Source organism: Hyphomicrobium sp. (assembly GCF_009026145.1).
Lineage (GTDB): Bacteria > Pseudomonadota > Alphaproteobacteria > Rhizobiales > Hyphomicrobiaceae > Hyphomicrobium_A.
This window is the reverse complement of the sequence record NZ_WBUE01000027.1, coordinates 1-55365: the sequence shown is the minus strand read 5'-3', so window position 1 is coordinate 55365 and position 55365 is coordinate 1. Positions and strand designations below refer to the sequence as shown.

54 protein-coding genes, 1 pseudogene and 1 riboswitch are annotated in these 55365 nt (G+C 66.1%); of the genes and pseudogenes, 33 read left to right on the top strand and 22 right to left on the bottom strand.

Annotated features, from left to right (window positions below):
* Nucleotides 1-8 precede the first annotated feature (8 nt).
* The 3 genes and pseudogenes from gyrB (at nucleotide 9) to F9K20_RS17425 (ending at nucleotide 2948) form a co-directional block, all read left to right on the top strand.
* Nucleotides 9-2447 (top strand): DNA topoisomerase (ATP-hydrolyzing) subunit B, encoded by a 2439-nt coding sequence (gene gyrB, locus F9K20_RS17430; protein WP_291004777.1) that lies wholly within the window; start codon nucleotides 9-11, stop codon nucleotides 2445-2447.
* 54 nt (nucleotides 2448-2501) lie between these two features.
* Nucleotides 2502-2612: pseudogene (locus tag F9K20_RS21365) on the top strand (hypothetical protein); the annotation flags it as partial.
* 78 nt (nucleotides 2613-2690) lie between these two features.
* Nucleotides 2691-2948 (top strand): DUF2442 domain-containing protein, encoded by a 258-nt coding sequence (locus F9K20_RS17425; protein ID WP_291004774.1) that lies wholly within the window; start codon nucleotides 2691-2693, stop codon nucleotides 2946-2948.
* Here F9K20_RS17425 and F9K20_RS17420 read toward each other — a convergent pair.
* Nucleotides 2945-3820: a hypothetical protein gene (locus F9K20_RS17420; protein WP_291004771.1), complete on the bottom strand. Its 876-nt coding sequence runs from the start codon at nucleotides 3818-3820 to the stop codon at nucleotides 2945-2947. The genes F9K20_RS17425 and F9K20_RS17420 overlap by 4 nt on opposite strands.
* Nucleotides 3817-5589, bottom strand: a complete 1773-nt coding sequence (locus F9K20_RS17415; protein WP_291004768.1) for an ATP-binding protein — start codon at nucleotides 5587-5589, stop codon at nucleotides 3817-3819. The genes F9K20_RS17420 and F9K20_RS17415 overlap by 4 nt, the downstream gene beginning before the upstream one ends.
* Nucleotides 5590-5751: 162 nt before the next feature.
* Here F9K20_RS17415 and F9K20_RS17410 point away from each other — a divergent pair, with 162 nt between their 5' ends.
* Nucleotides 5752-6264, top strand: a complete 513-nt coding sequence (locus F9K20_RS17410) for an MmcB family DNA repair protein (protein ID WP_291004765.1) — start codon at nucleotides 5752-5754, stop codon at nucleotides 6262-6264.
* A 1-nt stretch (nucleotide 6265) separates the two neighbouring features.
* On the opposite strand, the gene F9K20_RS17405 is transcribed toward F9K20_RS17410, so the two are convergent.
* Together F9K20_RS17405 and F9K20_RS17400 are read right to left on the bottom strand one after the other, a co-directional pair.
* Nucleotides 6266-6835 (bottom strand): ActR/PrrA/RegA family redox response regulator transcription factor, encoded by a 570-nt coding sequence (locus F9K20_RS17405; protein ID WP_291004762.1) that lies wholly within the window; start codon nucleotides 6833-6835, stop codon nucleotides 6266-6268.
* A gap of 249 nt (nucleotides 6836-7084) precedes the next feature.
* Nucleotides 7085-8440, bottom strand: coding sequence for an ActS/PrrB/RegB family redox-sensitive histidine kinase (locus F9K20_RS17400; RefSeq protein ID WP_291004759.1), 1356 nt, complete (start codon nucleotides 8438-8440; stop codon nucleotides 7085-7087).
* 616 nt (nucleotides 8441-9056) lie between these two features.
* Between F9K20_RS17400 and F9K20_RS17395 the strand changes: the two genes are divergently transcribed.
* Entirely contained in the window at nucleotides 9057-9665 is a 609-nt protein-coding gene (locus F9K20_RS17395) for an SCO family protein (RefSeq protein ID WP_291004754.1), read from the top strand.
* Nucleotides 9666-9853: 188 nt separating this feature from the next.
* Complete coding sequence (locus tag F9K20_RS17390; RefSeq protein WP_291004752.1) at nucleotides 9854-10609, top strand: M48 family metallopeptidase; 756 nt, start codon at nucleotides 9854-9856, stop codon at nucleotides 10607-10609.
* Between the two features lie 270 nt (nucleotides 10610-10879).
* Here the strand turns inward: F9K20_RS17390 and F9K20_RS17385 are convergent, their stop codons facing one another.
* Both F9K20_RS17385 and F9K20_RS17380 read right to left on the bottom strand, forming a co-directional pair.
* Nucleotides 10880-12853 (bottom strand): transglycosylase domain-containing protein, encoded by a 1974-nt coding sequence (locus F9K20_RS17385; RefSeq protein ID WP_291004749.1) that lies wholly within the window; start codon nucleotides 12851-12853, stop codon nucleotides 10880-10882.
* A gap of 125 nt (nucleotides 12854-12978) precedes the next feature.
* Nucleotides 12979-13269 carry a hypothetical protein gene (locus F9K20_RS17380; RefSeq protein ID WP_291004746.1) on the bottom strand — a complete coding sequence of 97 codons (291 nt, stop codon included), beginning with the start codon at nucleotides 13267-13269 and terminating at the stop codon, nucleotides 12979-12981.
* Nucleotides 13270-13448: 179 nt separating this feature from the next.
* Here F9K20_RS17380 and F9K20_RS17375 point away from each other — a divergent pair, with 179 nt between their 5' ends.
* Nucleotides 13449-13916 (top strand): DUF4112 domain-containing protein, encoded by a 468-nt coding sequence (locus F9K20_RS17375; protein WP_291004743.1) that lies wholly within the window; start codon nucleotides 13449-13451, stop codon nucleotides 13914-13916.
* A gap of 17 nt (nucleotides 13917-13933) precedes the next feature.
* Here the strand turns inward: F9K20_RS17375 and ppk2 are convergent, their stop codons facing one another.
* Entirely contained in the window at nucleotides 13934-14815 is an 882-nt protein-coding gene (ppk2, locus tag F9K20_RS17370; RefSeq protein WP_291004740.1) for a polyphosphate kinase 2, read from the bottom strand.
* 136 nt (nucleotides 14816-14951) lie between these two features.
* On the opposite strand from ppk2, the gene F9K20_RS17365 reads away from it, so the two are divergent.
* From F9K20_RS17365 to phoB, 7 genes are all read left to right on the top strand, one after another.
* Nucleotides 14952-16313 (top strand): ATP-binding protein, encoded by a 1362-nt coding sequence (locus F9K20_RS17365; protein WP_291004737.1) that lies wholly within the window; start codon nucleotides 14952-14954, stop codon nucleotides 16311-16313.
* A gap of 273 nt (nucleotides 16314-16586) precedes the next feature.
* Complete coding sequence (locus F9K20_RS17360; RefSeq protein WP_291004735.1) at nucleotides 16587-17642, top strand: PstS family phosphate ABC transporter substrate-binding protein; 1056 nt, start codon at nucleotides 16587-16589, stop codon at nucleotides 17640-17642.
* Between the two features lie 143 nt (nucleotides 17643-17785).
* Entirely contained in the window at nucleotides 17786-19177 is a 1392-nt protein-coding gene (pstC, locus tag F9K20_RS17355; protein ID WP_291004732.1) for a phosphate ABC transporter permease subunit PstC, read from the top strand.
* Nucleotides 19170-20903, top strand: coding sequence for a phosphate ABC transporter permease PstA (gene pstA / locus F9K20_RS17350; protein ID WP_291004729.1), 1734 nt, complete (start codon nucleotides 19170-19172; stop codon nucleotides 20901-20903). The genes pstC and pstA overlap by 8 nt, the downstream gene beginning before the upstream one ends.
* Nucleotides 20904-20931: 28 nt before the next feature.
* On the top strand, nucleotides 20932-21744 hold the full coding sequence (pstB, locus tag F9K20_RS17345) for a phosphate ABC transporter ATP-binding protein PstB (RefSeq protein ID WP_367115818.1): 813 nt from the start codon (nucleotides 20932-20934) through the stop codon (nucleotides 21742-21744).
* A gap of 80 nt (nucleotides 21745-21824) precedes the next feature.
* The gene (gene phoU, locus F9K20_RS17340) at nucleotides 21825-22535 is read left to right on the top strand and encodes a phosphate signaling complex protein PhoU (RefSeq protein ID WP_291004723.1); all 711 of its coding nucleotides are present in this window, start codon (nucleotides 21825-21827) and stop codon (nucleotides 22533-22535) included.
* Between the two features lie 24 nt (nucleotides 22536-22559).
* Complete coding sequence (gene phoB, locus F9K20_RS17335) at nucleotides 22560-23246, top strand: phosphate regulon transcriptional regulator PhoB (RefSeq protein WP_291004720.1); 687 nt, start codon at nucleotides 22560-22562, stop codon at nucleotides 23244-23246.
* 87 nt (nucleotides 23247-23333) lie between these two features.
* On the opposite strand, the gene F9K20_RS17330 is transcribed toward phoB, so the two are convergent.
* Entirely contained in the window at nucleotides 23334-23879 is a 546-nt protein-coding gene (locus F9K20_RS17330; protein ID WP_291004717.1) for a GcrA family cell cycle regulator, read from the bottom strand.
* Nucleotides 23880-24619: 740 nt separating this feature from the next.
* On the opposite strand from F9K20_RS17330, the gene F9K20_RS17325 reads away from it, so the two are divergent.
* The 3 genes from F9K20_RS17325 to F9K20_RS17315 are packed head-to-tail and all read left to right on the top strand — an operon-like array spanning nucleotide 24620 to nucleotide 27737.
* Nucleotides 24620-25786: an aspartate aminotransferase family protein gene (locus F9K20_RS17325; protein ID WP_291004714.1), complete on the top strand. Its 1167-nt coding sequence runs from the start codon at nucleotides 24620-24622 to the stop codon at nucleotides 25784-25786.
* 32 nt (nucleotides 25787-25818) lie between these two features.
* The gene (gene argF, locus F9K20_RS17320; protein ID WP_291004711.1) at nucleotides 25819-26766 is read left to right on the top strand and encodes an ornithine carbamoyltransferase; all 948 of its coding nucleotides are present in this window, start codon (nucleotides 25819-25821) and stop codon (nucleotides 26764-26766) included.
* Nucleotides 26766-27737: an Hsp33 family molecular chaperone gene (locus F9K20_RS17315; protein ID WP_291004708.1), complete on the top strand. Its 972-nt coding sequence runs from the start codon at nucleotides 26766-26768 to the stop codon at nucleotides 27735-27737. Before argF ends, F9K20_RS17315 begins: the two co-directional genes overlap by 1 nt.
* 195 nt (nucleotides 27738-27932) lie before the next feature.
* On the opposite strand, the gene F9K20_RS17310 is transcribed toward F9K20_RS17315, so the two are convergent.
* The 4 genes from F9K20_RS17310 to F9K20_RS17295 all read right to left on the bottom strand — a co-directional run bounded on the left by F9K20_RS17310 (nucleotide 27933) and on the right by F9K20_RS17295 (nucleotide 31510).
* Nucleotides 27933-28319, bottom strand: a complete 387-nt coding sequence (locus tag F9K20_RS17310; protein WP_291004705.1) for a c-type cytochrome — start codon at nucleotides 28317-28319, stop codon at nucleotides 27933-27935.
* Between the two features lie 111 nt (nucleotides 28320-28430).
* Nucleotides 28431-29606: an acetylornithine deacetylase gene (argE, locus tag F9K20_RS17305; protein ID WP_291004702.1), complete on the bottom strand. Its 1176-nt coding sequence runs from the start codon at nucleotides 29604-29606 to the stop codon at nucleotides 28431-28433.
* Between the two features lie 56 nt (nucleotides 29607-29662).
* Nucleotides 29663-30055, bottom strand: coding sequence for a Co2+/Mg2+ efflux protein ApaG (apaG, locus tag F9K20_RS17300; RefSeq protein ID WP_291004699.1), 393 nt, complete (start codon nucleotides 30053-30055; stop codon nucleotides 29663-29665).
* A gap of 243 nt (nucleotides 30056-30298) precedes the next feature.
* On the bottom strand, nucleotides 30299-31510 hold the full coding sequence (locus F9K20_RS17295) for an O-succinylhomoserine sulfhydrylase (protein ID WP_291004696.1): 1212 nt from the start codon (nucleotides 31508-31510) through the stop codon (nucleotides 30299-30301).
* Nucleotides 31511-31589: 79 nt separating this feature from the next.
* Nucleotides 31590-31668, bottom strand: a riboswitch (SAM riboswitch).
* Nucleotides 31669-31755: 87 nt separating this feature from the next.
* Here F9K20_RS17295 and F9K20_RS17290 point away from each other — a divergent pair.
* Nucleotides 31756-32820, top strand: a complete 1065-nt coding sequence (locus tag F9K20_RS17290) for a 2'-deoxycytidine 5'-triphosphate deaminase (protein ID WP_291004694.1) — start codon at nucleotides 31756-31758, stop codon at nucleotides 32818-32820.
* A 74-nt stretch (nucleotides 32821-32894) separates the two neighbouring features.
* A complete protein-coding gene (locus F9K20_RS17285) occupies nucleotides 32895-33200 on the top strand; it encodes a hypothetical protein (RefSeq protein ID WP_291004798.1) in 306 nt (101 codons plus the stop codon).
* Between the two features lie 243 nt (nucleotides 33201-33443).
* Here F9K20_RS17285 and F9K20_RS17280 read toward each other — a convergent pair whose 3' ends face one another.
* On the bottom strand, nucleotides 33444-34106 hold the full coding sequence (locus tag F9K20_RS17280; RefSeq protein WP_291004691.1) for a pyridoxamine 5'-phosphate oxidase family protein: 663 nt from the start codon (nucleotides 34104-34106) through the stop codon (nucleotides 33444-33446).
* A 174-nt stretch (nucleotides 34107-34280) separates the two neighbouring features.
* Here F9K20_RS17280 and F9K20_RS17275 point away from each other — a divergent pair, with 174 nt between their 5' ends.
* The 7 genes from F9K20_RS17275 to F9K20_RS17245 all read left to right on the top strand — a co-directional run bounded on the left by F9K20_RS17275 (nucleotide 34281) and on the right by F9K20_RS17245 (nucleotide 38938).
* A complete protein-coding gene (locus F9K20_RS17275) occupies nucleotides 34281-34709 on the top strand; it encodes a hypothetical protein (protein ID WP_291004688.1) in 429 nt (142 codons plus the stop codon).
* A gap of 106 nt (nucleotides 34710-34815) precedes the next feature.
* Nucleotides 34816-35205, top strand: a complete 390-nt coding sequence (locus F9K20_RS17270; protein ID WP_291004685.1) for a hypothetical protein — start codon at nucleotides 34816-34818, stop codon at nucleotides 35203-35205.
* 139 nt (nucleotides 35206-35344) lie between these two features.
* Nucleotides 35345-35953, top strand: coding sequence for a DUF2796 domain-containing protein (locus tag F9K20_RS17265; protein WP_291004682.1), 609 nt, complete (start codon nucleotides 35345-35347; stop codon nucleotides 35951-35953).
* Nucleotides 35953-36687: an ABC transporter ATP-binding protein gene (locus F9K20_RS17260; protein WP_291004679.1), complete on the top strand. Its 735-nt coding sequence runs from the start codon at nucleotides 35953-35955 to the stop codon at nucleotides 36685-36687. Before F9K20_RS17265 ends, F9K20_RS17260 begins: the two co-directional genes overlap by 1 nt.
* Nucleotides 36684-37958 (top strand): ABC transporter permease, encoded by a 1275-nt coding sequence (locus F9K20_RS17255; RefSeq protein ID WP_291004676.1) that lies wholly within the window; start codon nucleotides 36684-36686, stop codon nucleotides 37956-37958. Before F9K20_RS17260 ends, F9K20_RS17255 begins: the two co-directional genes overlap by 4 nt.
* Before the next feature lie 11 nt (nucleotides 37959-37969).
* Nucleotides 37970-38539, top strand: coding sequence for a DUF3299 domain-containing protein (locus F9K20_RS17250; protein WP_291004674.1), 570 nt, complete (start codon nucleotides 37970-37972; stop codon nucleotides 38537-38539).
* A 120-nt stretch (nucleotides 38540-38659) separates the two neighbouring features.
* Nucleotides 38660-38938 (top strand): 2TM domain-containing protein, encoded by a 279-nt coding sequence (locus F9K20_RS17245; protein ID WP_291004671.1) that lies wholly within the window; start codon nucleotides 38660-38662, stop codon nucleotides 38936-38938.
* Here F9K20_RS17245 and F9K20_RS17240 read toward each other — a convergent pair.
* From F9K20_RS17240 to dapD, 5 genes are all read right to left on the bottom strand, one after another.
* Entirely contained in the window at nucleotides 38935-39288 is a 354-nt protein-coding gene (locus tag F9K20_RS17240) for a Crp/Fnr family transcriptional regulator (protein ID WP_291004669.1), read from the bottom strand. The two genes, F9K20_RS17245 and F9K20_RS17240, sit on opposite strands and share 4 nt — an antisense overlap.
* A gap of 111 nt (nucleotides 39289-39399) precedes the next feature.
* Nucleotides 39400-40569, bottom strand: coding sequence for a succinyl-diaminopimelate desuccinylase (gene dapE / locus F9K20_RS17235; RefSeq protein ID WP_291004666.1), 1170 nt, complete (start codon nucleotides 40567-40569; stop codon nucleotides 39400-39402).
* A complete protein-coding gene (locus tag F9K20_RS17230; RefSeq protein ID WP_291004663.1) occupies nucleotides 40566-41030 on the bottom strand; it encodes a DUF805 domain-containing protein in 465 nt (154 codons plus the stop codon). Before F9K20_RS17230 ends, dapE begins: the two co-directional genes overlap by 4 nt.
* A gap of 8 nt (nucleotides 41031-41038) precedes the next feature.
* Entirely contained in the window at nucleotides 41039-41767 is a 729-nt protein-coding gene (locus F9K20_RS17225; protein ID WP_291004660.1) for a hypothetical protein, read from the bottom strand.
* 14 nt (nucleotides 41768-41781) lie between these two features.
* Nucleotides 41782-42624, bottom strand: a complete 843-nt coding sequence (dapD, locus tag F9K20_RS17220; protein ID WP_291004795.1) for a 2,3,4,5-tetrahydropyridine-2,6-dicarboxylate N-succinyltransferase — start codon at nucleotides 42622-42624, stop codon at nucleotides 41782-41784.
* Nucleotides 42625-42831: 207 nt separating this feature from the next.
* On the opposite strand from dapD, the gene F9K20_RS17215 reads away from it, so the two are divergent.
* Nucleotides 42832-43302, top strand: a complete 471-nt coding sequence (locus tag F9K20_RS17215; protein ID WP_291004657.1) for a hypothetical protein — start codon at nucleotides 42832-42834, stop codon at nucleotides 43300-43302.
* Nucleotides 43303-43307: 5 nt separating this feature from the next.
* On the opposite strand, the gene F9K20_RS17210 is transcribed toward F9K20_RS17215, so the two are convergent.
* Complete coding sequence (locus F9K20_RS17210) at nucleotides 43308-43952, bottom strand: TlpA disulfide reductase family protein (protein WP_291004653.1); 645 nt, start codon at nucleotides 43950-43952, stop codon at nucleotides 43308-43310.
* Between the two features lie 77 nt (nucleotides 43953-44029).
* Between F9K20_RS17210 and argH the strand changes: the two genes are divergently transcribed.
* The 6 genes from argH to F9K20_RS17180 all read left to right on the top strand — a co-directional run bounded on the left by argH (nucleotide 44030) and on the right by F9K20_RS17180 (nucleotide 50925).
* The gene (argH, locus tag F9K20_RS17205; protein WP_291004792.1) at nucleotides 44030-45415 is read left to right on the top strand and encodes an argininosuccinate lyase; all 1386 of its coding nucleotides are present in this window, start codon (nucleotides 44030-44032) and stop codon (nucleotides 45413-45415) included.
* Between the two features lie 93 nt (nucleotides 45416-45508).
* Entirely contained in the window at nucleotides 45509-45730 is a 222-nt protein-coding gene (locus tag F9K20_RS17200) for a lipoprotein (RefSeq protein WP_291004650.1), read from the top strand.
* 28 nt (nucleotides 45731-45758) lie between these two features.
* On the top strand, nucleotides 45759-47027 hold the full coding sequence (gene lysA, locus F9K20_RS17195) for a diaminopimelate decarboxylase (protein WP_291004647.1): 1269 nt from the start codon (nucleotides 45759-45761) through the stop codon (nucleotides 47025-47027).
* 93 nt (nucleotides 47028-47120) lie between these two features.
* Nucleotides 47121-47357: a hypothetical protein gene (locus F9K20_RS17190; protein ID WP_291004646.1), complete on the top strand. Its 237-nt coding sequence runs from the start codon at nucleotides 47121-47123 to the stop codon at nucleotides 47355-47357.
* A gap of 168 nt (nucleotides 47358-47525) precedes the next feature.
* Entirely contained in the window at nucleotides 47526-50129 is a 2604-nt protein-coding gene (locus tag F9K20_RS17185) for a TIGR02302 family protein (protein ID WP_291004643.1), read from the top strand.
* Nucleotides 50130-50211: 82 nt separating this feature from the next.
* A complete protein-coding gene (locus tag F9K20_RS17180; RefSeq protein WP_291004640.1) occupies nucleotides 50212-50925 on the top strand; it encodes a hypothetical protein in 714 nt (237 codons plus the stop codon).
* 12 nt (nucleotides 50926-50937) lie between these two features.
* Here F9K20_RS17180 and F9K20_RS17175 read toward each other — a convergent pair whose 3' ends face one another.
* From F9K20_RS17175 to pbpC, 3 genes are all read right to left on the bottom strand, one after another.
* Nucleotides 50938-51891 carry a hypothetical protein gene (locus F9K20_RS17175; RefSeq protein ID WP_291004638.1) on the bottom strand — a complete coding sequence of 318 codons (954 nt, stop codon included), beginning with the start codon at nucleotides 51889-51891 and terminating at the stop codon, nucleotides 50938-50940.
* 157 nt (nucleotides 51892-52048) lie between these two features.
* The gene (locus tag F9K20_RS17170; protein ID WP_291004635.1) at nucleotides 52049-53116 is read right to left on the bottom strand and encodes a poly(3-hydroxybutyrate) depolymerase; all 1068 of its coding nucleotides are present in this window, start codon (nucleotides 53114-53116) and stop codon (nucleotides 52049-52051) included.
* Between the two features lie 36 nt (nucleotides 53117-53152).
* Nucleotides 53153-55365 (bottom strand): penicillin-binding protein 1C (gene pbpC / locus F9K20_RS17165; RefSeq protein WP_367238381.1); only part of this gene is annotated, 2213 nt, incomplete at its 5' end.

Sequence of the window (55365 nt, the reverse complement as noted above, 5' to 3'; positions counted from 1 at the left end):
TCCGGATAATGAGCGCTTTGCCCGCGAAAAAAACCACGGGCGCCGAGGAGTACGGCGCCGAGTCGATCAAGATGCTGAAGGGCCTCGACGCCGTCCGCAAACGCCCCGGCATGTACATTGGCGATACCGACGACGGGTCGGGCTTGCACCACATGATCTACGAGGTCGTCGACAACGCGGTCGACGAGATCCTCGCCGGGCACGCCAAGACGTGCACCGTGACGCTCAACCCGGATGGCTCGTGCACCGTGCGCGACGACGGGCGCGGCATTCCCACCGGCATCAAGTCCGACGACGACCATGACCCCAAGCGCTCCGCCGCCGAGATCGTGTTCACCGAGCTGCATGCCGGCGGCAAGTTCGACCAGAACGCCTACAAGGTGTCGGGCGGCCTGCACGGCGTCGGCGTCTCCGTCGTCAACGCGCTGTCGAGCTGGCTGAAAGCCCGCATCTGGCGCGAGGGCAACGAGCACCTGATCGAGTTCCGCGACGGTGTGCCCGTTGGAGCGCTGAAAGTCGTCGGCGAGGCGAAGGGCGAGCGCGGCACCGAGGTTTCGTTCCTGCCGAGCCCCAAGACCTTCACGCAGACCGAGTTCGACTATGCGACGCTCGAGCATCGCCTGCGCGAGCTCGCCTTCCTCAATTCCGGCGCCAAGATCGTCTTGACCGATGCGCGCCACGCCGACGTGAAGCGCGAGGAGATGCAGTACGATGGCGGCACGGCGGCGTTCGTGCGCTATCAGGACCGCTCCAAGCAGGCGCTGATCGGCGAGCCGATCATGCTAACCGGCGAGCGCGACAAGGTCATCATCGAGGCGGCACTGTGGTGGAACGACAGCTACCACGAGAACGTGCTGCTGTTTACGAACAACATCCCGCAGCGCGACGGCGGCACGCACCTTGCCGGCTTCCGCGCCGCGCTGACGCGCGTCATCAACAAGTACGCGGCCGAAAGTGGCCTCGCCAAGAAGGAAAAGGTCGATCTTTCGGGCGAAGATGCGCGCGAGGGTCTCACCTGCGTGCTTTCCGTCAAGGTGCCCGACCCCAAGTTCTCCAGCCAGACGAAGGACAAGCTCGTGTCCTCCGAGGTGAAGCCGGTGGTCGAAAGCATCGTCGGTGAGCAGCTCAACGCCTGGTTTGAGGAGCACCCCAAGGAAGCCAAGGCCATCGTCGGCAAGATCGTCGAGGCCGCGCTCGCCCGCGAGGCGGCGCGCAAGGCGCGCGAGCTGACGCGGCGCAAGGGTGCGCTCGATTCTTTGCGGCTGCCGGGGGGGCTCGCCGAGTGCCAGGACCGCGACGCGGCCAACACCGAGCTGTTCATCGTCGAGGGCGACTCGGCAGGCGGCTCCGCCAAGCAGGGGCGCAAGCGCGAGTTCCAGGCGGTGCTGCCGATCCGCGGCAAGATCCTCAACGTCGAGCGCGCGCGCATCGACAAGATGCTGTCCTCCGAGCAGGTGACCAACATCATCGGCGCGCTTGGCACCGGCATCCGCGACGACTTCGACGTGTCGAAGCTTCGCTACCACAAGATCATCATCATGACCGACGCCGACGTCGACGGCGCCCACATCCGCACGCTGCTGTTGACGTTCTTCTACCGGCAGATGCCGGAGCTGGTCGAGAAGGGCCACGTGTTCATCGCCCAGCCGCCGCTCTACAAGGTGGCGCGCGGCAAGTCGGAAACGTACCTCAAGGACCAGCGTGCGCTCGAGGACTACCTCATCCAGTCGGGGCTCGAGGAGACGGTGCTGGTCACCGGCAGCGGCGAGCGGGCAGGACGCGACCTGCGATCGATCGTCGACCAGGCGCGTGCCGTCGCCTCGCTCATGGACGGCCTGCACTCGCGCTATTCGCGCAGCGTCGTCGAGCAGGCGGCCATCGCCGGCGCCTTCGATACCAAGCTGCTGCAATCGGCCGCGCAGGCGAACAGCATCGCCGGCACGATCGCCGAGCGGCTCGACGCCATCGCCGAGGAGACCGAGAAGGGCTGGCAAGGCCGCTACGGCAATGACGGCTTCCACTTCAAGCGCGAGGTGCGCGGCGTCACCGAGGCGCATACGCTCGACCTCGCCTTGCTCGGCTCGCTCGACGCGCGCCGCCTCAACGAGCGCCATACTCACCTTGCCGAGGTGTACGCGACGCCCGCCAAGCTGCGCCGCAAGGCGGAGACGATCCCCGTCTACGGCCCGCGCACGCTGCTCGACGCCATCTACGAGGCGGGACGCAAGGGTCTGTCGCTGCAGCGCTACAAAGGCCTCGGCGAGATGAACCCCGAGCAGCTGTGGGAGACGACACTCGATCCGGACGTGCGCACGCTCTTGCAGGTGAAGATCGGCGAGGGCTCGGAGGCCGACGAAATCTTCTCCAAGCTGATGGGCGACGTGGTCGAGCCGCGGCGCGAGTTCATCCAGGACAACGCGCTCACCGTCGCCAACCTCGACGTGTGAGCCGCCCAAGGGACAACACGGAGTAAGAGGGCATGAGCCCAACCGTACTCCGCCATGGGCCCTATCGGTTCTTCTTCATTTCGCGAGAAGAGCCGAGAATGCATATTTCACGTTACGTGCAATGAGGGCGAAGCGAAGTTCTGGCTGGAGCCAGAGGTTGAACTTGCTTACAAGCATAAGCTCAGCCGCAAGCAGCTGGGGAAAGTGAGCAGGTCATCGTCGAGCATCGTCTGGAGATTGCCAATGCCTGGCGCGATCACTTCGGACATTGAAGTTACGCACATCTCAAAGCATGGCCTGTGGCTGCTGGCTGGTGCCGAAGAGCTGTTCCTGCCTTTCGATGACTTTCCCTGGTTCAGGGACGCGTCTGTGAAGGATGTCCTTAACGTCGAAGAGCCAACGCAAGGCCATTACTATTGGCCCGCACTGGATGTGGACCTGAGCCTCAATATCATCCGCGATCCGGCTCGGTATCCACTAAAGGCAAAGTCCAAACGCTAGCGCACCAAGAGCAGCGGGCACTCGAGCGCGGCGGTGAGCGGGCGCAGGCTGGCGCCGGGCGCGATCAGCCGGCCGCCGTACTGGGCGAGCGCAAAGCCCGGCTTGTGCCGCTGCAGCACGGCGGCGAGCGGCGCCGGATCGTCGTTGGCGGCGAGCACGCTCTCGAAATCGGCCACCTCGCCATCGTCGCCGTCGGCGCACAGGAGGCGCGCCTCGCCCTCCATCCAGGCGAGCTCGTCGCGGCGGTCGCCGACGAGCGTCAGCTTGACCTCGCCGCCGGTGACGGCCGACAGCCGCTGCGCCGCCTTGAGCATTGGCCCGAGACGCTCGAACTCCTCCACTACCGCCACCACGGGGCCGCTGGTGCGGCGCGCCAATGGCCCGGCGATCACGGCGCCGGTCGTGTCGCGCACTCGCTCGAACAGCTCCGACAGGCGTGCCTCATCGCCTGGGGCGAGCGGCTCGCCGACGATGACGACGTTCCATGGCCCGTTCTCGGCGCAGGCGCGGGAGAGCGCGCGCAGCGGCTCGTCGCGTACGACGCGCGCGTGGCAGGGCACACTGGCGGCGAGCCCGGCCTCCGCCACCTGCCGGTGCAGCGCCGCGGCGGCAAAGCGCATCTCGCGCTCGAGCGTCGTCTGCGGCAGCGGCCGCCAGCCCCCGCCGGAAGCGCCGATAACGCGCGCAAACGGGAAGTCTGCCAGGTCGAAGAGCTGCTTGTCCTCGATGTAGAGGCTCTCGACCTCGGCCTGAAAAGCCTTTCCGAGCAGCATCGCCGCCTCGATGGCGAAGCGGCTCGCCGCGGCCGAGCCGCCGAGCCACAGCACGACGCGGCCACTGCGTTCTCCGGCGGCGGCAACGTGGGCAATCATGACGCCTCCACCAACGCACCGCTGGGCCCCGACGAGCGCCGCTGTCGCAGCGCGCGCTCGACGTCGACGGCGGAAATAACGTCCCGGCTCTCGTTCCCCGCCCAATGGTCTGCCTCGCGGCAGACATCGATGAGATCGCCGATGAGCAGCGACAGCTTGCCTTTGCCACCGGCACGGTGCGCAGCCTCGTCGATCAGGAGCGCAACGCCCGCAGCATCTACCGGCCGCAGGCCCTGCTTGTCGATGACGCCGGCGACGATACGTGCCAACGTCTCGACCGTCTCCTTCGTACGCTCCACCGCGTGCTGGAACACCGCTTCGACCTTGAACATGCGGCGCAGCTGCGAGTTGCCGGCGAGACGGCGCTGCGCCTCGGCGTTGGCGAAAACGACCAATCGCACATTGAGCGGGATCGGCTCGAGGTCGGGAACCTCGTCGCCTACCGCCCCAACGGGGCTGGCCGGCGGATCGAAGCGGATCTCCTCGGCTTCCAATGCCCGGCGCAGCGCTTCCGTCGTCGCCGCGCTGTCGAGCAGCGCGTCGATATCGAGCAGCAGGTAGCCGCCGTTGGCGCGATGTAGCGCACCAGGCTTGATGCGCACCACCTGGCTCTGGCCATCGCCCGGCGCCAGCTCCACGCGCCCGAACAGATTGGCGTAGGTCGGGTTAGCCTCCTGCACGATGGGTGCGCCGGACGCGGCGGAAGTCGTTGCCATCACGTGCACGGCGTAGCGGGCAAAGCGCTGGTGTGTCGCCGTGGCGCGCGTCAGCTTGCTCGCCTGCGTGCCATGCGCGGTGACGAACAGGCCGGCGTTGCGCACGAGGTCGCGCGCCGCCGCCTTGAGAAAGCTTTCGACCCCTGCCACCTCGGCGAACTCGGCCCTGATATCGTCGAGTGCCGCGCGCACGTGCCGCCCGGCGATCTGCTCGTTGAGCGCGACGAGGCGTGCGCGCCGCTCCTTCTCGGCTTCGGGCCGCTCGGCGAGGATCGCCTCGATCTCCGCTTCGAGCGCCGCGATCTTGGTTTCCACCTCGCGGCGCAGCGCCTCGGGAACGGAGTTGAACACGTCGGTCTTGACGACCTTGCCTTCGAGGACAGGCGCGACGGCAATGCCGGCGGGGGTACGCAGCAGTGCGATGTTCTGCGCCTCGGCCTCGCGGCGCAGCGCTTCCAGCGCGTCCTCGCGGCTGAAGCGGAACTCCTCCTCGATGGTGCGGCGTTTCAGGTCGTAGTCATCGGCGGCAAAGGCGGCGGGGAGCGCGTCGGCTAGCTGATCGACGGCGAGTGCCATCTTCTCGGCAAATGGCTTCGCGGTGCCGGGCGGCAGCTTCAGCGCGCGAAACCCGCCCGTTGGATCGAACGAGCTGACGTAGACCCAATCGGCCGGCCGCTCGGCCTTGGCCGCGGCCTCTTGCAGCCTGGTGCGCGTAGCCGTGCGCCTGCCCGAGCCCGTCGGCCCGACGACAAGCATGTGGTAGCCCGAGCCCTTGATGCCGGCGGCGAATGCGATGGCTTCCATCGCTTTCTCCTGGCCGATGGGACCATGCGTGGGAGAGAGGTCGGCGGTGGTCTTGAAGCCGAGGCTCGCCGCATCGGTCAGTCCCGAAGGATCCATGTGAGCGCCGAGCGGCAATGCCGGCTCGACCGGCTCGGGAGCCGCGCCGTTGCTAGACGCTTCTGCGGGCATGGCGGCGGCCGTCTCCGGCGCAGCGTCTGCGGCGCTGCCGGCGGCCTTGCTCTTGTCTACCTTGGAGCGTTTGAAGAACATGGGGTCAGGCGCTCGTCCCTCGATGAGTTGCCCGCGACACCTAAAATCAGATTCGAGCCCGCCCCGGCCAGCTCGATTGACGGTCGGGTCGAGCGCGTGCACGCCGAGCGACCCACCCCCTCGATCCTTCGCCGGCGGATGTCACCGGCGTATGGTGGTCAAATGACGGCAATAGAGGATAAAGCCGGGGAAACTGGCATCGATGTGGCGGCGCCCTGTCGCGAAGCGGCAATCGGCACCGGCCGCGACGCGGTTACGCGCGAGGTTTGCCGCGGCGTCGGGCGTCTGTTGCGGGCGCTTTCCTTTGCCGTCGTCAATGAGCTGCCGCTACCCAACGGACGGCGCGCCGACGTCGTCGGCCTGTCGCCTTCGGGCGACATCTGGATCATCGAGGTGAAGTCGTGCCTCGAGGATTTGCGCGTCGATGCCAAGTGGCCGGACTATCGGGATTTTTCCGATGCCCTGTTCTTCGCAGTAGCGCCCGATTTTCCGCCCGCGATGCTGCCGGCGGACACCGGCCTCATCTTCGCCGACCGCTATGGCGGGGAGATTGTGCGACAGGCGCCGGAGGCGCGCCTTGCCGCCAGCCGCCGCAAGGCGATGACGTTACGCTTTGCGCGCGCGGCCGCCTTCAGCCTGCAGATGCTGTCCGATCCGGGCGTGGAGAATTCGTGAGCTACTTCGGCGCCCGCTTGGCGAGAATGCGCTGCAGCGTGCGACGGTGCATGTTGAGGCGGCGAGCCGTCTCCGACACGTTGCGGTTGCACAATTCATAGACGCGTTGAATGTGCTCCCAGCGGACGCGGTCGGCCGACATCGGGTTCTCCGGCGGCGGCGCCTTGTCATCGGAAGGAGCGAGCAGCGCGTCGGTCACGTCGTCGGCGTCGGCGGGCTTGGCGAGGTAGTCGACCGCGCCGAGCTTCACGGCCGTCACCGCCGTCGCGATGTTGCCGTAGCCCGTCAGCACAATGGCGCGCGCGTCGGGACGCACACGGGCGAGCTCGGCGATGACGTCTAGTCCGTTGCCATCCTCGAGGCGCATGTCGACCACGGCGAATGCAGGCGCGCGCTCGCGAATGAGCTCAATGCCCTCGGCGACCGAGTGCGCGCCGCGCACCTCGAAACCGCGAAGCTCCATGGCGCGCACGAGTCGCTGTGCGAACGCGCGGTCGTCATCGACGATGATGAGCGATCGATCCTCGGGCAGTTCGTCCTGTCGGAAGGAAAGATCTTCTGGTTGGTTCATTGTTCCTCCGGCCAATCCGGAATCGGCAGCAGCGTCTTTCGCCTCCACGAACGCCTCCTACTCAAAACAAGAGTTGCTTTCTGAGGGCCGTCTTGGCGAATGGCAGCCGACCCGTGGCGAGCCTTAACCGGGCCCTGCCCGGTAAAGTCGCACCTTGTCGCAGGTCTGTCAGCCTCAAGATAGCCTTTTTGTCAATGCGGAATTAGTTTGAGGGCCGTTTTTCGCATCACGAAGCGCGGGAAGGCTTGGTTACTGGGTGAGAATAAAGGCGCGCGGCCAGCTCACGGTGACGATGGCCCCCGTCTGGGCGCCGCTGCGGTTGGCGAGGCTGACAGTGGCGCCGGAGCGCTCCAGCAGCGTCTTGGCTATGAAGAATCCAAGCCCCAGGCCGGTCGAATCCTCGTCCAGCATGCCATCCGCGGTCTCCGTCGTCGGCCGTGTCGTCACGTACGGCTCCCCGATGTTGTCCATGACTTCGGCGCGAAATCCCGGGCCGTCGTCGGCAATCGTCACGACGAGGCCACTGGCGCTCCATTCGGCCCTCACATCCACGCGCGAGGTCGCGAATTCACTGGCGTTTTCGATGATGTTGCCGAGCCCGTAGATGACGCCCGGACGTCGCTCGACCTCGGCCTGACGGTGGCCTGGCGCCGCTGTGTCGGCAGCCGGCGCAGCGACGATGTTGATGGTGATCTTCTCGGAATAATATGGTTCCGCCGCCTCTTCGAGCATCGCACGCACGCTGACGCGCGCATGCATGGGATCTTCCTCGCCCGGATGGCGCGTCAGCTTTTGCAGGATTTCGCGACAGCGAAGCGCCTGCTGTTTCAGGAGCGCGAGGTCCTCTGCCATTGGGCTCCCGGACTTGACGGTGTGCTCCAGCTCTTTGGTCACCAGCACGATAGTGGACAGTGGAGTGCCGAGCTCGTGCGCGGCGGCGGCGGCGAGACCGTCGAGCGCATGCAGCTTCTGCTCGCGCGCCAGGACGATGTCGGTGGCCGCGAGCGCTGCCGACATCTGCCGCGACTCTTTCGTGAGCCGCCACGCGTAAAGGCCGATGAATGTGGTCGACACGCACAGCGCCGCAAACGCGCCGAGCTTGTAGATGATAGGCAACTCCAGCTCGACCCCGGGATACCAGGGCAGAGGCTCATGGAAGCGGACGAGAAAGGCAGCAGCACCGAGTGCCAGCAACCCGAGCGCAACTGTATTGCGCAACGGTAGCGTCGCCGCCGAAACCGTCACCGGTGCCACCATCAGCATGGTGAACGGGTTGTCCATGCCGCCAGTGAGGAACAGCAGCGCGGCAAGCTGCAGGATGTCGTAGACGAGCAGCCCGGTCGCATAAGGAATGCTGAGGCGGTGGCGCGAGGGATACCACACGGCGAGGAACACGTTGAGCCACGCCGACAATGCGATCACGGTGAGAGCGGCGCCGATAGGCACGTAAAAGCCTAGTCCGAATGAGACGAACGAAATGGCGGCGAGCTGCCCGAGCACGGCGATCCAGCGCAAGCGCACGATCGTGTGCAGGCGCAGCCGGCTGTTGACCGGGTCGGCGAGCACGCGCTGGTTCTTCTTCTTGGGGCGGGTGAACGTCTTCAACAAAACGCAAGTCCTCAAGGGCCGGCCGGTGGTGGCGAGCCTAGCATGCTGTGCAACGCTCTGGCCTCCACGCCTGCCCGCGGGCTTCGAATATGTTAACCGGGCGACATGATCCATCAACTATTTGAGGTTGCGGTTTCCGCTCGGCGCTTCATCGAGCCGGTCTGGCACCAATGGCAGCTGGCGTGGGGGCCCGATCCTCTCTCGGTCGCGTCGAGGTCACTTGCGGACGCAACGAGCCTGTTCGTGGTTGATGTGCTGCGGCGCGAGGGCAAGGCGTCAGCATGGGCTTCAGGGGGCCCGCGGCTGTCAGAAGTGGGCCCGGAGCCCGTACGGATTCTTCTTTGCGGGTCGTTGGGAGAGCCATGCCTGGGTAGTTTGGCGCCGATCCTGTCATCGTTACACCCGCAGGCGACCGGCGGTATAGCGCCGGCGATCGCGACACCGCACTGCCAATTCACGTCGCGGCGCGGCGCAAGGCTGTCGATGAGCTATGGCCGAAATGGCTGGCGCACCGCGCCCAAGCGCAGGCAACGCGACGTTAGGGCGCCGGGAGCCGAGTTGCGCTAAACCCGCTTACGGCTTAATTGCCCCAGAACAACAGGAAAGCGTCAGCATGCGTGCAAAGCTAATCGCGAGTGTCGTTGCCGGCGTCGTGCTCGGCGCCGTGGCCGCTATCGCCGTATTTCCCGAGGCGCGGCAGAGGCTGTTTCCCCAATCCGGATCGGCGACGAGCGGCAAGGCGCTCATCGGTGGCCCATTTACCCTCATGGACGCTACCGGCAAGACGGTCACCGACCAGGACTACCGCGGCCGCTATATGCTCGTCTTTTTCGGCTTCACCGGATGTCCGGACATCTGCCCGGCGGGGCTGCAGCTCATCTCGGCAGCGCTCGACAAGGTGGGGCCCAAGGCCGACAAGGTGACGCCGATTTTCATCAGCGTCGATCCCGAGCGCGATACGCCGGAAAAGCTCGCTGCGTTCGTGAAGAATTTCGATGATCGCCTGGTAGGGCTTACCGGTACGCCGGAGCAGGTTGCTGGAGTCGCCAAGGCGTACCGGGTCTTTTACGAGAAGACGCCCAACGAAAGCGCGCCCGCCGAGTACGGCATGAACCATACGTCGATCATCTACTTGATGGGGCCCGACGGCGAGTACGTCACGCACTTCACGCCGGCGACGAGCGTCGATGCCATGGCCGAGAAGCTCGGCAAGCTGCTCTAACAGCGAAATCTGATCACGCGGCGTCGAGGCCACAGTGTTGCCTCATCGTCTACGCAATTGAGCTTTGTCACTGGCGGGACGTTCGAATTTCGATTAGGTCAGAGGACGCCTGCGAGCCAACGGTGTTGCGCATTGGCTTCAGCAGGCTGTTCCGACCAACGTCGTGTCACTGCACGAGGGGGAAGTCGGTGCGGAAGACTGTTCGGGGGCAAGGGCAAGCATTGAAGCGTCCGCGCATCGAAGAGCTCGATTGCCCGGTTGAAGTGAGACGACACCCTGGCGCGCGCCGTTTGACGCTGCGCGTCAGCCGCACCCGGCGCGCGGTCATCGTCACGCTTCCTGTGCAGTGCGACCTCGGCGAGGCCGGCTCCTTTCTCAACCGCAATATCGAATGGGTGCGCGAGCGACTGAACAGCTTGCCCACGCCGGTGCCGTTCACCGACGGCGCACTGATGCCGCTGCGCGGCGAGTTCCATACCCTGGTGTTCACCGGCAAGCGCGCCACTGGCGGCGTCGTGCGCGCACACGCTACGGCGAGCCTGCCGGAGCTACGCGTGTCGGGGCGCCTCGAGCATGCACCGCGGCGCCTGCGCGACTGGCTCGCCGAGGAGGCGCGCCGCGACCTCGACGCGCGCGTGCTCGTGCACACGCGTGCTCTCGGCGTCAAAGCCAAGCGCATCGCCATCCGCGATCAGGCGACCCGCTGGGGCTCGTGCTCGACGACGGGAGTGCTTTCGTTCTCCTGGCGTCTCATCCTCGCCCCGGCGCGCATCCTCGACTACGTCGCCGCGCACGAGGTGGCGCACCTCGCCGAGATGAATCACGGCCCGCGCTTCTGGGCGCACGTCGAACAGCTGCTGCCGTCGATGAAAGACGACAAGCGCTGGCTGCAGCACTACGGCCTGGATTTGCACCGCTACGGACCGTCCGAGCACGCCGACTAAGTCCTACTGTCATCCTCGGGCTTGTCCCGAGGACCCACGGTGCAGTCCGCTCCGACGCATGGTGAGCGTGCTACGTCGCTACTGGGTCGACGTCCGTGCCAGCAAAGCAGCGACCCCGGCGGGTCGACCTGTAACTCGGTCTAGCGGCGCGCAATGACTTTGGCGCCGGAGCGAGCGGGGAGTTGGCTCCTCGGGACAAGCCCGAGGATGACACCTACACCTAGGGGAGGCCTCAGCGAATTACGGCCTTCTAAGGTCCGCAGTGCGGGATTAGCGCGATATGAGCTGCTCGATGGAGCCGGTGGCGGACACCGGTGCGTCGCCGAGCGCGCGGGCGATGAAGTCGTCGGCGATCCGCTCCTGCGGATGGCCGGGCCCTGCGTCTGCATTGGCTGTGACGGGCGCGGCACCGGCCAGCGGCAGCGGCGGCTTGCCGGCGTGCGCCCCGATCATGATCTCGCGCCAGATTTCCGCCGGCAGGCTGCCGCCGACCACGCGGTTCATGGCGCTGCCGTCGTCGTTGCCAGCCCACACGCCGGCCGTCAGGTAGGTGCTGTAGCCGATGAACCAGGCGTCGCGAAATCCCTGCGAGGTACCCGTCTTCCCGGCAGCCGCGTGCAGCGGGATGGCGGCGCGCTTGCCGGTGCCGTCGTTGAGGGCCGCACCCAACATGTCGTTCATGGCGACGACGTGCGCCGGGGTGACGACTTGCACGGGGGCCGGGGCCGCGCGTGCGAACAGCACCTCGCCGGCGAGGGTGCGCACCTGCCGCACCACGTACGTCTCGGCGGCGCGACCGCCGTTGGCGATCACATTGTAGGCACCGGTCAACTCGAGCAGCGACACCTCGGAGGTGCCGAGCGCCAGGGTCGCGTCCTTGGCGAGAGGTGCGCGGATGCCGACGCGTCTCGCGACCTGGGCAACGCGCGCCGCCCCTACATCGAGCGCGAGCCGCGCAGCCACCGAGTTCACCGACTTCGCCAGCGCCGTGCGCAGCGGCATTGGCCCCAGGTACTCGCCGTTGTCGTTGCGCGGCGCCCAGCCGCCAACGCTAAGCGGCAGATCCTGCACGATGCTGTCGGGCCTATAGCCGGCCTCCAGCGCGGCGAGGTAGACGAACGGCTTGAAGGCGGAGCCGGGCTGCCGCATCGCCTTGGCGGCGCGGTTGAATTGCGTCTCGGCGTATGAGCGCCCGCCGACCAGGGCCAGCAACGCGCCGTCGCGGTCGAGCACCACGGCGGCCGCCTCGCTCGCCTGCAGCTGCGGCCCGCGCGAGGCAATGAACTCTTCGACGACGGCCGAGGCCCTGGCTTGTAGGGTGCGGTCGAGCGTCGTCTCGACAATGAGACCTTCGGCACCTGCTGCCACGCCCATTACGTACGCGGGCGCGAGCTGCTCCATGACGTAGTCGACGGCGTAGTCCGCGCCGGCCGGAGCGGCGCGCTGCGAGCGCTCGAACGAGCGGGACACTTCCTCCGCCGCCTTGCGCTGCTCGTCCTCGGTGATGAAGCCAGCTTCCTGCATCTGCGATAGCACGAGGCGCGCGCGCGAGCGCGCGATGGAAGGGTTGGACAGCGGCGAGTACTTCGATGGCGCCTTGAGCAGGCCCGCTATCATGGCCGCCTCGCTGAGCGACAGGTTGCGTGCCGGCTTGCCGAAATAGCGCCGCGCCGCCGCGTCGATGCCATAGGCGCCGGCGCCGAGATAGACGCGGTTCAAATACAGCTCGAGGATGTCGGACTTGGAGAGCCGCGACTCCAGCCACAGCGCCAGCGTGAACTCCTCGAGCTTGCGCGCGAACGTGCGGTCATGACTGAGGTAGAGGTTCTTGGCGAGCTGCTGGGTGAGCGTCGAGCCGCCCTGCACCGTCCGCCCCTCCCGCAGATTGGTGATCGCCGCGCGCACCATGCCCAACGGGTCGACGCCGTGGTGATCGTAAAAGCGCTGATCCTCGGTGGCGATCACGGCGTCGGAAACGTAGCGCGGCAGGAGGTCGAGCGGCACGTAATCGTCGCCACCGCCGCGCTCGCTGATGACCGAGCCGTCGCGCGCCAGGACGCGCACGAATGGCGCATTTTCCCGCGGCCGCAGCGTCAGCGGATCGGGATAGATCACCGAGTAGTAGACCATCAACGCCGTGATGCCGGCGACGCTTGCGGCCAACGCATAGAGCGGGGCGACCAGGGCGAGGCGCTTCAACGACGAGCGCTTGCGCGGCGGCGGCGATGACGAAAAGAGGCCCATGCGAGGCCTGCTCCGTTCGGAAACAGATTGCTGAAATCTTGCGGCACGTCGCACGCGCCGTCACCCTAACCTGTCTGCCGCTAAGGCTCAGTAAACCATGCCGTCGCACCACCTCAGCTGCGGGCTCAGGTCTTCTCGCGCAGCAGGATGATCGGATAGGCGACGACGGCCAGAATAATGCGCGCGATGACGGTAAAGAACATCAGCAGGAGCTGGCGCTCCTCGAGCAGCAGTTCCAGCCAGATGTTGTACTTGGGATTGAGGCCCGTGGAGGTGATCAGTGCCTTGAAGCTGCGTGCCCAGCCCAGCATCATCGACAGCGTCTCGGGCGAGTAGATGGCCACGACGGCCATGAGAAGCGCCCCGAGGATCAACGAGAATACGATGTTGCCGATCGACAGCAGGAAGCGCAGCACGGGAAATCCCCCCTCGCAGACGGTACCAGTGGCCCGAGGGCAGCAGCCTAGCACCGGCCCACACGCCACGAAACAACCCTAACAGCATGCGCAAATGCGTTCCTATATGGAACGGGGCGCAGACGCGACGACTGTGGCCGCAGAGCACGCGGTTCCCGATTTGGAGCGGGTATTTGGAGATGGCCTACGTAAAGGCCGGCGCCGCCGGCACCCACGAGCGCATCGAGCGGCTGGAGCGGGTCGAGGTCGAAGCCGCCCTCGCGCGCATCAACACCGTGGCGCGGCTGATGGATTCGCTGTTCGCCGTCCCCGGCACCCGCATCCGGCTGGGGCTCGACGCCATCATTGGCCTCGTGCCCGTGCTGGGCGACGTGCTCGCCCACGCGGTGGCCGCCTACCTCATCTGGGAGGCCAAGCAGCTCGGCGTGTCGAAGCTCACGCTTTGGCGCATGGTCGCCAATACGCTCATCGACACGGTGGTGGGTGCGGTGCCGGTCGTGGGTGACGTCTTCGACGTTGCCTTCAAGGCCAACATGAAGAATCTGCGGCTCTTACAGCGGCACTTGGAGAAGCAGGGCTATCAGGTGGCAGCGCCGGGCGCCGGCCGCGGCCCGATCATCGAGGGCGACTATCGCCGCGTCGCTTAGCGGCGCTCCGCTAGCGCTCATTGCGCCTTGAAGTAGTCGGGACCGGTGCCAATGATCTTGGCGTCGGGCTCGCCGACGGCGCGCTTGTCCTTGTCGGCGTAGTCGGAGTTGAAAAGCACCCAGCGAATCGTCTCGAGGCGAGCGCGCCGCTGATCGTTGGCGCGCACGACGATCCATGGCGCCAGAGCGCTGCTCGTGCGCTTGAAGATTTCGTGCTGGGCGCGCGAATAGTCGTCCCACTTGTCGATAGCGGCAAGGTCGATATCGGTGATCTTCCAGCGCTTGAAGGGATCATGGCGGCGCTCGTGAAAGCGCATGAGCTGCATCTCGCGTCCGATCACGAGATAGAATTTGAAGAGCGAGAAGCCGTCGCGCACCAAGAGCGCCTCGAAGTCGGGTGCATCGCGCAGGAACGCCTCCGTCTGCGCCGGCGTGCAGAAGCCCATGACGCGCTCGACGCCGGCGCGGTTGTACCAGGAGCGGTCGAAGAGGACGATGTCGCCGGCCGTCGGCAGATGTCTGACGTAGCGTTGGAAATACCATTCGCCGCGCTCGCATTCGGTCGGCTTCGACAAGGCGACGGAGCGCGCGTGGCGCGGATTGAGGCGCTCGAGGAAGCGGCTGATACAGCTTCCCTTACCGGAAGCATCGCGGCCCTCGAAAAGCGCCAGGAGGCGTGCACCCGTCTTCTGGACATGCTCCTGCAGCTTCAAGAGCTCGAGCTGCAGCTCCACCAGCTCCTCGCTGTAGGTCTTCTTCTTCAGCTCTTCGTCGTATGGGTAGCCACCCGAGGTGAGCGCATGCTCGGCGATCTCCGGCGGCAAGACCGGATTGTCGATGTCGAACGCGTAAGGCCCGGCGTTCTTGGTCTTGCCATTGTTGGCGCTTTTCGAGCTCATCGAGCCTTCCCCATCTATCCGCGCCTCCATTGTAAGGTGAATCCCATGACGTGCGCCTGTCATGTTTGAAAGGCGTTATGATCCCGATTATCTAGCATCGATGGATTTAGCGAATGATCCCGAGCCCAAGCACAAGATGTCGTTAGGCACTGCGTTGAGCAGCGTGCGCTGGGCGGAGCGCAGGGCCGAGGCCGAAACTCGGGCCCGAGAGGCGCTGACCGCCGCCAAGCGGCGATTGGCGGCGCGCTGGATGCCGGTGGTCGCCGCCGCCGCTATCCTCACCGCCCTGGTGTTGCTCGGTGCGCTGGGGGGATTGGCGGCATTCGCGGCGGTGCTCGCGCTGCTGCTCGCCGCCGCAGTCTGGCCGCTCGATTCAACGGCAATAATCGATGCAATCTCGGGAAACACCATGACGTCCGTCGGCACTCGCCAGGGCGAGTCTGAGCGCAACAGCTGGTGCGCCGTAATCGACGCCATTCCGACCGCAGCGCTGGCGCTGGATGCTACAGGCACGCTGCTGCACCACAATCGCCTCGCGGCCGAGATGTTTCCCAGGATCCGCAGCGGCTTGCCGATGAGCCAGGTGTCGCGCAGCCCGGATCTGCTCGTCGCCGTCGACCGCGCGCTGGCCTCCGAGGAGGAGCGCATCGATGTCGAGCTCATCGAGCGCGTGCCCGTGGAGCGCCGCGTGGCGGCCACCGTATCGTGGCTGGCGCGCTCGGGAAAACCATACGCGCCGCACGTGCTCGTCACCTTCCGCGATTTGACCGAGCAGGATCGGCTGGGGCAGATGCGCGCCGACTTCATCGCCAACGCCAGCCACGAGCTGCGCACCCCGCTCGCCTCGTTGCGCGCCTTCGTCGAGACGCTGCAGGGTCCGGCGCGCGACGATGCCAATGCCCGCAAGCGCTTCCTGCAGCTGATGGCCAGCCAGGCCGAGCGCATGACGCGGCTCATCGACGATCTGCTGTCGCTGAGCCGCGTGGAGATGCGCGTGCATCTTCCACCGCGCGGCATCGTCGAGCTGAACGAGACGGCAGCCTACGTCTGCCAGTCGCTGGAGCCGGTCGCCGAGGCGGCCAAGGCCAAGGTGACGCTGGTGCGGGAGGGGGCGCCGGCGCGCATCCGCGGCGATCGCGAGGAGATCGTGCAGGTGCTGCAGAATCTCATTCAGAACGCCATCAAGTATGGACGCGAGGGCGGCAACATCGAGGTGCGCGTCGGGCGCGATGCCCCGCGCGGCGCCAGCGGCGCCAAAGTCTGGGTGAGCGTCACCGACGAGGGGCCCGGCATCGCCCCGGAGCACCTGCCCCGGCTCACCGAGCGGTTCTACCGGGTCAACGTAACCTCCAGCCGCGAGAAGGGCGGCACGGGGCTGGGGCTCGCCATCGTCAAGCACATCCTCAACCGGCACCGGGGCGAGCTGCGCATTGCCTCGCGGCTCGGCGCCGGCTCGACGTTCACGGCAAGCTTCGAGGAGCTCGGCACCGCGGCCTAGCTGGCCAGGCTCGTTGTCTTGGCAACCGCAGGCTGCGCGATTTGCGGCGGAGAGGAGGCCATTTGGCGCCGACGGGGTGGCGGCCCTGGTCGCAGCCAGAGTCGAAAGCGCTAACATTAATACATTAATTTCAAAGCGTTAACCTGTCACTAAAGTATCGTTGCATTGGTCTATCTAAGCCGCACGGCGCAGGGGCGCCGGGCGGGGGGAGGTTCACGAGGTGCGGTTGTAACCGCACGGCCCCGTCATCACCTCCAAGATCAGGAGATCAGTGTGAGCAAAAAGCTTATCGCCTGCACGGCGGCGGCGGCCGTCGTTGGCACGTTTGCGTTCGCCGGCACGGCTGTTGCCCGCGACCAGATCCGTATTGTTGGCTCGTCGACGGTTTATCCGTTCACCACCGCGGTGGCCGAGCAGTTCGGCAAGTCCGGCGGCGGCAAGACGCCGGTCGTCGAGTCGACCGGTACCGGCGGCGGCATGAAGCTGTTCTGCGCCGGCGTCGGCGAGGGCCATCCCGACCTCACCAATGCCTCGCGTGCCATCAAGAAGGGTGAGTACGAGGACTGCCAGAAGAACGGCGTCAAGGATATCGTCGAGATCAAGGTGGGCATCGACGGTCTGACGATCGCGCAGTCCAAGGCTGGCGCCGAGACGAAGCTGACCCGCCAGCAGGTATTCCAGGCGCTCGCCGAGCAGGTACCGGACAAGGACGGCAAGCTCATCCCCAATCCCTATAAGAACTGGTCGGACATCGATCCGTCTCTGCCGAACGTGAAGATCGAAGTTCTCGGCCCGCCTCCGACGTCGGGTACGCGCGACTCGTTCCATGAGCTGTTCATGGAGAAGGGCGCCGAGGCTTTCCCGTCGCTGAAGGATCTCAAGAAGGCCGACTCCAAGGCGTTCGACAAGGTCTGGAAGTCGATCCGCAAGGACGGCGCCTACGTCGAGGCCGGCGAGAACGACAACGTGATCGTGCAGAAGCTCGAGGCCAACAAGGACGCCTACGGCGTCTTCGGCTACTCCTTCCTCGAGGAGAACACCGCGAAGCTCAGGGGCGTGCCGATCGAGGGCGTCGAGCCGGAGTATGACGCGATCTCTGCCGGCAAGTACAAGGGCGCCCGTCCGCTCTTCGTCTATGTGAAGAAGCAGCACGTCGGCGTCGTTCCCGGCATCGACAAGTTCGTCGAGGAGTACGTTTCCGAGAAGGCGATGTCGAAGGACGGCTACCTTGCGCGCAAGGGTCTCGTTGCCCTTCCCAAGGAAGAGGCTGACAAGGTCCGCGAGACGGCGCTCGGCATGAAGACGCTGTCCGCTGAGCTTGTGAACTAAGATTAACGACCCTGGGGCCACCGTCGTTATCGCGATGGTGGCCCATTCCCTCGCTGCATGCCGACGTTTAGCGTAATCCCTGCGCTGGATCGCGTGACCTGCGAGTGTGCAATCCTACTGCAGAAGGGTGGAGAACGAGTCGAATGTCCGGCTATTACTTCGCCACCATGGCGGTGCTGGTTCTGGTCGCTTTTTTCGTTGCGCGTTCCAGAGCGGCCGGACTACTCAAGAGTGGTGCCGGGTCCCTGCATTCGCTGCCGAACTACCACGGGCTGTTCGCGGCTGCGGCCGTCTTCGTGCCCATGCTGCTCATCTATGCCATCGGCGTGCCGCTCCTCGGCAAGCTGGCTGAGACCCAGGCGCTTGCCTACTTTCCGCCCGAGGTCATGGACGATGCGCTGCAACGCGGCGCGACGCTGCGCGACATCCGCAATCTCGTCGCCGGGCAGTTCTCAGGCACGCCGTCGGATGCGCTCGTGGAGGCATCGCGGGCACTGAAATCGACGCTCGCCTGGGGCAATTCGCTCATTTTCGGAGGCGGCGTGCTCGCGGCGCTGGTTGCCGGTGCGCTGAGCGTCGGCCGCATCAGTTCGACCTTCCGTGCCCGCAACTATTTCGAGCGCATCGTGCTGGCCGTGCTGTTGCTGTGCGCGGCCGTCGCCGTCCTCACGACCATCGGCATCGTGTTCTCTGTGCTCTACGAGACGATCCGCTTCTTCTTCGACCCGAGCCTGAAGGGCCGACCGACCATTCCCGAATTCCTGTTCGGCACGGAATGGAACCCGCAGGCGGCGATGCGCGCCGATCAGGGGGACATCAAGACCGCCTATGGCTTCGTCCCGCTGCTCACGGGCACGCTCCTCATCACGTTGATTGCCATCCTCGTGGCTGGCCCGCTCGGCCTCTTTTCGGCGATCTATCTTTCGGAATATGCCACCAATCGCTTCCGCGCCTGGGCCAAGCCGGTACTGGAAATTCTTGCCGGCATTCCCACCGTCGTGCTCGGTTTCTTCGCGGCGCTGACCGTGGCGCCGCTGATCCGCGGCTGGGGTCAATACTTCGGACTCGACATTGCGTCGGAATCGGCGCTCGCCGCCGGCCTCGTCATGGGGATGATGATCATTCCCTTCATCTCTTCGCTCTCCGATGACGTGATCAACGCGGTGCCGCAGTCGTTGCGCGATGGGGCCTATGCCATGGGCGCCACGAAATCGGAGACGATCAAGCAGGTGGTTCTGCCGGCGGCGCTGCCCGGTATCGTGTCCGCCTTCATGCTCGCCATCAGCCGCGCCATCGGCGAGACGATGATCGTCGTCATGGCGGCGGGCCTGGCGGCCAATCTGACCTTCAATCCGCTCGAGGCGGTGACCACCATCACCGTGCAGATCAAGACCATTCTGGTCGGCGATCAGGAGTTCGACAGTGCCAAGACCTTGGCGGCCTTCGCGCTTGGCTTCGTGCTCTTCTTCGTGACGCTGATCCTCAACATCATCGCGCTGGGCATCGTTCGCAGGTATCGGGAGCAATATGACTGACATCGCTGCCTCCGGCCGGGGTTCCCTGAGGCGCGTCGACGTGACGTCGGCGAAGGCGCAGGCCCGCATTCGCGCCCGCTACCGCAAGGAGAAGCGGTTCAAGCTGTACGGCCTGGGTGCGTTGCTGCTCACCACCGTTTTCGTCGTGGTGCTCATCGCCGACGTTCTGAACCGTGGGCTACCCGCCTTCTGGCAGTATCAGCTGGTGCTCGACGTCAGGGTCGATCGCGACGCCGTCTCCGCTGGCGGAAAGGTGGATGCTGCCTCCATTCGCGGTGCCGATTACTATCCGCTGACCAAGGCCGCGCTCGAAACCGCAATCCCCGGCGAGATGAGCCGCAGTGCGCAAAAGCAGCTTACTCGGCTCTTGAGCACAGGTGCCGCGGACGCACTTCGCCAGCGCCTCGTCAGTGACCCGAGCCTCGTCGGTCAGACCATAAGGACACCGTTGATCATGTCGGCCAACGCCGACCTCTACTACAAGGATGAGGGCACACCCATCACCACGCGGGAGATGCGCGGCACCGCGACCCCCAGCGGGACGTCGGGCGAGATCACCGTGCTGACCTCGGCCAACGACTTTGCCAGCGAGCTAGTCCTCATCAAGCAGCGCCTCGCCAAGCGTGCCGAAAGGCTTCGCGCCGAGGCCGATCGGCTCGATTTGTTCGGCGGGGAGGCGGTGGCATCCCGGGTAAACGCATTGCGCAACGAAGCCACCGAGCTGCAAAAACGCGTTGACCTCCCGAAGGTCGAGGAAACGCTTGACGACCGGATGCCGAGCCTGCTGGTCGCCATCAATGGCGGGCTCGTCAAGATCGCCAAGATCAGCGATGTCTCGATCACCGGCGACGTGCTCCTTCCACTGCAATCGACGGATGAGGCGAAGCCGGGCACTTGGCAGCTCGTCACTTACGAGACGCCGGAGAGCAATCGCAAGGTGACGGACCAGGAGGTTGCGTTCCTGGAGCGCCTCGAGGCGCTTGGCAAGGTGGAGCGCACCTTCAACTGGACGTTCCTGACGGCGGGCGACAGCCGCGAGCCGGAGCTGGCCGGCATCCGCGGCGCGCTCGTGGGCTCAGCCTTGACGCTCATCGTCACGCTCGTCCTCTGCCTGCCGATCGGCGTGATGGCCGCGATCTATCTCGAAGAGTTTGCGCGCAAGGGTCGGATCACCGACTTGATCGAGGTCAACATCAACAACCTGGCAGCGGTGCCGTCGATCGTCTTCGGCCTGCTCGGCCTTGCCGTGTTCTTGAACTTCTTCGGTATGCCGCGCTCGGCACCGCTGGTCGGCGGCATTACCCTGGGGCTCCTCGTCCTGCCGACGATCATCATCGCGGCGCGCGCGGCGCTCAAGGCAGTTCCTCCATCGATCAAGGAAGCCGCCCTCGGCGTCGGAGCCTCACACCAGCAGGCCATCTTTCACCATGTGCTGCCCTTGGCGATGCCGGGCATCATGACCGGCACCATCATCGGCATGGCGCACGCGCTGGGTGAGACGGCGCCGTTGCTGATGATCGGCATGATTGCCTTTATCGTCGATATCCCGCACGGCTTTACTGACGCGGCGACCGTGCTCCCGGTTCAGATTTACCTCTGGTCGGATCTGCCGGAGACTGCGTTCAAGGCCAAGACGGCGGCCGCCATCATCGTGCTGCTCATGTTCCTTTTTGTGATGAACGGCACGGCAATCTGGCTGCGCAAGAAGTTCGAGAGACGTTGGTAGGAACTCAACCGAGGCTGTCATGCACACCATGGTCGACAAGCATGCTGAGGCGGTCCTGCACTCCGACGGGGTCGCGGCGCACTCCAAACCGAAGGTCAGTGCGACCAACGTCAACGTCTATTATGGCGACAAGCGCGCTTTGAACGACGTATCAGTCGACGTGCCCGATCGCGGTGTCATGGCCTTCATCGGCCCATCGGGCTGCGGCAAGTCGACGTTCCTGCGCTGCATCAACCGCATGAACGACACCATCCCGAGCTGCCGGGTGACGGGCAAGATCACCATTGACGATCAGGATATCTACGATCCCAAGCTTGATGTCGTGCAGTTGCGCGCCCGCGTCGGCATGGTGTTCCAGAAGCCCAACCCGTTCCCCAAATCGATCTTTGAGAACGTCGCCTACGGGCCGCGCATCCACGGCTTGAGCCATTCCAAGGCCGACCTGGAGGAGATCGTACACTTGAGCCTCGAGAAGGCCGGCCTGTGGAAAGAGGTCAAGGACCGCGTAGGGGACTCCGGGACCGGCCTCTCCGGCGGTCAGCAGCAGCGTCTGTGCATCGCGCGGGCGATCGCGGTCAATCCAGAAGTGATCCTCATGGACGAGCCGTGCTCGGCCCTCGACCCGATCGCCACGGCGAAGATCGAGGAGCTGATCGACGAGCTGCGGCAGAACTACTGCATCATCATCGTCACGCACTCCATGCAGCAGGCGGCGCGCGTGTCGCAGCGCACGGCCTTCTTCCATCTCGGCAACCTGGTCGAAGAAGGAGCAACGGCCGATATCTTCACCAATCCAAGAGACAAGCGCACCCAGGATTACATCACAGGACGGTTCGGCTGATGTTGCGCACCCTCCTCCCCTTTGGCCGCCCAGCGGTGCCCCCGACAGCACGCCCGACACGTCCGGCAGGAGAGCCTTCCATGAACGAGCACACCGTAAAGTCTTACGAAGAAGAGCTGGCGCTGCTCGACAAGAAGATCGCCCAGATGGGCGGTCTCGCCGAGCAGCTTCTCGGTCAGTCTCTCGGAGCGCTGGAAAAGCGCGATCCCAAGCTGGCCGAGGAAGTCGTTCAGTCCGACAAGTCGATCGACAACCTGGAGCGCGAGATCGAGGAGCAGGTGATCTCCATGGTCGCCCGCCGCCAGCCTATGGCCGACGACCTGCGCCACATCATGGGCGCCCTGCGCATCACCACCGATCTGGAGCGCATCGGCGACCTCGCCAAGAACATCGCCAAGCGTGCACTCGCCATTGCCGATGAATCGCACCCCAAGCCGCTGATGTCGGGCATCCGCCACATGGTGGAGTTGGCGCTCAACCAGCTTAAAGAGGTGCTCGACGCTTACGCCGAGCGCGACGCCGACAAGGCGCTCGCGGTGTGGCGCAACGATGCGCAGATCGACGCCATGTACAACTCCCTGTTCCGCGAGCTGCTGACGTACATGATGGAGGATCCGCGCAACATCGGCATCTCCACGCATCTTCTGTTCGGCGCCAAGAACATCGAGCGCGTCGGCGACCACACCACCAATATCGCCGAGACGGTGCACTTCTTGGTGCGCGGCTTCAACATCGCCGACGATCGTCCCAAGGACGATCAGACCAGCTCCACGCTGATCTCCAGCACTTGATGACGAGGAGGCAGGGCAATCGGAATGTCCGCTAAGGTTCTCATCGTCGAGGACGAAGCGCCACTGGCGGAGATGCTGCGCTACAATTTGGAGGCAGAAGGCTTCCGTGTCGCGCACGCCGAGACGGGCGAGGAGGCGCTGATCCTGCTCGAGGAGGAGCGCCCCGATCTCGTGGTGCTCGACTGGATGTTGCCGGGCGTGTCAGGCATCGAGCTGTGCCGGCGCCTGCGCTCCAAGTCGGACTCGCGCAATGTCTCGATCCTCATGCTGACCGCGCGCGGCGAGGAGACGGACCGCATCCGCGGGCTGTCGACCGGGGCCGACGACTACGTCGTCAAGCCGTTCTCGCTGCCCGAGCTGATGGCGCGCGTGAAGGCCATCCTGCGGCGCACCTCGCCCGACCGCGTCGCCGAGGTGCTGAAGATCGGCGACATCGAGCTCGACCGCGCGGCGCATCGCGTTACACGCGGCCTGCGCCAGGTGCGCCTTGGCCCGACCGAGTTCAGGCTGCTCGAGTTTCTCATGGAGAGTTCGGGGCGCGTCTTGTCGCGCACGCAGCTGCTCGACGGCGTGTGGGGGCGCGATGCCTTCGTCGACGAGCGCACGGTCGACGTCCACATCGGCCGTCTGCGCAAGGCGCTGATCCGCGGCAACGAGCGCGACCCCATCCGCACCGTACGCTCGGCCGGATACGTGTTCGGCGACGCCTGACGCAGGCCTGCAATCTCACAAAAAAAAGCGCCGGACTCATCGCCCGGCGCGCTGGCTAGTTGCGGAGATGTTCGCGATGTCCGCGCTTCAGGCGGTCTCTTTGCGCGGAATGGTGAGGTCATGCGGACCGGCGACGGTGGTCTCCACGGTCTCGCGCTCGCGGCGGCGCGCCTGCGGCGGCTGGAAGGCGCGGCGCGCGTGGAACTCGCAGTACGGCAGGCCCGGCACCTTGTTCTTGCCGCAGAAATGGAAGTCGGAGGCCTGCGGGTCGCCGATCGGCCAGCGGCAGCTGCACTCGACCAGCGTCTGAATGGTCTTGCGCTCGGCGAGCGGGATGACGATTTCCTCGACCGCCGGAACGTACACCTCGGTCTCCTGGTAGAGGGCGCGGAAGGCGGGGTTGCCGGTGGCGGAGAAGCGCGCCTTGGCCATGCGCTTCGACGCCATGCGTTGACGCGGGCGGTGGCTCTTCATGCGCGAGGTGGTGGCGCGCCCCGACAGGCCGAGCCGATGAACCTTGCCGATCACGGCGTTGCGCGTGACGCTGCCGAGCCGCCCGGCGATCTGGCTTGCACTCAAGCCCTCGCCCCAGAGCTTCTTCAGCAGCTCCACGCGCTCATCCGTCCAAGCCATAAAGTTTCGCTCCCTGAGCATCAGGGGCGCGCGCTAGTAAGGGCGCACACCGATTGACAGTCGGGACAGACAGGGGCGCGACGCGGAGCGTGCGGACACGCCACGACGAACGCGACAAGCCAATGCCTGGCCGGTTACGGGGACGCTTTACTGGGGTGACGCGTACTGAAAGACGCTTGACGCGAAACGCATCTTAGACAGGGCGAGCAACTGCTTCGCCGATGCGCATCGGGCAACTCGGGCGAGTGTCCGGCGATCAACGCCAGGCCTCGTGCCGCGATGGAGAGAAACCTACAACAGCCAGAATTGGGCCTACAAGATCAGAGATCTGGCGCTCCGGGCATCCATCGGGACAGGTGGTATATTCGCAACATGCAACGGCGCGGCCCGTGGCCTGATTGCCCATACTTGCTGGGTCCGCCGGGCAGCCGGCAGTGGATGCCCGTCGGCCAATCCCCAGGTGTCTCATCCGGCAATCAAGTTTGACTGACGGAGTGCGGAGCCGATGGCGAGGCCATTCGGAGCGGCGGAAATCCCAGCCAATTGGGCGCCCATTCCGTTGACAGAACAGCACCTCACGCGTATCTACAGCCCTTCCAGGGCCGCCGCGGAGGTGGCCTTTTTTGATTTCAGCGACGCTTCGCTGCATGAGGGTGGGCTGACCGATGTCCGCATCCTTGGCGGCCTCGGAAACCTCAACCAAGGCCGCTGCTCATACAACTGGCCCTTCGCCGGCCGTTATGGGTACCTACGCGCGCCAGAACCTCGTCTTCGAGCGGGGCGAGGGCGCTTGGCTGATCACGGCCGCAGGTGACCGCTATCTCGATTTCGCCTCCGGGATCGCGGTGAACGTGCTTGGGCACGCTCACCCGCGCCTCGTCGCCGCGCTCACCGAGCAGGCCGGCAAGCTCTGGCACACCTCCAATCTCTATCGCGTTGAGGGACAGGAGCGGCTGGCCGAGCGGCTCGTGGCATCGACGTTCGCCGACAAGGTGTTCTTCTGCAATTCCGGCGCCGAGGCGTGCGAGGCGGCGATCAAGGCTGTGCGGCGCTATCATTACGTGAGCGGGAAGCCGGAGCGCTGGCGCATCGTCACCTTTAGCGGCGCCTTCCACGGCCGCACGCTGGCGACCATTGCCGCTGGCGGCAATGACAAGTACCTGGAAGGCTTCGGGCCGCCGGTCGAGGGCTTCGATCACGTGCCGTTCGGCGATCTCACCGCGGCCGCCGAGGCTATCGGCCCGGAGACGGCGGCGATCATGATCGAGCCGGCGCAGGGCGAGGGCGGCGTCAACGTTGCCGGCGTGGAGTTCCTGCGCGAGCTGCGTGAGCTGTGTGACAAGCATGGCCTCCTGCTCGTGTTCGACGAGGTCCAGTGCGGCATGGGCCGCTCGGGTAAGCTGTTCGCCTACGAGTGGACCGGCATCGCGCCCGATCTGATGCCCATCGCCAAGGGCATCGGGGGTGGCTTTCCGCTCGGCGCGCTGCTGGCCACCGAGGATGCCGCGAAGGGTCTGACGGCCGGCACGCACGGCTCGACGTTCGGCGGCAATCCCTTGGCAATGGCGGTCGGCTACGCGGTTCTGGATGCGGTGCTCGAGCCCGGTTTCCTCGACGGCGTGCAGCAGAAGGCGCTGCGCCTGAAGCAGGCGCTGGCGGCGGTGAAGGACTCCCACCCCAACTTGGTTGAAGAGGTACGCGGCCAGGGGCTTCTCACCGGCATCAAGGTGAAGGTGGCGCCGGCCGAAGTCGTCAAGGCGGCGATCGGCGAGAAGCTACTCGTCGCGGGTGCCAGCGACAATGTCGTGCGGCTGCTGCCGCCGCTCAATGTCGCCGACGAGGAGATCGCCGAGGCGATTCAGCGCCTGTCGCGCGCGCTCGACCGTGTATCGGCGTCCACAACGTGAAACCCAATTTCAGATCAGCCGGCCGGAGCGCCATGGCCACCAAATCACGAACCACTCAGCAGCCGAGGCATTTCCTCGATCTCGACGCGCTCGATGCGTCGACGCTACGCAAGATCCTCGACATGGCGCACGCCATGAAGCGCGCCGGCAAGAAGACGCCGGCGAAATTCAAGCCGCCCGGCATCGAGCAGGCGACGCTGGCGATGATCTTCGAGAAGCCATCGACGCGCACGCGCGTGTCGTTCGACGTCGCCATGCGCCAGCTGGGCGGGCAGACGCTGTCGCTCAACAACACCGATCTGCAGCTCGGGCGCGGTGAATCCATCGCCGACACGGCGCGCGTCCTATCGCGCTACATCGACGCCATAATGATCCGCGCCAATTCGCATGATACGCTGCTCGATCTGGCGCGATACGCTGCCGTGCCGGTGATCAATGGGCTCACCGACCGGAGCCATCCCTGTCAGGTCATGGCCGATATCATGACCTTCGAGGAGCAAAAGGGGCCGATCAAGGGCCACGCGGTCGCCTGGGTCGGCGATGGCAACAACGTCGCCGTGTCGTGGATGCACGCCGCGGTGCGCTTCGGCTTCGAGCTGCGCGTCGCCTGCCCCGACGAGCTGCGCCCCGAGCGGTCGGCCATCGATTGGGTGAAGCGCGAAAAGGGTGCGGTCTCGTACGGCAGTGATGCGACCAAGGCCGTGCGCGGCGCCGATTGCGTCGTCACCGACACGTGGGTGTCGATGGGGCAGACCGACGGCGCGCGGCGCAAGAAGATGCTCGAGCCGTATGCGGTCGACGCGCGCCTGATGAGCGCGGCCGCCAAGGGCGCCATCTTCATGCATTGCCTTCCCGCCTATCGCGGCAAGGAAGTGACCGAGGACGTCATCGACGGCCCGCAGTCGGTCGTGTTCGACGAGGCAGAGAACCGACTGCACGTGCAGAAAGCGATCCTCGCCTGGTGTCTCGGAGCGGCGTGATGGCGGACGCGGCGGCGACAACGGAGACCATGAGGACGCCGAGCGACGACATCGTGCTGCCGTTTCGCACGGTGCGCTCTGGCGTCATCGGGCGCCTCGTGCGCTTGGGTCCCGCCGTCGACGAGATCCTGTCGCACCACGCGGCCCCGACAGCCGTGTCGCAAACGCTGGGCGAGGCCGTGGCGCTTACGGCGATGCTCGGCACGGCCTTGAAGATCGACGGCAAGCTGACGCTGCAGACCAAGACCGACGGTCTGCTCGACTTCCTCGTCGTCAGCTACGAGCCGCCGGGGAGGCTGCGCGCCTACGCGCGCTACGACAAGAGACGGGTTGCCGCCGACGACGACATCGAGCAGGGCGAGCTTCTGGGCGGAGGCCACCTCGCCATCACCATCGATCCCGGCGACGATATGGAACGCTATCAGGGCATCGTCGCGCTCGCCGGGGAGGGCGTCGGCGAGGCGGCGCTCAGCTACTTCCGCCAGTCGGAGCAGCTGCCCTCGTTCCTGCGTCTCGCGGTGGCGCGCCACTATACGGCGGGCGAGAACGGTGCGCCGGGACAGTGGCGCTGGCGCGCCGGGGGCCTGATGATCCAACATCTGGCGCGCGCCGGCGGCGGCGATGCGGCCGCGGCAGCGCCCGAGGACGAGGACATGCTGCTCGGCGAGGTCGACGACGATTGGGAGCGCACCCGCATTCTCGCCTCGACCGTCGAGGACCACGAGTTGCTCGACCCGACGCTGCCACCCGACCGGCTGCTGTATCGGCTGTTCCACGAGGAGGGCGTGCGCGCCTTCCCGGCCGCACCCATCGAGGCCTACTGCCGCTGCTCGCGCGAGCGCGTCGCGGCCTTTCTGCAAAGCTTCGGCGCCAAGGAGCTGCGCGACATGCGCGAGCCCGACGGCACGATCACCGTCACCTGCGAATTCTGCACCAAGTCCTACCGCTTCGCGCCCGATGAAATCGCCTAGCTTCAGTTAGCACGCAGCCCCTCACCCGGAAGCTCGTCCATGCGGAGCATGGCTTCGCCATGACCGCTTCCGACCTCTCCCTCAGGGAGAGGTTAAGTGAGGTCGCGTCCTTCTAACCTCTCCCCGGCGGGGAGAGGTCGGCGCGGATGCGTAGCATCGCGCCGGGTGAGGGAGAGCCATGTGTTGAGCGCCCGCTCACTTGAGCGTCTTCAGATATTCGACGATCTTCTCGCGCTCCGAAGCGTCGGCAACGCCGCCGAACGGCTTCATCGCATTGCCGTGCACGACCGTGTCGGGGTTGGCGATGAACTTGTCGAGATTACTCTCATCCCACGTGATGCCCGAGCTCTTCATGGCAGCGGAGAACTGGAAGCCTTCGATCGATCCGGCCTTGCGGCCGACGACGCCGTGCAGCGTGGGACCGAGGCGGTTGTCGCCGGCCTTGAAGGAGTGGCATGTGCGACAAGCATTGTTGAAGGCGACCTTGCCATCGCTCTCTTCTTGCACCGCAGCAGCGGGTGCGACAGTCGTGAGCGAGAACAACGTGCTCAAGGCTAGCGCCGATAGCATGGGCCGTTTCACCGGAGCCTCCTGTTTTTGTCGGCTTAAGGCAATGTGGACATAAGCGACAGGCGTGCCGAAAGTTCCCGGCAACGGGCGGCGCGGCGTTGAAGAAGATGTGATGCGCGGCGTTCAGTGCACCGCTGTGCCGTGCTCGGCCCAGTCGCCGAGGCGGCCGAGGAAGGCGCTGCACTTCTCGATCTGGTCCTTGGCGATCCACTCGTCGGCGGTGTGCGCCTGGGCGATGTCGCCTGGACCGATCACGACCGCCGGCGAGCCGGCGACCTGGAACAGCCCCGCCTCCGTCGCATACGAGACGGCGTGCGTCTCGTTCTGCCCCGCGAGCTTGAGCGCCAGTGCCACGGCTTCCGAGCTGGCGCCGGCGGCGAACGGCGGCACCTGGTTGGCGATGACAATGTCGATCGCCGCCTCCGGCGCAATCTTGCGCATCTCCGGGAGGCAGACGTTGGCCGCGAAGTCGCGGATGCGCCGGTCGATGGCGCCGACATCGACGCCGGGAATGGCGCGCACATCGAAATCCATGCGGCAGGAGACCGGTACGATGTTGGTGGCCGTGCCGCCCTCGATGCGCGTTACTTGCAGCGTGGCGTAGGGCGGCTCGAAGCGCCTATTCTGCGGGCGGAGCTTCAGCTCGTGCTCGATGTCGGCGAGCTCGCGCAACAGCTTGCCGGCGACGGTGATGGCGTTGACGCCGAGCGGCGCCATGCTCGAGTGGGCGGCGCGCCCCTTGATCTCAATGTGCCAGCGCACCGGGCCCTTGTGCGAATCGACGACGCTCATCGAGGTCGGCTCGCCGACCAGCACGATACGCGGCTTGATGAGGCGCGTGCCGAACTCGGCGATCATCGGGCGCACGCCGAGGCACCCGATTTCCTCGTCGTAGGAGAAGGCGAGGTGGATGGGTACGGCGAGCTGGCGGCGCAGGTAGTCCGGCACGGCGGCGAGCACGCAGGCGAGAAAGCCCTTCATGTCGGCGGTGCCGCGGCCATACAATTTGCCATCGCGCTCGGCGACGATGAACGGATCGGAGGTCCAGCGCTGACCGTCGACGGGCACGACGTCGGTGTGGCCGGAGAGCGCCACGCCCGGCACGCTCGCCGGCCCGATGGTGGCGTAGAGGCTCGCCTTGCGGCCGTCGGAGGTTGGCACGATGTGGCTGACGATGCCGTGCTGCAGCAGATAGTCCTCGACGAAGCGGATGAGCGGCAAGTTCGACTTGTGGCTCGTCGTGTCGAAGCCGACGAGCCGCGCCAGCAGCTCCGTGGCGGAGTAGCGTGGTCCCTTCATCGGTGGCTCGCTAGTGTTGCATGCAGCGGGTGTTGGCGAATTTATCGATCATCACGCTAGTTGACGCTGCGCACGGCGAACGGGCTGTCGAGCGAGAAGGCGGGAATGGCGACGTCGAACAATTCGCCCTTCTCGTCGGTCATCTGGTAGCTGCCGACCATGATGCCGGACGGCGTGCGCAAGGGGCACCCCGAGGTGTAGCTGAACGAGGCGCCGGGCTGGATGACCGGCGTTTCGCCGACGACACCCGGGCCTCGCACCTCCTGCGTGTGTCCGGCTCCGTCGGTGATCAGCCATACGCGCGAGCGCAGCTGTACCGTCTCCTCGCTCTCGTTGGCGATGTCGATGGTGTAGGCCCAAAAGAATTCGCTTTCCTCCGGGGACGACTGGTCCTCCAGGTACTGCGGGGTGACGCGGATGCGGATGCCGCGGGTCACTGCTTCGTACATTGCGGCTAGTGTCCCGATTCCGAAGTTCGCCGGAGCTTGCTGCTGGGGCCGGGAGCGAACTTCGGAATCATAAGGGATACTAGGATCCTAGATTCCCTAGTGTGATTCAGATCGAGAAATTCGCTCAATCCCTCGCCGCGAATGATAGCGAATTTCTCGATCATCACACTAGTGCTCCTGGCGCCGGCGGGCGCAGCGGCGCGGGATTCTAAGCCCCCCGCGCGCCGGGTCAATCGCGTCTGATTAACGACGGACGGCGGCGAGCCCGGCGTCGAGATCGGCGACGAGATCCTCGAACGCCTCGAGCCCGATGGACAGGCGCAGCATGCCATCGCCGATGCCGAGCTCGGCGCGGGCTTGAGGCCCGATTTTGTAGTGGGTGGTGGTGGCCGGGTGGGTAATCAGCGATTTGGCGTCGCCGAGATTGTTGGAGATCTTGATCAGGCACAGCGCGTTCTGCAGCGCGAAGGCTCCCGCCTTGCCCCCCTCCACCTCGAAGGCGATCATCTGCCCGCCGCCGGTCATCTGGCGACGCGCGAGGTCGGCTTGCGGATGGTCGGCGCGCCCGCAGTAAAGGACGCGAACGACCCCCGGCTGGCCGGCCAGATGGTCGGCGATCTTGGCCGCGGTTGCCGACTGGGCCCGCACGCGTACCGGCATCGTCTCGAGCCCTTTGAGCATCACCCAGGCGTTGAACGGGCTCATCGTCGGTCCCGTCTGGCGCAGGTACTCCTGCAGGTGGTTGGTGACATAGTCTTTGGAGCCGAGCACCGCGCCGCCGAGACAGCGCCCCTGCCCATCGATGTGCTTGGTCGCCGAGTAGACGACGACGTCGGCACCATGCGCGAGCGGCCGCTGCAGCATGGGTGTGGCGAACACGTTGTCGACGACGACGATGGCGCCGATCTCATGTGCGAGCTTGGACACCGCGGCGATGTCGACGAGCTCCAGTGTCGGGTTGGACGGCGTCTCGAAGAAGAACAGCTTGGTGTTGGGGCGCACCGCCTTCTTCCAGGCGTTAAGATCGCGTCCGTCGATGAGTGTCGAGGCGATACCGTAGCGCGGGGCAAGCGTCTCGACGATGTAGCGGCAGGCGCCGAACAGCGCACGCGCCGAGACGATGTGATCACCGGCCTTGAGATACGACAAAATCGCTGCGTTGACGGCGGCCATGCCGGTCGCCGTGGCCCGCGCCTCCTCGGCGCCCTCGAGCAAGCGCACGCGCTCCTCGAACATGGCGACGGTCGGGTTGCCGAAGCGGCTGTACTGGAAGCCCGGGTCCTCGTTTTTGAAGCGCGCCTCGGCCTGCTCGGCGCTGTCGTAGACGAAGCCCTGCGTCAGAAACATCGCCTCGGAGGTTTCGCCGAACTGCGAGCGCAGGGCGCCGCCGTGCACGAGCTGCGTCTCGGGTGCCCACTCGGCCGGCTTTGTTGCTCGGTCCTTCTTGCTCGCCATGCGCGTCCTCCAGGGCTCGTCGCCCAGCAAAAAACCCGGCCAGCGTAAGCGCCGCTCGAAAAGGCAGCCGCGCTTCTGCTCCGGGGTGCGCACGGCCCTTTTAGCGAGTTGTTTTACGTGGCTGCAAGCCGGCCGGCCAAATGACCACGGGGTGAAGCGGGGATTACTCCCGCTTCAAGCTTGGCGTCAAGGCCCGCTTGCTCTAGAGCGACTAGGCCGCGCTTGCCGGCGAGGACCCGTCGACCATGGCGAAGCTCGAGCTCAAACCCGTGAAAGCCGCGCACAAGACGCTCTCCGAGGGCATCCTACCGTCGCAGGCGATCCGCGCCATGATTGACGTGGGTCAGATAAAACTGGCCGAGCCCCTGTTGGCGAACCAGCTGCAGCCGGCGAGCCTCGACCTGCGGCTCGGCAACATCGCCTATCGCGTACGCGCGAGTTTTCTGCCCGGCAAGGGCGAGAAGGTCGCCGCCAAGCTCGACGACCTGCAGCTGCACGCGATCAGCCTGTCCCAGGGCGCCGTGCTGGAGACGGGCTGCGTATACGTGGCGCCGCTCCTGGAGAGCCTCGCCCTCCCCGACGACCTGTGTGCAGCGACCAACCCCAAAAGCTCGACCGGCCGGCTCGACGTGTTCACGCGCGTCATCGCCGACGGCGTCTCCGCCTTCGACCAAATCCCCGCCGGCTATCAGGGTCCGCTCTACGCCGAGATCTGCCCGCAGACTTTTTCCGTCGTCGTGCGCAGGGGCTCGCGCCTGTCGCAGATCCGCTTCCGCCGTGGCGGATCGGAGGCAAAGCCGGTGCAGGACATTGCCCTGTCGGTCGATCTTTCCGGTGACAAGGACGGCCTCGTTGGCTATCGCGCCAAGCGCCATACCGGTCTCGTCGACGTCGATGCGGTGGGCGCCTGCGCCATGCTCGATTATTGGGAGCCGATCTACGTGCGCGGCAAGAAGCGGCTGATCCTCGACCCCGACCAGTTCTACATTCTCGCCTCCAAGGAAGCCGTGCACGTGCCGCCCGACCAGGCAGCCGAGATGGTGCCGTTCAATCCTCTGGTCGGTGAGTTCCGCGTGCACTATGCCGGCTTCTTCGATCCGGGGTTCGGTCACGCCGAGGCGGGCGGCGCCGGCTCACGTGCGGTGCTCGAGGTGCGCTCGCACAAGGTGCCGTTCATCCTCGAGGATGGGCAGACGATCGGGCGCCTCGTCTACGAGCGCCTCACCGACACGCCGGAGCTTCTTTATGGTCGGGATCTTGCCTCGCACTACCAGGCGCAGGGCCTGAAGCTCTCCAAGCACTTCAAGTAAGCTTAGGCGCTTCCTTAAGACCGTGGGGCGTAGGCTCGGCGCCTCAGGCAGTGGAGGCGCTTTTCGTGCAAGGCATCCTCGAAATCGATATCTGGCTGGCGCTGGGCGTTGTTCTGGCGACGGCGCTGACCGACGCCGTCTACGTGATGTTCACGTCCTCGGTCATCGCCCGCAAGCGCGTCGCGGCGGCGAACTGGAGCGCCCTTTGGTACACGCTCTCCTCGTTCGCGGTGATCAGCTACACCAACAACTGGGTGTACGTGCTGTTCGCCGCCCTCGGCTCGTGGATCGGCGCCTACTTGACCATGACCTACCTGCACGGGCCGCCGGGGCATCCCCCAGCACCCTTGGCGCCGGAGCCCAATAGCGGCCAGTCATGAAGCGGCGACGCCTAGATCGGCGGGGAGCGCATAGCGGGGCCGCGAGCTGCGCCAAGAGCGCGGTTGATCGAGGGCGCCGAGGGGTTCACAGTCCAGGCCGTCGGATCGATCGTTAGGCTGGGTTTTCGCCAACGAACGCAACGCCAAAACGGACATCGGCATAACGCCAAGGAGCCGCCTCGCAAAGGGGCGAGCAGCGCCGTCGGAGACCGCTCCGGCGGCGCCGCTGATTTCAGCCCCGACTTAGGCCTTCTCGTCCCCGGTCACGACGCGTCCCATCCATTCCTCGATGGGAATGGTGCCGCCTGAACGTGCCACCTGCTCCAGCTCGTTGGGCCGCAGCACGTCCTGGATTCCGTCAATGCGCTTCCACTCGCATACCGGCGTCTCGGCATCCGGCTGCGGGACGTAACGCGAGCTTTTCAGCCTCTGATAGCGGTGGACGTAGCGCGGGCAGTTCATCCACAGCTCGGTGACCTTTACGCGTACGACGAGCTCGGCCTCCTTGAACAGGGCGAGATGCTCGGGTGCGTCCGACACTTCGGCAAGGCCCTGCGCCCGCAAACGAAATGGGCGCTCGAAGTCGATGAACAAGAAACCGACGTTGGGGTTGGCGGTGATATTGCCCATCGACAGGTACATGCCGTTACCGTCGTAGCTGGGGAACAGCAGGTGCGTGTCGTCGACGACGCGCACGAAGCCTGGGGCACCACCCTTGTAGGAGACGGTCGGGCGCCCCTGCCCGTCGACCGTGGTCAGGAAGAAGAAGTCACGGCTCTCGATGAAGGCCCTCTCGTCGGGACCGATCTCGGTCTTGAGGGCGATCTGCTCGATCCGGTCGGCCATCGGGCGTGACTGGAAGCGGTCCTGCAGGGCTCGGTGCTGGTCCTGGTAAAGCCGACTCATCGGTTCAATAGCCTCCCTCATTGTCTTGGTCGTTGGGGCATCCTGGCACGTGATGGCCCCTGGGGCGAGCGGTCTGACGATGTTCACCGCACCCGCAGCCGTCCCTTTTCCAGGGCGCCATCCGGGGATAAGAATTGGCCGGTTGTGCGCGCATAATGAATATTGGAATACGGCATGTCATTGCTTGCCCGATTGGCTTTTGTCGCGGGCCTGCTCACGGCGCCAGCCGGCGCGCTGGCAGAAGACGCAATCATCGGCACCTGGGTCGGCGATGTGACCCAGGGCGAGACCAAGTTCGAGACCCGGCTGACGTTCGTGTCGCCGAAGGGCGGGGTCAGCCGCTATCCCAGCTTTCCATGCGGCGGCATCCTCATGGGCGATCGCAAAGGCGACGCCTACGAGTTCAATGAGAATGTCACCTGGGGCGGTATGGACGAAAAGCCAGATGGCTGCATTCACGGCGTGGTGCGTGCCACCGTCAGCGGCGACAAGATGAAGTACGAATGGACGGGCACGCATGACCAGATTGCCAAAGTTGCTGCCGCTCAACAAGCGGACGACGCTTTGCCGAGGGCTAAAAATACGGGTTGGCTAACCAGCTAGCGCCGACGGTTCACCATGTGCATTGCAGTGCGGCGCTGCGGGCGGCAGGGGCGTCTTTCGTCCGCCGCACTTTTGGGCTTATCGTGCCCGCACTCCTGGAGATCCAATGCGCTTCTTTCGGCGTCGATCGAGCCCTGGACTGGTGGCCCTGCTCGCGGTGGCGATGCAGGCGGCGCTCGTCCTGGCGCTGGCGCACGTGCATGCCCATGGGCACCCGGCGGCGAATGCACGGGGCTGGGCAGCGGGCGCGGTAACCATGGCCTGCCGCGCCATCGTCCGTTCCCCGGGATGCGACCCGGTCGTCCCGCGCGATCACCGCCATGACTGCGCGATGTGCTGGTCGCTGGCGGCGGCCGCCAGCGGCCTCCTCCCGCCCCCTCCGGCGGCGGCAGTCGAGACGCCACGTTTTGTGGCGCTGCGCCCATTGCGCGTCGCGGCCACGTTGCTGGGTAGCGACACTATTCACTTTCAGGCACGCGCTCCTCCCCGCGTCTGACTTCTGGCCCGGCAATCACGTCTGCTGCCATCCGCCGCCGACGCACCGGGCACTTGATCCGTCCCGTTAGTCCCAGTTCATACGCGCTCGTGGCGCAGCCCCAAGGCCGCGCGAGCGACACCGATCGAGGAGCACGATCATGCGCATGCAGTTCCCATTCGCGCCCGCGGTTCCCGCGCTAATCCTGGCCGCGATGACGCTGTCCCTGCCGACGCACGGCGAGGAAACCCACCGCGAGCTCGGGGCCCACGTGCATGGACACGGTACGCTCAACATGGCTGTCGAGGAGAAGCGCGTTTCCATGGAGCTGGAGGTGCCCGGCATGGATATCGTCGGCTTCGAGCACGCGGCCTCGACCGAGGAGCAGAAGGCGGCGGTGGAGAAAGCCAAGGCGCAGCTCGCCAAGCCGCTCGCTCTGTTCGCTCTACCTCCGCAGGCGGGCTGCGCCGTCGCCGAGGCGAGCGTAGCCGTCGAAGCCGAGCAGCACGACGACGACCACGACGCTGGCGATAAAGAGGACGCCAAGGCCGAGCACGATCACGAGGAGGCCGCCGGACACAATCAGTTCCACGCGACGTATGCGCTCGACTGCACCCGGCCGGCCGAGCTGACGGCGATCACGTTCGACTACTTCAAGCTGTTCGCCGGCGCGCACGAGCTGACGGTCAACGTCGTCACCGCCAAGGGGCAAAGCAAGTACGAGGTGAGCCGCGACAAGCCGATGCTCGACCTCGACGGGATCATGTGATGCAGCGCGCCGCAGCAGCTCCCGCGGTGCCGGACATCGTGCGCATGGCGGGCATTCGCTTCCGCTGGCCGGGGTCGCGCCCATTCTCGCTGACGATCGAGAGCTTCGCGCTGGCGGCTCGCCAACGGGTCCTGCTCGTCGGCCCGTCGGGCACGGGCAAGTCGACGTTCCTCAGCCTGTTGTGCGGCATCGTCGCGCCGCAGACCGGGCAGCTCCAGGTGCTGGGCACCGATCTGACGCGACTTTCCAACGCCGCGCGCGATCACTTCCGGGCCGAGCACTTCGGCATCATTTTCCAGATGTTCAACCTGCTGCCCTACGGCTCGATCCTCGACAATGTCATGTTGCCCTTGAGCTTCGCGCGGCAGCGGGCCGCGCGGGCTGCGCGCAGTGGTCCCCCAGAGGTAGAGGCGAAGCGGCTGCTGACCAGCCTTGGCCTCGATGCCGAGGAGCTGGCCGATCACTCGACCGCCGATCTGAGCGTCGGCCAACAGCAGCGCGTCGCGGCGGCGCGGGCGCTAATCGGCGGTCCGGAGTTGATCGTTGCCGACGAGCCGACCTCGGCCCTCGACCGCGACCGCCAGCTCGCCTTCCTCGACCTGTTGTTCGCCGAGGCAGATGCGGCGGCCGCCTCGGTGATCATGGTGAGCCACGAGGAGCAGCTCGGTCCGCGCTTCGACCGCGTGCTGCGCCTCGACGAGATCGCCCGCGCGGAGCGGAGTAGCGCAGCATGAGCGTGCCGCGCCACATCGTTCCGCGCCTCGCTTTGCAGTCGCTGGGCAACCGCGCGCTTACGGCTTCGCTGACCGTGCTCGCCATCGCCTTCAGTGTGATGCTGCTGCTCGGCGTCGAGAAGGTGCGCACCGGCGCGCGCCAGAGCTTTGCCGACACCATCTCCGGCACCGACCTCATCGTCGGGGCGCGCAGCGGGGCCATCCAGCTGCTGCTCTATTCTGTGTTCCGCATCGGCAATGCCACCAACAACGTCACGTGGAAGAGCTACGAGGACATCGCCAAGCGGCCGGAGGTGGCGTGGATCGTGCCGCTGTCGCTTGGCGATAGTCATCGGGGTTTTCGGGTGCTCGGAACGACGCCCGACTATTTCCAGCGCTACAAGTACCGGCACGGACAGAGCCTCACTTTTGCTGCCGGCGGGCCGTTCACGGACCTCTTTGATGCAGTGATCGGCGCCGACGTGGCCAAGGCGCTCGGCTACAAGGTGGGCGACCCGATCATCGTCGCGCACGGGCTTGGCTCGGTGTCGTTTGTCGAGCACGCCGACAAACCCTTCCGCGTCTCCGGCATCCTCGCCAAGACTGGAACGCCGGTCGACCGCGCCGTGCACGTCAGTCTCGAGGCGATCGAGGCGATCCACGTCGACTGGCAGAGTGGTATGCCGGTACCGGGGCAAGGCATGTCTGCCGAAGAAGTGCGGCAGATGGACCTCAAGCCGAAGGCCATCACCGCAGCGCTCGTCGGCCTCAAGTCGAAGCTTGCTACGTTCAAGCTGCAGCGTGCCATCAATGAATACCCGCGGGAGCCGTTGTCGGCGATCATGCCCGGCGCAGCTTTGCAGGAGCTGTGGGGTCTCGTCGGCACGGCGGAGACGGCGCTCTCGGTCGTCTCGGCGATGGTCGTCGCCACGGCGCTGCTCGGCATGGTGACGATGATCCTGACGACACTCAACGAGCGCCGGCGCGAGATGGCCATCCTGCGCTCGGTTGGCGCGCGCCCGACGACCATTCTCGGGCTGCTCGCCACCGAAGCGGGCTTGCTGACGCTCGCCGGGGTCGCGCTCGGCGTGGCGCTGCTGTACGTAGCGCTGCTGCTGTTGCGTCCGTGGGTCGACGCAGCCTATGGCCTCAACCTCGATTTCGACGCGCCGACGCAGCGGGAATGGCTGATGCTCGCGGCCATCGTCGCCGCCGGCTTCCTCGCCGGTCTGCTGCCGGCCATGCGGGCCTACCGCCTGTCGCTGGCCGACGGCATGACCGTGCGCACATGAAGGAGACGAAGATGATGAAGGCCTCCCTTGCCGTTGCGCTGACGCTTGGCATCACGCTGGCGCCGCTCGCCAACGTGCAGGCCGCCGACGCAGCGCTGGAGCTCAAATGGGCTCAGCTCATGCCGCCGGTCGAGGCGGTGAAGCCGAAGCCGAAGACGTTCTTCTCCGGCGCGACCCCGGGGGCGCCGGGGGCTGACGATGGACCCGCTCCGCCGCCATTGCCGGAGGGCGCCTTCATGTCGATGAAGCGCAAGCAACCGGGTGGCGATCAGCCGCCGCGCGTCGTCAACGCGTTCAACGGCAAGCGCGTGAAGATCGGCGGCTACGTCGTGCCGCTCGATTTCGAGGCGACGACGATCAAGGAGTTCCTGCTTGTGCCGTTCATCGGGGCCTGCATCCACGTGCCCCCGCCGCCGGCCAACCAGATCGTTTACGTCAAGGCTGAAAAGGGCTTCCAGATCGCCGGGCAGTTCGATCCGGTGTGGGTGACCGGCACCCTGAAGACGGAGACGGCGTTCACCGGCCTTGCCGATGCCGGCTATTCGCTGGATGCCGACAGCGTCGAGCAGCGACCCGAATGATCAGGCAATTCCCGCGGGAACAGTGGGCCCGCCGGCCCGGCTGTACGCGGGCAGACGGTCACTGCGCGGGCGTGATAGACTGTCGCGGCCGGACATGAGCGCCGAACAAGGAAAACCCCGATGCCCAACTTTCTTTCCAGGAGTTACGCGGCGACGCGGGAGTTCGTGGCCGATACGACGCTCGGCGACACGGGCTTCTTCTTCCACTTCTCCGCCTACGTGCTCGTCAACGCGATCCTCATCGCCATCAATCTGCTGACGACGCCCGATCGGCTGTGGTTCTACTGGCCGCTGCTCGGCTGGGGCATCGGCATCCTGGCGCATGGCTTGGCGGTGAAATTCTCCGCTGAGGAGCGCGTGCGGCGCAGGGCGCGCTCGCGCCATCCAGGCGGCGCCTAGGCTTCGCCGACGCCGCTCGGCTTGCGGCGCACGCGCTCGGCCATCAATTTCATGATCTGCAGCGCGAACTCCGGCTCCTCGGCGATCAGGGCCAGGAACGCCGTCTTGTCGATGACGGCGACCTCGGTTGGTTGGCTGGCGAGTGCCGCGGCGGCGCGGGGCGAGTCATCGATCAGCGCCATCTCGCCGAACACACCGCCCGGGCCGACGTGCTCCAGAACTTTGCCGAAGCTGATGACGTCGACGGCACCGCTGCGCACGACGTACATCGCATTGCCGGCGTCCTCTTCGAGAAAGATGCGCTCGCCGGCGGCAAAGGTACGCAGCGGAATGCCGCGACGCGTGAGCATGCTGAAATCAAATGGCGCTTCCGACACAGTCCGAGATGCCCCTTGCCAAATATGGGCGTGTGTAATGGGAGCCGAGCTTTTGGCAACAGCTGACACAAGGTAGCGCGACACTCAAGCGCGCGCGAAGTAGAGCGCAAGGAACCGTTCGTAAATGCGCGTCAGTGTCTCGAGATCGGCGATCGGCACGTGCTCATCGACCTGGTGAATGGTGGCATTAAGGAGACCGAGCTCGACGACCGGGCAGTGATCCTTGATAAAGCGCGCATCCGAAGTGCCGCCGCTGGTCGACAGCTTGGGGACTCTTCCCGTTATCTCCTGCACTGCAGCCTGCATAGTTTCAACGAGCGGTCCCGGCTTGGTAACGAACACGTCGCCGGTGCCCGAGAAGGTCAGCGAGTAGCGGGCGCCCACCTCGGCAGCTGCCTTGTCGCAGGCTTCGCGCAGCCGCGTCTCCAGACGCGGGCGATCGTGGGCATCGTTGTAGCGCACGTTGAAGCGCGCCCGGGCTTGGCCCGGGATGACGTTGCTCGCTGTGTTGGGCACCGAAATCACGGTGACGACGAGGTGCGAGGGCTCGAAGTGCGCGGTGCCGTTGTCCAGCTTGAGGTTGGACAACCTATCGATGATACGCGCCAGCTTCGGTACCGGATTGTCAGCGCTATGCGGGTAGGCCGCGTGGCCCTGCTTGCCCTCGACGATGATCTCGCCGTTGAGCGAGCCGCGGCGCCCGATCTTGATCTCATCGCCGACGCTGTGGCGGCTCGACGGCTCGCCAACGATGCACGCGTGCAGCACCTCGCCGCGCGCCTTCAGCCAGTCGAGCAATTTGATGGTGCCGTTGACGCTATCACCCTCCTCGTCGCCCGTGATGAGCAGCGAGATCGACCCGGGCAGGCTGCTTCCGCCGTGGGCAAGGAAGCGTTGCGCAGCGGCGATGAAGCAGGCGATCTCGCCCTTCATGTCGACGGCACCGCGTCCGTAGAGCACGCCGTCGCGGATCTGTCCGGCAAATGGCGGTGCCGTCCAGGCGTCCACGTTTCCCGGCGGCACGACGTCGGTGTGCCCGGCAAAGCAGAGGTTGGGGCCCGTATTGCCGAGGCGCGCATAGAGGTTCTCGACATCAGGAAAGCCGGGCTCGGAGAACGTCATGCGATGGCACTCGAAACCGGCGGGAACGAGCGCCCCCTCGAGCAGGGTCAGCGCGCCGGCCTCGATGGGCGTCACGCTCGCGCAGCGGATCAGCGCTTGGGCGAGGGGCACGGGATCGGTTGCAGTCGTCATGCGGACCGTGGGGCTCCTGCCAGTGGATCGGGACCGTAGCGGTTGGGGCCGTCGGTGCCGCGAACAAATCCGTTATCGATGAACGCGAACAGGAAGTAGGCGAAGAGCGGCAGCAGCACGGACAACAGCTGCGTCGGTTCGACGGTCCCGATCCATTGCCGCACGTGCGGCCCGAGATAGAGGACGACCCCCAATGGCGCGAACAGGTAGCCCAGCCAGGCCGGTCGATCGGTATCGTTGAAGCGCTTTACAGTGATGGCCGTCATCGGCAACAGCAGTGCGATCTGCCAGATGGTGTCGGGCCCGGAAGGCGGTGGCAGCTCTTCGGCGGTGAAGAAATCCGGGTTGAGCAGCAGGCCGCCGAGCACATTGGTAATGCCGATGATGGCGAGGCCAAGCCACCACTTGGCACGGTTGATGCGGCCCCTGAGGCTGGTCAGAAGATTGATCAGAAGCGCCATGCCGCCACCTACGCCCCGATCTTCGGCGCCAGCGACGAGCTGGGCGGCCGGTCATGCATGTGCTCTTCCACCAGCTCGATCTTCTGCCACATCTTTTGGCTCAGCTCCGTCGTCAGTCGTTCGATGTCACCGACCGCCTCGATGATCACCGGGTCGCGCAGCTTGTCCGCGTAGAGGGCTGCGACCTTACCGGAAAGCGATAATAGCTCCGAGCAGTAGCTGAGATAGCGCAACAGCTCGATCTTGCTCATGGACCGCTCCGGCGAGGACGACGTGCGTGGCGCCCCGAGAGCGGTCGGATCCTTGGTGAGCTGGTGCATGTCGATGACGTGCACGATGGAGCGGAACTCGTGCAGGGCGGCGAGCGCGGCGTCGCGGCGCCAGCGGCTTTCGAGAGTGGAAAGGTAGAAGGCGGCGCCGCCCAGCACGAGCAGCAGGCTGACGCTGGCATCTACACCCTGCACGATGCTTGTCAGCTCGGTGGAGGTTTCGAGGTCAAGGGCCTTGACCACGAACCAGACGATCATTGCACCGGCCAGCCCGAGGAGGCACGCTACGGCCGCGCGCAGCGGCACGTTGGCGCGAGCGATGCGGGCGATATTTGCAGTGGCGGCACGGGCGATGCGCGTGAGCTGGCCGCTGACCCTCAGCAGGCCCGACCCCGGAAACCGCTCGCCGATGCGCTGCTCGAGCGTCTGCAGCGTCGCGATGATCTTATCCGGATCGAGCGTGTACATGGCCGAACGCTCATCTAGTCGCGCAACAGCTCGTTGATGGAGGTCTTGGCGCGCGTCTTGGCGTCGACCTGCTTGACGATGACGGCGCAATAAAGGTTCGGTCCCGGGGAGCCGTCGGGCAGCGGCTTGCCGGCCATGGAGCCGGAGACGACGACCGAGTACGGCGGCACCTTGCCGAAGTGCTTCTCGCCGGTGGCGCGGTCGATGATCGTGGTCGAGGCGCCGAGATAGACGCCCATCGACAGCACCGAGCCCTCGCCGACGACGACGCCCTCCGCCACCTCGGCGCGGGCGCCGATGAAGCAGTTGTCCTCGACGATCACGGGGCCGGCCTGCAGCGGCTCCAGCACGCCGCCGATGCCGGCGCCGCCGGAGATGTGGCAGTTCTTGCCGATCTGCGCGCAGGAGCCGACGGTCGCCCAGGTGTCGACCATCGTCCCCTCGTCGACATAGGCGCCAAGGTTCACGAACGACGGCATCAAGACGACGTTGGGAGCGATGTGGGCCGAGCGGCGCACGATCGAGCCGGGCACAGCGCGGAAGCCGGCGCGGCGGAAGTCGTCCGGTGTCATGCCGGCGAATTTGGAGGGCACCTTGTCCCACCAGGAGGCGCCGCCGGGGGCGCCGGAGATGGCGGCCATGTCGCTCAGCCGGAACGACAGAAGTACTGCCTTCTTCAGCCACTGGTTGACGACCCAGCCGCCAGAGCCCTTCTCGGCCACGCGCACCTCGCCCTTGTCGAGCAGGCCGAGCGCCTTCTCCACCGTGTCACGGACGACGCCAGTCGTTCCCGGAGAAATGCCCTGGCGCTCCTCCCAGATGGCCTCGATCGCGCTCTGCAACTCGGCGGTGTTCACGTTGGCTGACATCGGGCCCCTCGGTTCGTCACACTTAACTTGGCGGCCCGCGTTGTCGCCCGCGTGCAAAATACTGTCAATGTGAACACTTTCTCTCGTTCATCGCTTCAATTGGATACGTGCCGTTAAACCCCATTGGCCATACTGCAGAAAGTTGTGGCAGTGAGTGGCGTGGTCGGGGGGTGCGTTGTGTTGCAGGGCGAGCGAGTGGTTGCGGTAACTCCATCCGGTGCGAGTGGGAAGTGGGTTGGCCGCGATGGCTTCGTCGCCGAGGCCGCGGTGCAGCTTGACCGTATCACCGCCAACATAGCCCGGCTCGAGCGCGAGCTGGAGAGATCGAAGGCGACCGTCGTCGAAATGGCCGAGGAGGCGAACCGCACGCGGCGCTTCCAAGCCTTCGAGGAGACCCTGAAGAATTCGCGCGACTACAAGATCACCGACCTGCAACGCTGCTGCAAGGACCTCAAAGCTCGTCTGGACGCGATCGAGGGCGATAGGAGCACCTTCGCCGGGCTGACCTACAGATCGTTCGAGCCCGTGAACCGCAAGCTGGCCGAGCTCAGCACGCTGCAGATGGATATCGAGCGGGCCGAGTTCGCCGCGCGCCGCAACGAGGTGCTGTTCTTCGGCGCGCTGGCCGTCGCCGCCATGGCGCTCGCCTCGCATTTCATCTTCTAGGGCTTCTAACGCTGCGCCTCGATCAGGCGCTTGGCGTCGGCACTGTCCCACTTGGCCGGGCCGATGAGGCGCCCGATCTCGCGGCCCTCCTTGTCGATCAGGATCGTCGTCGGCATGCCGATCACTTTGAGACGAGTGCCTTCCTTGGCCGTCGGGTCGGCGTAGGCACCCAGCTTGTCCACCTTGATGCCGCTCAGGAACTTTTTCGCCCCGTCGATGCCGGACTTGTCGACCGCCAGCGCCACGACCTGAAATTTGTCGGAGCCGAGCTCGGCCTGCAGCTTGTCGAGGGCCGGCATCTCCTCGCGGCAGGGGGCGCACCATGTCGCCCATACGTTGAGCAGCACCACCTTGCCGCGAAAGTCATCGAGGCCCACCTCGGCGCCGTCGCCGTTAAGAAATCGGATATCTGGCAGGGCTTCGGGCTGCGGCTTGAACACGAAGGTCGTCATGGCGCCGGTGGCGAGCGGGTGCACCCCCGACTTGGCCTCGGACACCGACGATTCGGTGGCCGGCCCGGACGGCGCTTGATTGTCAGGCTGGCCCAACGTGACGTATACCCCCGCGAATGCCACCACCGCTGCTAGCGCGGCGACCCACGCGTAGATCAACGAGCGGTTGAGCTTCGGTAGCTGCGGCTGCTCGCTCATATGCCTTCTTTCGCCGAGTACCATCGACCGGCCCCTGACGGAGCATGAAAGCCGTGACGGACAAGTCTGCTAACCGCATGTGGGGCGGTCGTTTCACGGCCTCGCCCGCCGAGATCATGGAGGAGATAAACACCTCCATCGGCTTCGACAAGCGGCTTGCACCGCAGGACATCCGCGCCTCCAAGGCGCACGCTGCCATGCTGGCCGAGGCGGGCATCATCGACAAGGAAGACGCGGCCGCGATCATCAAGGGTCTCGATGCCGTCGCGGCCGAGATCGACAGCGGCAAGCTGGTATTCTCGCGCGCGCTCGAAGACGTGCACATGAACGTCGAGAGCCGCTTGAAGGAGGTGATCGGCACGCCGGCCGGCCGCCTGCACACGGCGCGCTCGCGCAACGATCAGGTAGCGACGGACTTCCGGCTTTACGTGCGCGAGCGCATCGACGCGCTCGATGAAGCACTCGCCGGCCTGCAACTGGCGCTGGTGCGCAAGGCTGAGGCGCATGCGGCGACCGTCATGCCGGGCTTCACGCATCTGCAGCCGGCACAACCGGTCACGTTCGGGCATCATCTTCTCGCCTACGTCGAGATGCTCAGCCGTGACCGCGGCCGCCTTGCCGACGCGCGCGCGCGGCTCAACGAGTGCCCGCTCGGCTCGGCGGCGCTTGCTGGAACCTCGTTCCCCATCGATCGGCAGGCGACGGCGAAGGCCCTCGGCTTCGACAAGCCGACCGACAACTCGCTCGATGCCGTCTCCGACCGCGACTTCGTGCTCGAGACGCTGGCCGCCGCTGCGATCTGCGCCGTGCACTTGTCACGCTTCGCCGAGGAGGTCGTCCTGTGGACGACGCCGCAGTTCGGCTTCATCAAGCTCAGCGATAAGTTCACCACCGGCTCCTCCATCATGCCGCAGAAGCGCAACCCCGACGCCGCCGAGCTAACGCGCGCCAAGGTGGGGCGCATCGCCGGGGCTTTCCAGAGCCTCTTGATCGTCATGAAGGGGCTGCCGCTCGCCTATTCGAAGGACATGCAGGAGGACAAGGAGGTCGCCTTCGACGCCCTCGACAGCCTTGGCCTCGCCGTCGCGGCGACGACCGGCATGGTCGAGGATATGCAGCCGCAGGCAGCGGCGATGCTGGCAGCGGCGGCGGGCGGCTATTCGACCGCCACCGACCTTGCCGACTGGCTGGTGAGGGTGCTGGAAATGCCGTTCCGTGACGCCCACCACGTCACCGGGCGCATCGTCGCCGCGGCAGAGGCCCAAAATCTAGCTCTGGATAAGTTGTCGCTCGCCGCCATGCAGGCGGTCGAGCCGCGCATAACCGCCGATGTTTTCTCGATTCTGAGCCCGCAGAACTCGGTGAAGAGCCGGGTCAGCCATGGGGGAACTGCGCCACAGAACGTCGCCAAAATGGCCTCCGCCTGGCGGAAGCGGTTGGAAAAGGGCCCGGCCAGGGGCTAGATATGCCAGCTACGGCCGGGCGCCTCAGTTCCGCCTCAGCGGAGGAGTGCCTTGGCATTGCTGCTGTTTTGCCAGTGTGGGGTTGTCGGGGACATGCGCGTATCGTTGACACCGAAGGCGATGGCTGGCGCCTTGCTGGCGGCCGGGCTGTGCCTCGGGTTCGGTGGCTGCGGCGTGCGCGGCTCGCTCGACCCCCCGCCGAGCGCCAAGGCGACCGGTACCGCTAAATCGGCCGAGGCCACCGGCACGCAGCCGGATTCGGCCGCTCCGCCCAAGCCGCACGAGGGCTTCGTCCTCGATCCGCTGCTGCGCTAAGCCGAATCTAGGGCTAAAGAAGCCCGCCATGCATCACTTCCACTACAAGGACGGCGTCCTTTGCGCCGAGGACGTGTCACTCGCGCGGCTCGCCGTCGAGGTGGGGACGCCCTTCTATTGCTATTCGACGGCGACGTTGGAGCGGCATTACCGTGTGCTGACGGAAGCGTTCGCGGGGCAGGACGCGCTCATCTGCTTCGCCGTCAAGGCCAACTCCAACCAGGCAGTGCTGAAGACGCTTGCCCAGCTCGGGGCCGGCATGGACGTCGTTTCCGAGGGCGAGCTGCGGCGCGCGCTCGCCGCTGGCGTTCCGGCCGGCAAGATCATCTTTGCCGGCGTCGGCAAGACGCGCGAGGAGATGGCCTACGCGCTGCAGCAGGGCATCCTCGGCTTCAACGTCGAGAGCGAGCCGGAGCTGCGCGCGCTGAGCGAGGTGGCGGCCGGCATCGGCCATACCGCGCGCATTGCCCTGCGCGTCAACCCCGACGTCGACGCCAAGACGCACGCCAAGATCTCCACCGGCAAGGCCGAGAACAAGTTCGGCATTCCGTACGGGCAGGCGCGTGAGCTCTATGCACAGGCCGCCAAGCTGCCGGGCATCGCCGTCACCGGCATTCACATGCACATCGGCAGCCAGATCACCGACTTGGAGCCGTTCCGCAACGCTTTCCGCCTGATGCGCGAGCTCGCCGAGGCGCTGATCGCCGACGGGCACAAGCTCAAGCACCTCGACATCGGCGGCGGCCTCGGGGTGCCGTACATGTCGGAGGGCGAGGTGGCACCGCTGCCGTCGGCGTATGCGGCGGTGGTGAAAGAGCAGCTCGGCGACTTGAAGCTCAAGATCGTCATGGAGCCGGGGCGCGTGATCGTCGGCAACGCCGGCGTGCTCGTCACCCGCGTGATCTACACCAAGGAGGGTGTCGACAAGACCTTCACCGTCGTCGACGCGGCGATGAACGATCTGATCCGCCCGACGCTGTACGAGGCGCAGCATGAGATTTGGCCGGTGCAGGAAGCCAAGGCGGCGATGCCAGCCATCGTGCAGGACATCGTCGGGCCGGTGTGCGAAACGGGCGACTATCTGGCGCTCGACCGCAAGCTGCCGCCGCTGCAGGGTGGCGATCTTCTCGCTGTCATGACGGCGGGTGCCTACGGCGCCGTAATGTCGTCGAGCTACAACACGCGTCCCTTGGTTCCGGAGGTGCTGGTGAACGGCGCAAACTTTGCCGTCGTGCGTCCGCGCTTCGGGGCTGAAGCGCTCATCGCCCTCGACCGCGTGCCCTCCTGGTTAACTTGAGGCGCGCCTCCAGCGCCGATCCTCTTGTAGCGATGGAGTAATGTGGGCAAGTTAGAGCGCTTGTCCATTCCGGCCTTTACGAGGGCTGCGCGTATGAGCGACCAGCAACCCTATCGCATGATCATCCGCCAGACGATCTTCGGACTGCGGCCGGGTGCGACGTACAGGCTGCGGTTCGATCAGATCGGCGACGTCTTCCCGCCCGGCATGATCGGTTGTGACATTCACCCAAGAGCATTGGCCAACCTGCGCGCGTTCGCCGATGACGTCGACTGCACCGTGACCAAGGATGACGCGCAGCGGGCGTTCATCTTCCGCAAGCGGAACTAGCCCACGCCGGCGTAGGGCAATCGGGTGACATTCATAACGGCCGCGCTCGTGATATCTGCGATACAGCATCGCTCATTCCCCCAGGTCCCGCGATTGATGACCAAATTTTAATCCAGTCGCGACGGCGCGCCGCTAGGCCGGCCGCAATGTTCCGGCTATCGTTTGAGGATGTCGGAGCCGAAGGCCGCCTCCCCCGTCGACGCCAAGTTCGCACGCAAGGTGCGCGCTAGCCGCTGGGCGCTGCTGTTCGAGCGCCTGTGGCCGCGCATGTGGCTGATCCTCGGCCTCGCCGGTCTGTTCCTGCTGGCTTCGCTCGCCGGCCTATGGCCCCTGTTGCCCGACCCCGCCCACTACGTCGTTCTCGCCGCCTTCGCAGTCGCCGGCATCGCCGCGCTGCTTTACGCCGTGCGCGTGCCGTTCCCCACCCACGAGGAGGCGGTGCGGCGCATCGAGCGCGTCTCCGGCGTGCCGCATCGACCCGCCTCGTCCTACGAGGATACGGTCACCGCCAACGCGGATGATCCGCGCACCGCCGCCATTTGGCAGGCGCACCGCGCCCGTCTCGCCTCGGCGCTCGCTAGGCTGCGCGTCGGGCCGCCGCATCCGCGCGCCGACCGCCAGGACCCGATCGCGCTGCGAGCCCTGCTGGTCCTCGGCGTCGTGGCGTTGCTCGCCCTCGTCGGCGACAGCGCTTCCGATCGCCTACGCTCGGCGTTCCGCTTCAACTCGATGATTGCCCTCGCCGAGGCGCGCCTCGACGCGTGGGTGACGCCGCCGTCCTACACCGGCAAGCCGCCGCTCATGTTGGCCGACGGCGCCCGCGGTCCTGCCTCGACCACGTCGCAGCCGAAGCTCGTGGAGGTGCCGGAGCGCAGCGTGCTCATTGTGCGCACCAGCGGCAAAGGGCTCGGCGCGCCCTCGCTCGAGGTGTTCGCCGAGGGCTCGACCGAGCGCAAGCTGATCGAAGCCAAGCAACCGGAGGCGGGCAAGTCGTCGGCGCCGAGCAGCGACATCGCCGAGATCCGCTATGAGATGCGCTCCTCGGCCGAGATCCGCGTCTTGTCGGGCGGCTCGGAGCTGGCGCGCTGGGCGTTCTACGTGAAGCCGGACAAGCCGCCCGTTGTCGCCATCACCAAGCAGCCCGAGCGCACGCGCCGCGGCTCGATGAAGCTCACCTACTCGGCCGAGGACGACTACGGCGTCGTCTCCGCCAACGCCGACGTGAAGCGTGACCGCAGCGCCGAGAAGCCCGTCGATCCGAAGAAGGCGTGGGCGCAGCCGCAGGTGCTGAAAGGCCCGCGCCCGCCCTACGAGCGCCCGCCCGAGATCGCCTTGCGCCTGCCGCGTCCGTCGCAGAAGGAGGCGCAGACCTACATCGACTTCGGCCCGCATCCCTATGCCGGGCGCGAGGTCATCCTGACGCTCGAAGCCAAGGACCTTGCCGGCAACGTCGGGCGCTCCAAGCCGATGAAGCTCGTTCTGCCGCAGCGTCAGTTCGAAAAGCCGCTGGCCCGCGCCGTCGTCGAGCAGCGTGCCAAGCTGCTCGATGACCCGCGCTATGTTCCGCTCGTCAAGCGCGCCCTCGAAGCGCTGACGCTGGAGCCGGAGGGCTTCATCGACTCGACCTCGATCTATCTCGGCATGCGCGCCGCTATCCGCGGCCTGGAGCGCGATACCTCGCGCCAGGGTCTCAAGAGCATCACCGACGGCATGTGGGAGCTGGCGCTACGCATCGAGGATGGCGACCTTTCCGACGCCGAGAAGGCATTGAAGGAGGCGCAGGACAAGCTCGCCGACGCGCTGGAGAAGGGCGCGCCCGATTCCGAGATCGATCAGCTCATGCAGGAGCTGCGCGAGGCGCTGTCCAAGTACGTCGAGCAGCTGACCAAGAACGCGCAGGATCAGGCTCCTCCCGAGGGGCTCGATCAGCAGAACCAGCAGCTGAGCCAGCAAGACCTCGACCAGATGATGAAGAACCTCGAGGACATGACCAAGGCTGGCTCGCGCGATCAGGCGCAGCAGATGCTGAGCCAGTTGCGCGATCTCTTGGAGCGCCTGCAGTCCGGGCAGATCTCCAAGGAGCAGGCCGAGCGCGGGCGCCAGATGCAGAAGAAGCTCGACGAGCTCGGCGGCCTCGTTGGCCAGCAGCAGCGGCTGATGGACGATACCTATCGCGAAAATCGCCGCCAGCAGCAGCAGCCGGGCGGGACCATGCCGGGCGAGAATGGCCAGCGGCAGAGCCAGAGCCAGCAGGGTCAAGGTATGCCCGGACAGGAAGGCCAGCAGGGCCAGCAAGGGCAGCGCGGCCAGCAGGGCAAGGGCCTCAGCCAGCAGCAGCAAGCGCTGAAGGAGGAGCTTGAAAAGCTGCGCCGCGAGCTCGAGGAGCTGGGCGCCGGGCAGGACGAGCTCAACAGGGCGCGCGACGCCATGGAGAACGCGCAGCGTGCGCTTGAAGAGGGCGACACCAACACCGCGCTGGGCGATCAGTCGGAGGCGCTCGACCAGATGCGCCAGGGCGCGCAGAAGATGGCCGAGGGCATGGCCAAGGATGGCGCCTCGCGCTACGGCCAGAACGGCGATCAGCCGCGCGATCCGCTCGGCCGTCCGCAGCGCTTCCAGGGTCCTGACGCCGGCAACTCGGTGAAGGTGCCGGACGAGATCGATATGCAGCGGGCGCGCGAGATCCTCGAGGAGCTGCGCCGCCGCCTCGCGCAGCCGGCGCGGCCGATGCAGGAGCTCGACTACTACGAGCGCCTGCTGCGCCGCTTCTAATCGCTCTCCAATTTACCATGCGCGAAGTTGGACGCGGGCGACCGCGATTTCGCCATCGTGATGGCCGATGTCGGTTGTCGCGATGCGTATCGTTCGGGGCGTTCTATTCATCTTGATGCTGCTTGCGTGGCCTTGGCAGGGAGCCATAGCGGCCGACGCTTGCGCCGACGGCGAGCTGCGTCCCGCAAAGACCGCCGACGGGGACACGCTGCTTCTCAGCTGGGTCGGCAAGGTCAACGCAAGGATGGCCCCGGCCATAGACGCCGCGTTTGAAGCCCACAAGCGGCGAACGAAATCGGTCGAGCTCTCACTGCAGTCGTGTGGCGGCCGCACCGATTACATGGCTGCGACCATTGGCGTCCTGCACCACATCAAGACGACGCACGAACTCACCACGCTGGTCGAGCAGGGCGCAACGTGCGCTTCCGCCTGCATTCCTGTCTTCCTCGCCGCCGACCGGCGCCGCGCCGCCACGAGCAGCCTGTGGTTCTTTCACCGCACGTGGCGATACCAGCTCACAGGTAGTGTCGACGCGGTGCTGACCGCCGGACCCGGCACCTACTCGGTGGCGGGTTTCCTCAATCGCTACTACGCGCCGGCGGGGGTATCACCCAAATGGCTGGCGCGCCTCAAAGAGGTCATCGAGAACAACGACGGCTACTGGCAGACCGGGCGAGACCTGTGGGATGCCAAGAGCGGCATCATCACGGAAACGATCGGGGACATTCAGCCCCAGGATTCCCGGCCGATATATCTGGCGCCGGCGCCGGGATGCACGGCCATGTGCAGGGGCTGAGCCGCCGGCTCGTCAGCGCGCCGGGGCGAGGCGCACGGCGAGGCCGCTGACGACTTGATGGCTGACGATCTCTGTCGAGATGCGGCCGCCGGGTGCCGGCGCGCCGCTGAGCCAGCGCTTCGCCTGCCGCCACAGATCGACCGGCAGCCAGCTGCCTTCGACCTCGCTCAGCGGCGCGCCATAGTGCGCGTAGGTGAACTTGTACTCGATGAACAACGACAGCTTGGCGAGCCGCAGCTCGACTCCCAGCAGCGCCTGCCCCGCCGGGCCAGCGTAGTTGTATTCGTACGTGCGCGGCCGGCTGCCGTTGGCCAGCTCGAACTCCGTGTGCGGCAGCAGCACGCCGGCGCCGGCGCCGACATAGGGGCTGACGCGTGCGCCGATGCCCGGCAGCCGCAACAGCCCGTTGAGCAGCAGCATGTTGTGGCCGTGCGAGAACTCGAGCTTGCTGACGATGTCCTTGATGCGCGCGCGCGGCGGCAACGGCTGACCGTCGAGGGTGCCGGAGAAGCTGGCCTCCTCCTCGAGCGGCGCGATCGCCTTCGAGTGGATGAAGTCGATACCGGCGCCGGTCTTGCCGCCGGCGAACCACTGGGCGACACGCGCGCCGTAGTAGATCGGGCTCTTGAACGGGTCGGTGTACCAGTTGATCGGGTCGATGGTGAAATCGGTGGCGCCCGTCGCGTTCGGGTTCTCGACCCGCGCGGCGCTCGGATAATTGTACGGGGCGCCGGTGAAGGCGCCGATCACCGTTTCGCGGCCGAGGGCAGCGGAGGAGCTGTCGCCGCCACCGCGGCGATCGGCATGCGCCGGCTCATTATCCACGCGCGCCTGCTCGAGGACACCGGCAGCGGCCTGCGCAGTAAGCAGAAGCGCGGCGGCGAACGCTGCCACTGCATCCCAGCGGCGTCGGCTTGGTGCGCCTGCGCCGGCAGGCACCCAGCCGAGTGTGAGTAGTTCCGCCATCGGCACGTTCCCCCCGGTTGTTCTCATTGCGCCGCTGCGCGGGCTGCAGTGCCCCGCGGCAAAGTAAGCGAGACGCACTGCGGCGCCAATTCACCGCGGCCTGCCTCCGGTGTGCCCCGTTGACGCGGCCCCGATGACGCGGCCCCGATGATGCGGTTCAGGACGATGTACGCGGCGCCGAAAGCCGCTCCAGCATGCGGTAGACGGCGGTGATCTGCGGGGCGTCGCGCGTCAGATAGTCCGGCCCGGTGTACCCCCACCAGTCCCAGCAGCCCTGCGGGTTCAGCGGCGTCGCCGCCGTCTGCGGAAAGAGAACGATCAAGTTGTTGGTGTCGGCCCAGCGGGCATAGCCCGAATCACGCGCGAAAGCGTCGCCGACGAAGGTTCGGTTTTGTCCACAGCCGTGAAATGCAATGTGCACGCGGCAGCCGGCGTTGGTCTGGCAAGCTTGCGGCACGTAGACGAGGCCGTCATCGCTGAGCCCGTGGTTGGAAAGACCCTCGGTGAAGGCGTCTTGGTCGAATACCTGGAATTGGCCGGTCATCTGCTCGGCCGGGGCGCTGAGCGAGCCGTAGATCTGGCCGAGCAGCGCGCCGGCTTGGTCGTAGTTGCAGTCGACAATGTACGGCTTGCCGGTGTGATCGCACTCGGGGCCCCGGTCGGCGGTAACGAAAGCATGCCCGGCAGGGATGTCGGACACGTAGAGGATCTGCGACGCCGGCACCCCGATATCCTCGTAGAACTTGCGCGCCGCATCGACGATAGCCGGCACCACGGTGGTGTCGTTCTTGCCCGTGAAGAGATAGATGCGGTCAGCCTTCACATCCGCGATGGGGTCGATGCGGTTGTGCTCGGCGAGCCGCTCGGCACGCTCCGCGAGCAGCGCCGGGTTGGGGACGCCGAACGCCTGCAGCGCATTGAGCATGCAGCCGTTGATGGCCTTGGTCAGGTTGAGCAGCGCCGTTCCCGGGCCTGGGATGACGTCGGCATAGAGGCTTTCCGAGCAACCATACGGACCGCCGGCAATGATCGCGGCACCAACGACGTCCTTGGCGTGCGCCATCTCGAACTGCCCGGCCATGTAGGCGCCGGACGAAATCCCGGAGACCGACGTTGCGTCGCGCTGTGCTTCGAGAGCCGGTAGATCGGCGGCCGGCTGCTCGCTGCAGCCGCCGAGAGTTGCGGCGAGTGCCAATAGAACGATGGGGATCGGGCGTCGTTTCATTGCGCTCGCGCCGCTGCGGAATCTCATGCGACGAGACTACCGCTTCTGCCCATCGCCCGCCATCGTCGCGAGCTCGCTCGAAGTCTTGAGCCTGACGGTGACGCGATCAACGCGACCCCTGGCGTCGACCACGGAAAGCTTGACGAAGCCACTGCCGTCGGGCTGCCACACGACCTGCCGGGCGCGCGGGTCAGAGCTGATCGGCGCACCGTTAACGAGCCAGGTGAGCGGTAGCACCCCGCCGCTGGCCTTCAGCAACAATGGATCGTCCCCCTCGGTCTCGACCTCGGCGCGGTCGGGCGGGAAGGCGATGAGCACGCGCGGTTCCAGGAACGGCCCCTGCGCGATCTCGCCGCCCTCGCGGAAGCGCTTCAGCGGCGGTGGCAGTTCGGAGCCGGTGACGCGCAGGGCGCCCGCGGGTGCCGAGGGAAGCGCGGCGCGCTTGTCGCCGAGGCGGGCGAAAGCGTCGAACAGGATCGGCGCGGCGGCGAGCCGCCCCGAGAGTCCCGGCGTCGAGGCGCCGTCGGGGCGTCCGACCCACACGGCGACAGTGTACTTGCCGTCGTAGCCGATCGCCCAGGCATCGCGATAGCCGTACGAGGTGCCGGTCTTGTACGCGAAACGGCCCGATTTGGCGTTGGTTGGTGGTGGTGCATCCTTCAGGATGTCGGAAATGTACCACGCCGCAAGGGGTGACAGCAGCAGCCGGCGCGGCGGTTGTTTCCCGTGAAGCAATGCCTTCGCCGCTGTGGCCACGTCGGCACGTCGATGCATCAGCGGGACGACGTCGCCGCCGCGCGCCAGTCCCGCGTAGAGCGTCGCAACGTCGCGTAGCGTCAGCCCGACGCCCCCGAGCGCCATGGCCAGCGTCGGCAAGCTCTTGTCGGGGAAGGCCGGCTCGACGCCGACCTTTCTGAAGCGGCCGGCGACCTTGCCTGGGCCAACCGCCGCCAGCACCTTCACCGCCGGGATGTTGAGGGATTGCGCCAGGGCATCGCGGATGGTCACCGTGCCGTGAAAGTCCTCGTCGAAGTTCTTCGGCGCATAGTTGCCGAAGCGCACGGCGCGGTCCTCGATGAGCGTCTCAGGGTGCGCAAGGCCAGCCTCGAAGGCGAGACCGTAGATGAAGGGTTTCAACGTGGAGCCGGGCGAGCGCATGGCGATCGCCATGTCGATGGCGCCGAAGCGAGCATCGTCGAGATAGCCCGCCGAGCCGACGTGGGCGATAACCTCGCCGGTCGTATGGTCGACGGCCAGGATGGCGGCCGACAGCTTCTGGCCCAGCAGCTTGGTCTGCTCCTCGGCGAGGCCCTCGAGCGCCCGCTGCACCGCGCGGTCGATGGTCAGGCGGTGGATCGTCTCCTTCGGCTGCGCCATCACCTCGGCCTCGGCGAGGTGCGGGGCGAGCTTGGGGAAGGCGCGGCGCCCGACCGGCACCGGCTCCTGGGCGGCGCGACTTGCTTCCGCGGTGGTGATCACGCCCTCTTCCGCCGCCCGCTGCAGCACGCGGTCGCGGGCGATGCGCGCCGCACGCGGGTTGCGGTCGGGGCGCCGCCACTCGGGCGACTGCGGCAGGGCGACGAGCAGCGCCGCCTCGCCGACCGACAGACGGCGCGGCTCCTTGCCGAAGTAGGCGAGCGAGGCCGCGCGCACGCCCTCGATGTTGCCGCCGAACGGGGCGAGGCGCAGGTAGAGGGCCAGGATCTGCTGCTTCGAGAGGTGATGCTCGAGGCGCAGAGCGCCGACGATCTGGCGCACCTTGGCGCTGCCCGAGCGCTCGTAGCGACCCTCGATGAGGCGTGCGACCTGCATGGTTAGCGTCGAGCCGCCGGAGACGATGCGGCGGTTCTCGACGAGCTGTAACGCTGCTCGCGCCAGCGAGCGCATGTCGACACCGCCGTGCTCATAGAAGCGCTTGTCCTCGAAGGCCATGAGCATGGCGAGGTAGCGCTGATCGACGTCGCTCACCTCGATGGGTAGGCGCCAGCGGCCATCGGGCGTGGTGAAGGCGCGCAGCAGTCGGTTGCGCCGGTCGAGCACGGTGGTCGAGACCTGCTCCGCCTGCGCAAGGTTCGGTGGGCCCAACCGGTCGATCGCGACATAGCCGCCGGCAGCGCTCACGGCAGCGACGCCGACCAAACCGCCGGCACCCATCGTGATCCAGCGCGCGACGCGCTGCCGACGTGTACTCGGCAGCCGCGGCAATCGCAGCCCTACTCCCCTCCCCCTTTGTGGGGAGGGGTTGGGGG

Excerpts from the sequence above, each read along its gene's own strand:
- gyrB (WP_291004777.1), top strand. The coding sequence starts at position 9 with ATGAGCGCTTTGCCCGCGAAAAAAACCACGGGCGCCGAGGAGTACGGC.
- F9K20_RS17425 (WP_291004774.1), top strand. The coding sequence starts at position 2,691 with ATGCCTGGCGCGATCACTTCGGACATTGAAGTTACGCACATCTCAAAG.
- F9K20_RS17420 (WP_291004771.1), bottom strand. The coding sequence starts at position 3,820 with ATGATTGCCCACGTTGCCGCCGCCGGAGAACGCAGTGGCCGCGTCGTG.
- F9K20_RS17415 (WP_291004768.1), bottom strand. The coding sequence starts at position 5,589 with ATGTTCTTCAAACGCTCCAAGGTAGACAAGAGCAAGGCCGCCGGCAGC.
- F9K20_RS17410 (WP_291004765.1), top strand. The coding sequence starts at position 5,752 with ATGACGGCAATAGAGGATAAAGCCGGGGAAACTGGCATCGATGTGGCG.
- F9K20_RS17405 (WP_291004762.1), bottom strand. The coding sequence starts at position 6,835 with ATGAACCAACCAGAAGATCTTTCCTTCCGACAGGACGAACTGCCCGAG.
- F9K20_RS17395 (WP_291004754.1), top strand. The coding sequence starts at position 9,057 with ATGCGTGCAAAGCTAATCGCGAGTGTCGTTGCCGGCGTCGTGCTCGGC.
- F9K20_RS17385 (WP_291004749.1), bottom strand. The coding sequence starts at position 12,853 with ATGGGCCTCTTTTCGTCATCGCCGCCGCCGCGCAAGCGCTCGTCGTTG.
- F9K20_RS17375 (WP_291004743.1), top strand. The coding sequence starts at position 13,449 with ATGGCCTACGTAAAGGCCGGCGCCGCCGGCACCCACGAGCGCATCGAG.
- ppk2 (WP_291004740.1), bottom strand. The coding sequence starts at position 14,815 with ATGAGCTCGAAAAGCGCCAACAATGGCAAGACCAAGAACGCCGGGCCT.
- F9K20_RS17365 (WP_291004737.1), top strand. The coding sequence starts at position 14,952 with ATGTCGTTAGGCACTGCGTTGAGCAGCGTGCGCTGGGCGGAGCGCAGG.
- pstC (WP_291004732.1), top strand. The coding sequence starts at position 17,786 with ATGTCCGGCTATTACTTCGCCACCATGGCGGTGCTGGTTCTGGTCGCT.
- pstA (WP_291004729.1), top strand. The coding sequence starts at position 19,170 with ATGACTGACATCGCTGCCTCCGGCCGGGGTTCCCTGAGGCGCGTCGAC.
- pstB (WP_367115818.1), top strand. The coding sequence starts at position 20,932 with ATGGTCGACAAGCATGCTGAGGCGGTCCTGCACTCCGACGGGGTCGCG.
- phoU (WP_291004723.1), top strand. The coding sequence starts at position 21,825 with ATGAACGAGCACACCGTAAAGTCTTACGAAGAAGAGCTGGCGCTGCTC.
- phoB (WP_291004720.1), top strand. The coding sequence starts at position 22,560 with ATGTCCGCTAAGGTTCTCATCGTCGAGGACGAAGCGCCACTGGCGGAG.
- F9K20_RS17330 (WP_291004717.1), bottom strand. The coding sequence starts at position 23,879 with ATGGCTTGGACGGATGAGCGCGTGGAGCTGCTGAAGAAGCTCTGGGGC.
- F9K20_RS17325 (WP_291004714.1), top strand. The coding sequence starts at position 24,620 with ATGGGTACCTACGCGCGCCAGAACCTCGTCTTCGAGCGGGGCGAGGGC.
- argF (WP_291004711.1), top strand. The coding sequence starts at position 25,819 with ATGGCCACCAAATCACGAACCACTCAGCAGCCGAGGCATTTCCTCGAT.
- F9K20_RS17315 (WP_291004708.1), top strand. The coding sequence starts at position 26,766 with ATGGCGGACGCGGCGGCGACAACGGAGACCATGAGGACGCCGAGCGAC.
- argE (WP_291004702.1), bottom strand. The coding sequence starts at position 29,606 with ATGAAGGGACCACGCTACTCCGCCACGGAGCTGCTGGCGCGGCTCGTC.
- apaG (WP_291004699.1), bottom strand. The coding sequence starts at position 30,055 with ATGTACGAAGCAGTGACCCGCGGCATCCGCATCCGCGTCACCCCGCAG.
- F9K20_RS17295 (WP_291004696.1), bottom strand. The coding sequence starts at position 31,510 with ATGGCGAGCAAGAAGGACCGAGCAACAAAGCCGGCCGAGTGGGCACCC.
- F9K20_RS17290 (WP_291004694.1), top strand. The coding sequence starts at position 31,756 with ATGGCGAAGCTCGAGCTCAAACCCGTGAAAGCCGCGCACAAGACGCTC.
- F9K20_RS17280 (WP_291004691.1), bottom strand. The coding sequence starts at position 34,106 with ATGAGTCGGCTTTACCAGGACCAGCACCGAGCCCTGCAGGACCGCTTC.
- F9K20_RS17275 (WP_291004688.1), top strand. The coding sequence starts at position 34,281 with ATGTCATTGCTTGCCCGATTGGCTTTTGTCGCGGGCCTGCTCACGGCG.
- F9K20_RS17270 (WP_291004685.1), top strand. The coding sequence starts at position 34,816 with ATGCGCTTCTTTCGGCGTCGATCGAGCCCTGGACTGGTGGCCCTGCTC.
- F9K20_RS17265 (WP_291004682.1), top strand. The coding sequence starts at position 35,345 with ATGCGCATGCAGTTCCCATTCGCGCCCGCGGTTCCCGCGCTAATCCTG.
- F9K20_RS17260 (WP_291004679.1), top strand. The coding sequence starts at position 35,953 with ATGCAGCGCGCCGCAGCAGCTCCCGCGGTGCCGGACATCGTGCGCATG.
- F9K20_RS17255 (WP_291004676.1), top strand. The coding sequence starts at position 36,684 with ATGAGCGTGCCGCGCCACATCGTTCCGCGCCTCGCTTTGCAGTCGCTG.
- F9K20_RS17250 (WP_291004674.1), top strand. The coding sequence starts at position 37,970 with ATGATGAAGGCCTCCCTTGCCGTTGCGCTGACGCTTGGCATCACGCTG.
- F9K20_RS17245 (WP_291004671.1), top strand. The coding sequence starts at position 38,660 with ATGCCCAACTTTCTTTCCAGGAGTTACGCGGCGACGCGGGAGTTCGTG.
- F9K20_RS17240 (WP_291004669.1), bottom strand. The coding sequence starts at position 39,288 with ATGCTCACGCGTCGCGGCATTCCGCTGCGTACCTTTGCCGCCGGCGAG.
- dapE (WP_291004666.1), bottom strand. The coding sequence starts at position 40,569 with ATGACGACTGCAACCGATCCCGTGCCCCTCGCCCAAGCGCTGATCCGC.
- F9K20_RS17230 (WP_291004663.1), bottom strand. The coding sequence starts at position 41,030 with ATGGCGCTTCTGATCAATCTTCTGACCAGCCTCAGGGGCCGCATCAAC.
- F9K20_RS17225 (WP_291004660.1), bottom strand. The coding sequence starts at position 41,767 with ATGTACACGCTCGATCCGGATAAGATCATCGCGACGCTGCAGACGCTC.
- F9K20_RS17210 (WP_291004653.1), bottom strand. The coding sequence starts at position 43,952 with ATGAGCGAGCAGCCGCAGCTACCGAAGCTCAACCGCTCGTTGATCTAC.
- argH (WP_291004792.1), top strand. The coding sequence starts at position 44,030 with ATGTGGGGCGGTCGTTTCACGGCCTCGCCCGCCGAGATCATGGAGGAG.
- F9K20_RS17200 (WP_291004650.1), top strand. The coding sequence starts at position 45,509 with ATGCGCGTATCGTTGACACCGAAGGCGATGGCTGGCGCCTTGCTGGCG.
- lysA (WP_291004647.1), top strand. The coding sequence starts at position 45,759 with ATGCATCACTTCCACTACAAGGACGGCGTCCTTTGCGCCGAGGACGTG.
- F9K20_RS17190 (WP_291004646.1), top strand. The coding sequence starts at position 47,121 with ATGAGCGACCAGCAACCCTATCGCATGATCATCCGCCAGACGATCTTC.
- F9K20_RS17185 (WP_291004643.1), top strand. The coding sequence starts at position 47,526 with ATGTCGGAGCCGAAGGCCGCCTCCCCCGTCGACGCCAAGTTCGCACGC.
- F9K20_RS17180 (WP_291004640.1), top strand. The coding sequence starts at position 50,212 with ATGCGTATCGTTCGGGGCGTTCTATTCATCTTGATGCTGCTTGCGTGG.
- F9K20_RS17175 (WP_291004638.1), bottom strand. The coding sequence starts at position 51,891 with ATGGCGGAACTACTCACACTCGGCTGGGTGCCTGCCGGCGCAGGCGCA.
- F9K20_RS17170 (WP_291004635.1), bottom strand. The coding sequence starts at position 53,116 with ATGAAACGACGCCCGATCCCCATCGTTCTATTGGCACTCGCCGCAACT.